Genomic DNA, 41,456 nt, shown 5'->3' with positions numbered 1-41,456 from the left:
ATGGATCGGCCCTATCGCGCCGGCTTGGATGTGGAAACGGCGTTGCAAGAGATAGAGCGCGGCGCCGGCACGCAGTTCGATCCCAACCTCGTGCCCATCTTCGTAAGGGCTGTGCGTGAACAACTCAAAGAGCAGCAAGAGACTCAGCGGCGCGCTGCCTAGTGGTGCAGGCATCCTCTTGAGTCGCTTGGCTCTCTTTTCAAGGATGGAACCTTGCATAAATCATGGAAGATTCTTTCAGAGGGTGTGTTGGCCTTTGTGCTAAGCCTCATCACAGTGTCGGGGCATTGCCTCGAAGCCAAATTGGGACCGGCAAATTCCCAAGAGAATGAGCTTCTCTTTGCAGGGAAGCTCGATGTTGTAAGCGCTTCCCGAACGAAGCAGCCTATAGATCAGGCGCCTGCTGTCGTCACCGTTATTACGGCCGATCAGATAGAACGCTCCGGCGCCGTAACACTGCTCGATGTGCTGCGCTATGTGCCGGGCCTAAACGTTTCCGAAAGCAATGCCACCGTAGCCGGCGTTTCTTTGCGTGGCCTAAACTCCTTACTAACGAACACCCTCCTGGTGATGATTGATGGACGACCGGTAAATCAGGATGTAAGCGGGGGGATTACCTGGACTTTCTTGCCGCTTGAGTTACTGCAGGTGAAACGAATCGAGATCGTGCGAGGCCCCGGCTCCACTCTGTACGGCGCTAACGCGTTTAACGGCGTGATCAACATCATTACCAAAACGCCCCAAGAGGAGCTAAATGGGGCGCGAAACAATCTTCGCTTCCACACGATCCTTGGCGGCTATAAAAGCGATTATGACGAACTTCTGGCTTCCGCTGCCGACCATCATGGCGATGCCGTTTCTCTAGGTTTTGCCTATAACCATACAGGCGGTTATGGAACGGCGGGAAAGATGGGAGTGTGGGATAGCTATGCCACGCCGATGGTCAGCTTCGATTTGGATCGTCAAAGTCGGCATACGAACTATCGCTTGCAAGCGGGAAATGTGGACTCTAGCGAGAACGTTTACCAGGATATTTTTCTTCAAGGCGCACACTTCCATCAGTCCTATTTGGCTTTGCATTATGATGAGCCGAACGTCTCTAATCCACTTATGGTCCGTGCAAGCTACGGTAACTACGTTGAAACAGCACAAAATGTGGACTATACGCGCCACTACATTGTAGAGGGAGAGATACAGAAGCAGAACACGCTTAGTACGGTCAACACGCTCGTTTATGGGGTGAGCCTACGTCATGTCTACTTCCATGCAGGGATCGCAACTCCTGGTCGGCATAACCAAAATCTCTTTGGGCTTTATGCCCAGGACGAGGCGAAACTAGGTAAGGGTTGGATAGCCTATATGGGCCTTCGTTATGACGACGATTCTCTTGTGGGGGCTCGACTTTCACCGCGTGTCGCAGCGGTTAAAGATTTGGGAAGGCAGCAAACCCTTCGTTTTACCTACGGCACTTCCTACCAAATTCCAAGCCTCATAACGTCCTATGCGAGTTTTTCTATTCCTGTTGCGCCGATGGTGAGCGAGGGCGTTGTTGGAAACACCCATCTCGCTGCTATTCGATTGCAAGGGGGCGAAATAGATTGGCGAAAAGGCTTCTCCAACGGGTTTGTTGGGGTGAGCTTCTATTACAACAATGTCAAAGGGCTGATTGGATCGCTACCACTCACTTTTTTCCCTTCACCGCCGTTTCCCCCTGGTACACCCTCTTCCGTAACGTTTGGCAATATCGGAAACGCCCGGACCTATGGTTTTGAAGTGGAGAGTGAGGTGCAGTTGACAAGGCAGCTTCACGGGCTGTTCAACTACGCATTCGCCAACCAGCATTTTAGCGCAGGGAGTGTAGTAGGCCTTTTCCAACCTAACCATATGCTCAATGTTGGGTTAGATTGGGAACCGGCTAGACGCTGGGAGCTGTTTGTGGGGACGCATCTGGTAGGGACTGTGGGGGCCATCACAGGGGATGGAGGTTTTGACACCGCTCCGGCCTATGTGCGAACCGACTTAAGAATAGGCTATCGGCTACGCGAGGGCAAGGAACCACTGACAATTGCATTTATCGTACATAATCTCTTTGATGATCGTCATATTGAATTTCCTTTCGATGCCGATAGCCCATTACCTGCCCAAGTCGCTCCCCAAAGAACGAACCTCTATCTAGCCATCTCCGGTAGGTTCTAGAGGATTTAGCGCAAAGAAGCCCTATTGAGGGAAGCCTGGCCGCACCTAAGACAGACGGGTTGTTTAGTGCCAAGCAGCTGATAACAGGGGCAGGCAGTCTCTCAAGACTGCCTGCCCCTGTTTGCCGCTCTCTTATTTGCCGCTTTAAGGGAGCAGCTTGAGGTAGAGCGCCCCTAAGTTGTTGGCCGTATAGAGGGCGTTTATTCCGCTTTGTTGCAGCAGCTGCAGATTCGCAAGGTTGACGCTTTCTTGGGCAACGTTCACGTCCATAATGTTGGAAACGGAGGCGCTAAGGTTGGTTACCGCGTTCGACAGATAGTTTTGGGTAGCTTCCAACGTGTTTTTCTGAAAATTACCCAGCTCCGCCGCATAGGTGGTGACTTGGCTAAGGGCGGCGTTCGCTATCTGCACGGCGTTGGCGGCTCCGGTGGGCGTAGTGACGTTGATGCTCTGAAGCGACTGGCCTGGGATAGCCGTGGTACCAAGTTGGGAGGCCTGCATGTTTTGAAAGGCGAAGCTCACCGTCTGCCCTACGTTGGCGCCGATCTGGAATTGGGCCGGATTGGAAGAGATATTGGCCACTGCCACATTGCTTGTGCTTGTGGAGTTGCCGGATGCTGTGAGGAGGATTTTATTGCCATTGGCATCGCTGAGGAGCAGCCCGGAATCGGTGGGGTTGACGCCGCCGGTGAAGTTGACGGTTTGAGCTACCGTGCTGCCGTTAATTTGAGTCATCGCCGTGACAGTTGCCAGGGCGTTCTGACCTACTGCGGTGGTCGCATTGCCGGCGGCGATGATGGCGCCGGCGCTATCGCTCTCCGTGATGGAGTAGTTGGCGCCATAGTTTGTCTGCGTCAGAACGATTTTGCCCCCGCTGAAGCCGGCGGACACGCCGGTTTGGCTGGAGATTTGGTTGATGCTGTCGATAAGCGACTGCACCGTTTCACCGGAGCTAACCGTGATGCTCTGTCCGTTGATAGTAACCGTGCCCGAATTGGTGATGGTTGCATTGACGCTGGCATAGCTCACCGTGCCGGTAATGGTGGCCATGGTGGCCGCTTGAGTCACCGTGATGGTGACATTGCCCGACTGGGTTACCCCGTTGGCAAAGGTGCCGCCAAAGTTCGCCGATGCAATGAGGTTGCTATTGGTGACGGAGGCGCTTGTGCCGGCCGTACCGTTGAGCAAACCGATGCCGTTGAAAGTGGTATTGTTGGCAATGTTGTTGATGGCTGCAATGGCCGACTGAATGGCCTGCTGATCGGCAGCGGCATTGCCGGGGTTACTTTGCGCATCTAGGGCGCTGGCCTGAATGTTCTGCACGAGGGTAACGATCTGTTGCACCGCCCCAGAGGCGGTCTTTACCTCGTTCACATCGTTCTGGATATTGGAAAGGGCTTGGTTCATGCCGTTTACTTGGGTTTGTAAGTTGGTGGCGATGAGAAAGCCGGAAGGGTCGTCTGCCGGGCTATTAATGCGAAGGCCGGAGCTAAGGCGAAGCAGCGACTGCTGAATTGCCGCGTTCGTCTGGTTTAAATAGTAACTGGCCGCAAGCGCGTTCAGATTGGTGACGAAAGAGAAATCCATCGTCTGTAGTCTCCTCCATGGGTGTTGTTCGAGCGCCTGAGACAGCAAGCGAAGTGCTATGGTGCGAACCTCCTGTTTCGCCAAACGACAGGAAAAGCGGCTCGGCTTCAGATGGGTTCAGCGCTCTCTGAAGAGGTAGTGCCAGATTATCTCTTCAGAGAATGTCAGCAATCCTACGAGGTTTCCTGTTAAAGAAGAGAGGTTTGGGTAAAAACTGTTATAAGTAAGGGGATATGGGTTCGCCCCAAAAAGCAGGTAGTCTTTGCAGACCAGGTTGACGGGTAAGCATGGCATAACCTGAGCGGTGTTGATCTCCCATTTTAGAACGGTGTCTCTCCTTGATGGACTCGGCCAGGTCTTTTTGCCAAGAGACCTGGCTCTTTTTCTTGAGTTGATCAGGTAATCTAGAGAGGGAAAGACTAAAATAATTTAGCAGATTATTATCTCTATGCAGACAACAACACCTTTAGGTTGCACTTTGGTTCTCGATCCAACCGTTCGCTATCAGACAATCGATCACTTTGGCGCTTCGGACTGTTGGTGGGCCGCACACATCGGCTCTGAATGGAGCCGTGCGAATAAGGAGCGGTTGGCAGACCTCCTATTCTCCATAGAGAAGGGAATCGGGCTGAGCTGCTGGCGCTTCAACCTAACCGGCGGCTATAACCATGTGACCATTCACGACCCTTGGCGCACAGGCGACACGTTTGAAGTGCGCCCCGGTGTCTACGATTGGCAGCGGCTACCGGGACAGCGCTGGTTTCTGAGAGCGGCCAAAGCACGCGGGGTGCCCAAGTTTTTGGCGTTTGTTAACAGCCCACCGGCACGCATGACACGCAATGGGCTTACCAACTGCACCGATGGGCTTGGCACGACCAACCTGCTCCCCTCGATGACAAAAGCCTTCGCTCGCTACCTGTCCGACATTTTGCATCATTTTTTGAGCAATCCTGTTGAAGATGAACGAATTGTTTTTAACTACATTAGCCCGGTTAACGAGCCGCAGTGGGAATGGAATCGAGGCTGCAATCAGGAGGGCAACAGGGCGAGCAATGAGGATATTACAGCCATAACCGTTGCTCTTTACCAAGAACTACAAAGGCAAAAGCTGCCTACGCAGATCGCTTTGGTCGAATCGGGCAACTTTCAAAGTCTTACGCACTACGTAGACTGGATGGAGGCCAAGTATAAAGCCCGTTACGGAAACTATTTAGGAGAACTGTTGGGCGATCCGGCCATTAAGCCCTTGCTCGGCCCACATCTTGGCGCTCATGGGTACGGTTCCGACCATCCAAACGGGTATCTGCTGTCGGTTTGTAAGCAGGTGGCAAAGGCGTTTGCGAGCTATCCTGGGTGGGCCTTCTGGCAAACAGAGTACTGTGTTATGGAATGGAAAAGAGACCTTTCGATGGAGACGGCGCTGCGTGTGGCACGGGTGATCCATGCCGACTTAGCTTATGCCAATGCGGCAGCATGGAACTGGTGGACGGCCGTTTCTCACTATGACTATAAGGATGGATTGATCTACACGGACTATCAGAAGCCGGGAGACACGGAAACCATCTATCTGTCGAAGACCTTATGGGTACTGGGCAACTATAGCCGTTTCCTTCGCCCTGGATGGTGTCGGGTGCATATCGAGGGAGGCAATGGCTTGGAGGGCGTTCTCGCTTCGGCCTATGTTTCGCCGGCGGGTGAGCGAGTGGCTGTTGTGCTTACCAACACGACGGATCGGGTGGTGCCCATAGCGGTTCAGGCAAAAAACGCGCAGCTAGGGGCGCTAACGCCCTATGTAACCAGTGCTACGGACGATCTCAAGCCTTATGCGTCCGTCCCCCCAGAACAAAGCTATGTTATTCCACCCTATTCTGTTGTTACACTGACAGGTTTGTTAGGGTCTAAAATCGCTTTTGCCAAATCAAAACTCTAGGGGAATAGAACATCTACCACATCTATTTTTTACAAGGCAACATTTAAGTCTCCAGGTTCATTACCAATTGCGCGGGTTTGGCAGGTTCTACTTGCTGCGGAAAAAGTGACTCGTACCCGGGTTTTATGAGGAGTACCTCTTGAATGGAGTTTCTGAAAGTCTCGACCGAACCAACATGATAGAAATGGGTGAAAGTCCTCTCCACTTGCCCATTCCAATGTTGTTCGATATGGGAGTTTGTTCGATATTTATTCTCTTTCCACATAGAGAGCGCAAACCCACAAGGTAAGTTGCGCGCCATCATTGCGAGTTCAACCGCATCGTTGTCAGACCATTGTTGGTAGTAGTCGGTATGACGACCAATATAAGGTGGATCAAAATAGACAAAATCATCCTTGTCTAAACACATTAAGCACTCCCGCCAATCACCTACCCGAAATTCCCAGTCTTTACCTTGCATGATTTTTTGTATGCGCACAACCTGATTCACTATTTTCGTGATATAGGCTGGTCGAAAGCGATCCGGCTTTCGACAGAAAGGTACATTAAACTCACCTCTGCGATTGAAGCGTATGAGACCGTTGAAGCAGGAGCGGTTTAGAAAAAGGAAGTCGAGTGGATCACCGTTTCGATTAAAGCGTTCTCTAACTAGATAGTAGTAGCTTTCGCCTTGAGTTAGCAGCCGAGCTCCTTCTGTCGTGAAATGCTCTCTCACCATTGCTGGGGTTATGCTTCCGTCCCATATCGCTCGGTAGAGCCGAATGATATAGGGATTAATGTCGTTAAGTAGGGCACGCTGAGGTTGAACATTGAAGACAACCACGCCAGAGCCAACAAAGGGTTCAATCCATCGGCCCTGACCGTTCCAGGTAAGGCTGCAAAGAATAGACCTTACCAATTGAGTTTTAATACCTTGACATTTTATTGGGGGAACAACAATACGGTTGATTTTGCGGGGTAACTGATGAATATTCATATGTCAAATCCTCTTGTATTGCATGTAACTATCCAGATTCGTATATGGGGGTGTGATCAGCCCGGCGGCCCGTGCCATGTCCATAGTTAAATAAGACATCCAATAATCATCAAAGCGGTCGGAAGCAATACGATATTTTTCGTGCACAAAGAATTCAAAATCTTTGATAACCGATGTTCTGTGCCGGCTCGAGAAGTACTTTTTATATCCAAAGCATAACGGTAACATTTGCCGCCTTCGTTGGTCGAAACGGCGTTATGAAAGGCTTCCATTTCGGCATGAAGAGCCTCTAACAATCTATCGGTATCCATGATGACATTTTACCTGTCGAAGACTGCATCACATGCGGCCTAGTTCATAAAGAGAAGGCGCCGGGCCTAACGTCGTTCCTTCTAGAATCGTAACGGGTACTAAAGTTTGGCGTATCTCAACTTCGCGTCCCTCCACGTAATCCACCAGGAGCGCGACGGCCGCTTCGGCGAGTGCATTCAGGTCTACTTTCACCGAGGTCACACGATGCCGTGTTGCTGCTGGCCAGTAGAGGCCGTCGTAGCCCACTACCGAAAGCTGTTCGGGAATTTTTACGCCTAAGCTTTCGCAGATTTCAAGCACCCAATACGCAAGCCGATCGCGCCAACAAAAGAGAGCGGTTGGAGGGGGAGGGCTGCAGAGAAGTTGCTGTAGAGGGCCGGTCATCATGCCATGATAGTCTATAATGCGCTCAGGAGGAACCTCGACCCCGTAGGTACGCAGCGCCATGCGCATCTGCTCGATGCGCTCCTCAGTTTCGTAGAGCCTGTCGCTTAGTTCTGCCAAAATGGCCACATCACGGTGTCCCAACCGATAGAGCCGTTCGGCCAGTTGTTGAATGCCCGAGGTCATGTCGTCGCATACTCCTGGAAGCACGCCTTCAGGGTCAAAACGCGAGACAAGAACGGTGGGGAGGCGTGAGCGACGTAGGTAGGGCAACAGTGGATCATGGCGACGCGGTGCCCACAACAGCACCCCATCCACAACCCCTCCGTTAAGATGGCGATACTCCTCGATAGGCGTGCGGCTGAAATCGCAGTGGACGAGGATGTCGTAACCGCGTTTTCCTGCCGCCCGCTCAATGGCGGAGGTGAAGATATCGAGGTAGAGATCGTCGGCAGAGCGATTACGAAAGCCGTTATAGAAGGAGAGGATGCGCGTCGTGCCCCGACGTAGGGAGTGCACAAGGCGATTAGGCACATAGTCCAGTTCAGCAGCGGCCTGCCGCACGCGCATGAGCACCTCTTCGGATATACGGTGTTGTTCGGCCTTGCCGGTAAGCACGAAAGAGGCGGTGGTTTTCGAGACTCCTGCACGCTTTGCCACTTGGGCCAGTGTAGCTCGTCTTGCTCTATGGCGATTCGGTTCTTGAGACTGCGACATGTTTGATCCTATCGGAGAGATTTACGATAAAACGAAACTAGACATGAAAGCTAGACATACAGGAACGTAGACCGATTTATCAAATCACACCCTCTATGCCCAGCCGCTTTGTTAAAAGAGCTACATCAATTGTGCAGTTTCAAGGCTCTCTTCAATTTTTCCCCTGCACAACAGCGCAGGGGAAAGGAATAAACGCTCCTTGATCAGGACATATTCGTCCATTTTAAATCCTACCTTATCCCACCTCTCTTGTCAAGGTTCTATTTGTGCTTTGGATGTGAGTGAACGAAGAACAAGTTGACCGCATCGCGGACTAGCTGTTCAAGAGTGGTGTCTATTCTAAATCAACTTTTTCTCTGTTCGGTATCTGTCTCGGAGGGAATCGATACTTATGAGGTTTCCGAATTCATCCTCAATATACCAAAACTCCCAGCCGTTAAAGGCAGGTTTTCCTTGTGCGCGTGCTGCGATCTCATGAATGGAGCCTATGACACCGTTCCAGGAGAGTTGGGCATCCGCTCTTAGAGTTGCGACTACCTCCCGGGTCGGTGAGTAGAGACGCTGTCCAATGCTGAGGTATCCGGCTTCAAGCAACTGACCCATACTTACTCGCGGAGCTGCGCGTTTTGACATGGTAATCAGTTCCGTATCTTCAAGCAACATGGAAGGGAGGCTCTCGATTCTACGCTGAGCGACTTCGATGTAGAGTGGATCAACCTCGATGCCTATGTAGTTTCGTTTTAATTTCTTGGCCACAGCGCCTGTCGTGCCCGTGCCAAAGAAAGGATCGAGAACAATATCACCGGGGTTGCTTGATGAGAGAATAACGCGATAAAGCAAGGCTTCAGGTTTCTGCGTTGGATGCGCTTTTTGGCCGTTCCGTTTAATTCGCTCGGCACCGGTACATAAGGGAATATGCCAAACATTTGGCATTTGCTTCCCGTCATTGAAGTTCTTCATCGCCTGATAGTTGAAAGTGTACTTTTTCTGCTCGCTGGACTTCTTCGCCCAAATCAGGGTCTCCGTGGCATTTGTAAACCTGGTACCACGAAAATTCGGCATGGGATTGATTTTATACCAAATGACATCATTAAGGATCCAGTATCCAAGGTCTTGCATAATCCTGCCCACACGGAAGATGTTGTGATAGGTACCTATAACCCAGAGCGTGCCGGTATCTTTAAGCACTCGTCTGCACTGAGAGAGCCATTGTTCGGTGAAGCGATCATATTCTTCAAAATCGGAGAATCTATCCCATTCCTCATCCACGCCGTCAACGAGCGTCTGGTTGGGTCTTAATAGTTCGTTACGAAGTTGAAGGTTGTATGGCGGGTCGGCGAATATAAGGTCTATGCAGCTGTCCGGAAAGGACTTCAAGACCTCAACGCAGTCGCCCTGTATTATTTGATTAATAGGAAGGTCGGGTATCCGCGAAGAATGAGGAAATGCGCGTTGTTGCACTACTATTTACCTTTCGAGCTTTAGTAAGGTGAACCTTGTTCGATCTACAGACTAAGTTGCACCGTGAGAGGCTGTATGGTTCTATATATTGAGGCAAGTAAGCATTATGCACGGTTACGTTCGGAGACGATAGCATGACCGGTACACACGCAGGGCCGGAGGGCTGTATTAAAACTAACATGTCATGCTAGAACATGACTACTAGGGTACATCCTGTCCAATGCTTAATTTTACCCTACAAATGAACAGAACCCTCCTGCCGGTATATGGCATATCTAACGAAAGACTGGCTGTGTTTCTTCCATCTGTAACCATTTTGGAAAGCACGCACAGCTTGCTCGTTTAAATACTGCCTCGCTGCTGGATGGAGACGGTTAATAGCCGGCAAAGAGCATTGAGTAGAAGTGGGCGAAGGTCTTAAGATTAGCAAAATGCAATAGTCTTATGCAAGCATAGCCATTATAGAATAGGGAGCGTACAAAGCTTGGGGGCTACAATCTAGCTACGGATTAATGTGTGGGTCAACACTTGGTGCCATGTGTCTGAGAATAGATCGCTTTCCTAAAATCTGTTAAAATAATAAGAAAGAGGCGGTAAGCGGTTGGAGCTGGAGACGGGTATGGGCGTAGAGGTAAATACGAACTGCATAAAACCAGCTCTTTCTCTCCTATGGGGAGACGAAGAGAATATGCTCACCGTCGCCAAGATTCTCTATCGAAGCCCGCGAGAAGTGCCTCTTGCTCTGGAGGGGGAGCAAAATTGGGCTGTCCAAACCTTTCTTACCTTCTTACAACAAGAGGCCCCGCAAAAGCCAAAAGATAACTTGCGCCGATGGGAAGTGGTTACTTCGGCCATTACCCGAACCATCATCCAAGCTGAGAGCAATTCAAGCTCCTTACTGCTGTCTCTGATGGTCACCCTCTTTCCCGCCCTGTATGTTGCCGACCCCAAGTTGGCCGAAACCCTCTGTCAGGCGTTAGTTATGCTGTATCATAAGGAGGCCTTCTTCCTCTCTCCAAAGCCGCAAGTCTACTGGCTTGAATGGACGTTTCGTCATGCACTGTTAACCCAACACCCCCAAGACCTCACCGTCCTTTGGCAACTGCTCGACGCCGACGACCCCATCGCCCGTGAAGCCGCTCGCTGTGCCCTGCAGTGGCTGCGTGCGGTTCACGCCACAACGCACCTGCTGTTTGGGCTTTACTATGTGAAGAACCATGCCCTGCGCATGAACGTTGTGAGCATGTTAGAGGAGATCGCCGAACCACAGGTACTGATGGCTTTAGCACGACTGCATCGCGAAACCGCAGAGACTGATTGGCCGCTCTCACGACGTATCGCTCGCGCCGTGCACATCATTGCGCAGCAGAATGCAACTCCAAACCCTCTCACGTTACTGCGCCCGGCCGACCCACCCGATTCTTTCGCCGATCTGCTGCATCCAGCTATTTCTGGCACGGATGGCGGCAAAGAGGCGAGCCGAACAGAGTTGCTGCGCTCGGCGATCGAGCCATCCGGTAACGAAAAGACCCCCTAAGTGCGCTGCGCCTATTATCATAGGCTATCAAAACAACAAAGTGTAAAGAACACTTCTGCTAGTCCGTATAGACCCTCAAACCTGATGCCTCATCCAACCCATTTGGCAGGAGAAAGACATAGGGGTATCGAATTGAAAAACGCCTTGAAAAACTTTTGAATAAGGAGATGAGACATTGGCAGAAGACGGCAAGATTGGGGTAGCGATGCTTTCCTTCGCGCACGTTCATGCGCGCGACTATGCGGCTCAAATCGAAGCGAATCCCCATCTGAAGTTGGTGGCCGTGTGGGATGAAGACCCGGCACGTGGACGCATGGAAGCGGAGCGCAGGGGAGTGCCCTTTTATGCGCTGTTGGATCAGGTGCTGAACCTTCCTGAAGTGGAAGCGGTTGTGGTAAACGCACCCACCTTCATGCATCGTGATATCCTGGTGGCTGCCGCGCAAGCAAAAAAACATATCTTTACCGAGAAGGCGCTCACCATCACCGTGCAGGAGGCTACCGAGGTGATGCGTGCTGTGGAGGACGCCGGCATCCGATTCATGATCTCGCTGCCATCGCGCACCCGCCCGGAGATCCTGTTCGCTAAGAAGCTGATAGATGAGAACTACTTGGGAGACATCACCCTTATGCGAGCGCGCGTTGCCCATATGGCCGCTCTCGATCGCTGGTTCTCCGGTGGTTCTGCCTGGTTCGGTGAGGAGAGCAAGGCCGGAGGGGGAGCCTTCTTTGACTTAGGATGTCACAGAGTAGACATCATGCGCTGGTTCCTGGGTGAGCCGGCCTCCGTGGTTGCTCAGATGACGAACTTCAGCGGCGCCTACGAGGTAGATGACAATATGGTGGCCACCGTTACCTTTCGAAGTGGTGCCATCGGTATTCTGGATGTCTCCTGGGTGCACCGCTACGGCCCCAACCCGCTGGAGATTTACGGAACGCAGGGCTATCTTGGCATTGACCAAGGGCCGGCAGGACCTCGTATTCAGCTGATCAGCCAGCGCGTAACCTCTGGGGAAATCCAAGGTTGCGTCACGCCATCACCGTCGTCCTTGCCAAAGGCGTTGCCATCGCCTATGGAACAGTGGGTAAGCGCGATTCGGGAGGGCACCGTGCCGACCATCAACATCTACGATGCCTGGGCGCTAACGCAGATGCTGGAAAACTGCTATAAGGCGGCCCGCGAACATCGAGAGGTCGTTTTCTAGAGATGGCACGGGTTCTCGAAGCGCCGGATGGGCACGACTTCTACGAGGTAGTCTATGCCTTTGTGCGACGAGTGCCTCCAGGGAAGGTGGTAACCTACGGACAGGTGGCCGAGATGGTGGAGGAGATGCGGCTTACAGCGCGCCAGGTGGGCGTGGCGATGCGCTACGCGCCGCCCGATGTCCCCTGGCAAAGAGTGGTTGGGGCAGGGGGCTACCTCCCCATCGCAAAGAGATCGCCAGAGGCGATGCAACGGCAGCTAGCATTGCTCCGAGCCGAAGGAGTGCCCTTTCACCCGGACGACCCGTATCGGGTAGATATGGCCAAAGCACAGTGGTTTCCGGGGCCCTCCCTGTTTGAACCGGCGGAAGAGACACGATGATCTATCGAGAGCTAGGTGCAACCGGTTTGCGGGTCTCGATCCTCGGTTACGGGGCCTCTCCTTTAGGTGGCGAGTTCGGCCCAATTGATGAAGCGGAGGGGGTTCGCACGGTTCACGCAGCCCTCGACGCCGGCATGAACTACTTCGATGTGGCACCCTACTATGGCCGTACCCGTGCTGAAAGCGTTCTGGGGCGTGCCTTAAGAACCACCCTGCGCGAATCCTATATCTTGGCCACTAAGGTGGGGCGCTACGATAGAGATCGGTTCGATTTTTCTGGCGCTAGGGTCGTTAGCAGCGTGGAGGAGAGCTTACAGCGGCTCGGCGTGGAGACCATTGACATTATTCAGTGCCACGACATCGAGTTTGGCTCCCTAAACCAGATCGTTGAGGAGACACTACCGGCCTTAGAGCGGTTGCGCCAGCAGGGCAAGGTGCGCTTCATCGGCATCACCGGCTACCCTCTTTACATTTTTCGCTATGTGCTGCCTCGTGCTAGAGTAGACACCGTTCTCTCTTACTGTCGCTACACGCTCTGCAACACCGATTTGGAAAGCTTACTCCCCTGGTTTCAGGAGCAGAAACTCGGCATCGTTAACGCCTCGCCGTTGGCCATGGGGCTGTTGACGGATACAGGCCCGCCGAATTGGCATCCCGCTTCGGAGGCGCTCCGAATGGCCGCCGCACAAGCGGCCGCCTTTTGTCGGGAACAAGGCAAAGACCTTGCAGAGCTAGCGCTGCAGTTCGCATTGGCCAATCCGGCCATCCACGTAACACTGGTGGGTATGGCCGACCGTAAAACGCTGGAGAAGAATCTCCGTTGTGTGGGGGTGATGCCCGATCTGCAACTACTTCATAAAGTTCGTGGGTTCTTTCAAGGAGTCGTCACAACCTGGCCTAGTGGGAGACCGGAGAATCAAGATAAATGAGTAGCGTCACAATACTGCAGTTTGGTGGGGGGCGCTTTCTACGCGCTTTCACCGATCTTTTTATTCAGCAGGCCAACGAAGCCGGCCAAGGAATCGGGCAGGTGGTGGTGCTACAGTCCACCGATTCGGGCTATGCCGAGAAGCTGAATGCGCAAAAGGGCCGCTTTCATGTGGCCATTCGAGGAATCGATCGGGGAGAGAAAATAGATACGGTTCATGAGGTTGCCTGTGTGCAGCGTGCGCTGATCATCCGACATCAATGGGAGGAGATCGTGGCGCTTGCCCGCTCTCCCCATTTGCGCTTCATTATCTCTAATACCACCGAGGCCGGTTTGGCCCTTGCAGAGGGCGACGCGCGAGATGCCAAACCACCTGCCTCTTTTCCCGCGCGTCTTCTTGCGCTGTTGCGAGCGCGTTTTGAAGCCGGGCTTGCCGGAGTGGCCATCATTCCCTGCGAATTGCGCGAGCATAATGCCGATCTGTTGTTTTCGCTCGTTCTTGCTCAGGCAAAAGCCTGGCGTGAGAGAGAGGCTTTGCTGAGATGGTTACAGGAGGAGTGTGTTTGGATTAATACGCTGGTAGACCGAATCGTGACCGATCGTCCCCCCGATTACACCCTCTTTCCCGAAGATGCGTTGCTGGCCGTCGCCGAGCCTTATGCGCTTTGGGCTTTGGAAAACAAGCCTATGCCGGGGCCGTTCCCCGATCTGCCCCCTATTCTGCGTGTGCCCGATGTAGAACCCTATTTTTTGCGAAAGGTGCGCATTCTCAACGGGGCCCACACCGCTCTCTTGAGTCAGGCCATGCCGCGTGGCTACCAAACGGTAAGAGAGGCGTTGGCCGACCCCGAAGTTCTCACGTGGCTGAAACGTCTTCTATTTGAGGAGATCGTGCCAACGCTCGAAGGGCGCGTGGACGACCCCAAGACCTTTGCGGAGCAGGTTCTCGAACGCTTTGCAAACCCCTTCCTGCATCATCGGTTAACCGATATCGCCAAAAACCATCGTCAAAAAGTGCCGGTGCGTCTGCTTCCTACGTATGAAGAGTATAAGGCGCGTTTTGGAAAAGCCCCTCGTCTTTTGGAGCAGGCGATCGCGTTTCATCCAGAAGGAGTACCATCATGAAAACCCTAATCTTGGAGCAGCCAGGTCGTCTGGTTTTGGTGGATACGCCGCAACCAGCTTTCGATCCGAAAACGGAAGCCTTGGTGCGCGTGCATCGCGTGGGCGTTTGCGGGACCGATCTCCATGCCTTTCACGGGCGTCAACCGTTCTTTTCTTATCCGCGCATCTTAGGGCATGAGCTGGGAGTCGAAATCGTAGAGATCGGCCCCAACGATCAGGGGCTGAAGCCGGGCGATCGCTGTGCTGTTGAGCCTTATCTTCATTGTGGGCGATGCGTAGCTTGCCGGCGCGGGGCACCGAACTGCTGCTTGAACCTAAAAGTAATGGGCGTGGGAATAGATGGCGGCATGCGGGAGTTCGTCGCAGTACCTCTTCATAAACTGCACCGTGCCAACAGCCTTTCTTGGGAGCAGCTCGCTTTAGTGGAGACGCTCTGCATCGGCGCCCATGCGGTCTATCGCGCCGACCCCAAGCCGGGTGAACTGGTGCTGGTGGTAGGGGCCGGCCCTATAGGGTTAAGCGTATTGGAGTTTGTGCAGCTTGTCGGCTGTACGCCTATCGTGATGGATACCAACCCCAAACGGCTCGCCTTTTGCCGTGAGAAGCTGCATGTAGCCCACACAATAGATGCGACACAGAATCCTTTGGAGGCTTTGCTGGAGATAAGTCAGGGGGAGTTGGCGACCGTTGTTTTCGATGCAACCGGCAACCCGAACTCCATGATGCAGGCATTCCGCTATGTGGCCCATAGTGGCAAGCTGGTTTTTGTGGGGCTATTTCAAGGAGACGTCACTTTTAACGATCCAGATTTCCATCGGCGTGAAACCACGCTTTTGGCCACACGTAATGCGCGCCCTGAGGAGTTTATGCGAGTCATTCGCCTGTTCGAGGCCGGAAAGATCGCTATAGAGCCTTGGGTGGGCGAACGTGCTAAGTGTGAGGAGGTGCCGGAGCGCTTTCTGCAGTGGACAGCACCCGATCGGGCCGTCATCAAGCCGATGATCGTGTTCGACTAGGTGCGATTGCTGGCACCAGGAGCATGAAGGAGACATCGAGCCTTGGATCAAAAACGAAATCGAATCCTCATCGCTGTCCTAGATGGCGTGGGGGCCGGTGAGCTGCCCGACGCGGCAGTCTACGGCGATGAGGGCAGCAACACCTTGGCCCATACCGCCGAAGCCGTGGGAGGCCTAAAACTGCCTACGATGGGCCAACTCGGCCTTGGCAATGTGACCCCTATCAAGGGAGTGCCTCCGGAACCGAACGCTCGTGGAGGGTGGGGCAAGATGCGCGAGGCCTCTGTCGGAAAGGACACGATGACGGGGCATTGGGAGATGGCCGGGCTGATACAGACGCGGCCCTTCCCCACCTATCCGCACGGTTTTCCAAAAGAGATTATCCAAGCTTTCGAGGAGGCTATCGGCACCAAGACGCTCGGCAACGTTCCGGCTTCGGGCACCGTTATTATTCAGCAGCTCGGCGAGGAGCATCTGCGAACAGGCTATCCTATTGTCTATACCTCCGCCGATAGCGTCTTTCAGGTGGCGATGCACGAAGCGATCTATCCCATCGAGCGCCAATACGCCATCTGTCAGATCGCTCGCGACCTGCTTAAAGGAGAAAATGCGGTGGGACGGGTGATATGCCGCCCCTTTGCAGGAGAGCCAGGACATTTTTATCGCACGGAACGCCGTAAAGATTTCCCCCTAACGCCGCCGCCAACCGTTTTAGATGCATTGCAGGAAGCGGGGCACAAAGTACACGCCATCGGCAAAATCTACGAGATTTTTAACGGGCGTGGCATTGACACTTGGGACCATACCACCAACAATGCCGACCACATAGCTGCCTTATTGCGTGCCGCCCAAGAGAACCGCTCCTCGCTCATCTTCGCCAATTTGGAGGATTTTGATATGCTCTACGGCCATCGCAACGATCCGCAAGGGATGGCGAAGGCCCTTGAGGCTTGGGATGCTGCACTGCCCGCCATTTTAGAGGCCCTGAAACCTGGCGACTTGCTGCTGATCACGGCGGATCATGGAAACGATCCCACTACGCCCTCCACCGATCATTCTCGTGAGTATCCCTTTCTACTCGCTTACGGCCCCGATCTGCGGCAGGGAGTGGCGTTAGGGGTGCGCCAAACCTATGCCGATATCGCAGCAACCATTCGCGATGCCTTCCGGTTGCCGCCAGGCGAGCATGGCACCAGCTTTTTGCCGGAACTGCTCACCTCATAGAAACCGGCACAGCTTGACACAGGGGAAGAGTACAGGATAATATATCTCTCGCAATTTTGAGGAAAACAGGCAGCGGATCGTAGAGCACAAGACGATCCGCCCTTTGGTATGCCTCAAAGTCGCTATCGTTTGTAAATTTCGGGACGGAGGGGTTGTCTTGACCACAACGCAAAATCGGAGAATGCTTCTTCTCATTTTAGTGCTGGCCGTCTTCTCGATCTTTGTCTCTGTCACAAAGCGAGATTGGCACATAGGGCCTTTTCACCTCGATACCAGGCCGCGCTATGGACTTGACATTCGTGGTGGCCTGCGCGTTGTTCTCCATCCCGACGTAGACCTTTATAACAAAGAGCATCCGGGACATCCGTGGGGGCCTGAACAGCTCTCGCTTGTTCGCCACATCATTGAAAATCGCGTTAACTTCTCCGGCGTAACCGAACCCCTGATCATCACCCGTCCCGAAACCAACCAGATCATCGTGGAATTGCCCGGCGTGCGCGACCGGCAGGCGGCTATTAATGAATTGAAAGCCACTGCGGACCTTCGGTTCTACCTGCTGCCGCAGCTCGGCAGCCACGACAACTCACGGCCTGCGATATGGCATCAGGAGATACAAAGAGACCCCAAAACCGGCGCCGAAGTGGATGTGCTGATTGACAACCAAACCGGCAAACCGGTGACGCCGCAAGAGCTGCAAGAGCAGGTTTTCGACAACCCCAACCTTTTAGTGGCAACCGGCGCCGACCTTTTACCGAACTGTGAAGCCCGCTTAGACCCCATCACCAACAAGCCCATTCTCACATTCCAGTTTAACGATAAAGGTTCTGCCGCTTTCGAGCAGGCGACGAGGGCCAATATCGGGCGCTATCTAGGGATTTTCTTGGATAACCGCCTGCTTACGGCGCCCTATATCGAGAGCGTGATCTCCGGTCAGGGGCAGATTGAAGGCATCGCTACCCTTAAAGAGGCGAAGGCGCTGGCGGATGAACTAAATGCCGGTGCGCTGCCTGTGCCCCTTCAGTTGCAAGAGGTACGGAGCCTTGAGGCGACTTTGGGGCAGGAGGCCGTTCACACAACCACGATTGCAGGGGTCTGGGGGCTGGTTCTGGTTTTGCTGTTCATGCTTTTTTGGTACCGCTTGCCGGGCGTCCTGGCGGATGTGGCTCTCATTCTCTATGCATTCTTCTCTATTGCCATTTTTAAGCTGATTCCGGTCACTTTTACCCTGCCGGGCATAGCTGGGTTCATCTTATCCATCGGAATGGCGGTAGATGCTAACATCCTTATTTTCGAGCGCTTTAAAGAGGAGTTGCGTGCGGGGCAGCCGTTGCGGGCCGCTATTGATGCCGGTTTCAATCGTGCCTTCTCTGCCATCTTCGACTCGAACGTCTGTACGGTCATCACCTGTTGCGTGCTCTACTACTTCGGCACAGGGCCTATTCGTGGTTTTGCGTTAACGCTTGGTTTTGGCGTGGCCGTAAGCATGTTTACGGCCATCACCGTTACGCGCACTTTTCTCTTTGCCCTCGTAAACTTCGATTTTGCGCGCAACGAAAAGATGTACGGGCTTAGCGCCCGCTCTTGGAACCTGCGCGTGATGCGATACCCCTGGCTCTGGTTGGGCATATCCGCTCTGGTTATTGTGCCGGGCATGATCGCTTGGGGGATGGGGGGCATCAAACCGTCCATAGATTTTAAGGGGGGCACCGAGATAACGCTCTCCTATAAAACACCGCATACCGCTGCCGAAATCGAGCGTATTTTGATGCAGAACGGCTATAAGGACAGCCGCGTTGTAATTTCGGAGGAGCCGAACGCCCCGGTAGATAAACACTTGGCGATTGTTACCACACGTCGGCTCACCAACGATCAGCGCATTCAGTTGATAGATGCACTGACCCATAATGGAGCCGACCTCGTGCCCGGCTTAACGCCCGCCACAGTCGCCTACGCCGACGTTAGCGGTACGGTGAGCCGCCAGCTCACGGAGGATGCCGTGAAGGCGGTGATTATTGCCGAACTGCTTATCGTGTTCTACCTTGCCTTCCGATTCGCCATCGGGGGGTTCCTCGAAGGGCTTCAGTATGGGATTTGTGCTGTATTGGCGTTGGTGCATGATGTGGCCGTGCTTTGGGGCAGTTTCGCCATCCTAGGCCTTCTCTATAACTGGCAGATAGATAGTCTCTTCGTTACGGCCATGCTCACGGTCATCGGGTTCTCGGTACACGACACGATCATCATTTTCGACCGCATTCGAGAAAACCTGCTGCATCGGGCGCGTGGTGAGACGTTCTCTTCCCTCGTAGATCGCTCGATCAACCAAACCTTTTCACGTTCTATAAAAACCTCTTTTACCGTTATTTTGGTTTTACTCGCCCTCTTCATCTTCGGAAGCAGCGAGATCCATCAGTTTGCAGCGGCGTTGCTTATCGGGATTATCAGTGGAACCTACTCTTCGATCTTCAATGCCAGCGTTCTATTGGTGCTTTGGAAGCGTTTCCGAGGCCAAGATAAGGCGGTAGCCCCCATTCTTGCTACGCCCTCTACAAGTGTCTCGACAAAGTCGGTGCTTACCGTACCGGGGGATAGACCCATCGTTACACCCAAGCCCGAACCGGAGGTGGCAACAACGCCGGTTCCGACCGGTAATACCGAATCGGGCTCGAGCAGCTCTGCGGAGAGCAAAGCGGGGGCGCGTCGCCGTCGCCCGGTTCGCCGGCGAAGAATGTAACGGCTTAGAAGGGTATCTTCGTTAAAAAAGCATGCATCTTTGTGGGGAGAAGCCTGCGGCTTTTCCTTACTCAACGGTTTTGAGCGAGCGTAGAGCCGTAAATAAGCATTTCATGCGCGATAAGAGAGAATCTCGTTAGAAAAAAGAAGGAATCGCGCCACAAAAAGACGAATTAACCTACCGTATTGGGCACTGCATGAGGAGCCTTTACCGGAAGCTTTGTTGCTGTGCCGAGAGGAGTATAGAGAGAATATGTCGGATGAGACGGTTCAGGAGCGCACATTGGAGGTTCATGCCCAAAGTGAATCTGAAGAGCAGCCCTCCGCGCAGGAAGGTTCCCTAAACGAACAACCTGCGCAAGAGGAGTTGGCATCGGCCGTTGTCTCTTCAGAAACCACGAGGGCTGAAGGGGGAGAAGAGACCACTTCACAGCCTCCTGAGCCACCCGCTTCGTCTGCGGCAGAGACAAGCACTGCCGAGGATATTGGAACCGACTATGCCAGCTCGTTTCGAGAGCTGCGGAAGGGAGATATCATTGAAGGCGTGGTGATGCGGATAGACCGTGAGGAGGTGCTTGTTGATGTAGGAGCCAAATCGGAGGGCATTATTCCGCTCAACGAGTTATCGCGCCAGAGCAGTGTGCCGCCGGAAACCGTTGTCTCTGTGGGAGAGCGGATATGGGTTTATGTGCTTGAACCGGAAAACGACTTTGGAAACCCCATTCTCTCAAAACGACGGGCCGATCTCGAGCGAACTTGGGTGGAGCTAAAACAGGCGCTCTCAACGAACGCGAATGTCGAGGGGAAAGTGGTAGCCCATGTAAAGGGAGGACTTCAGGTAGCCGTCGGCCAGCAGGAGCTTATCGGCTTTGTTCCCGCCTCGCATGTTGGGCTTGAAGGGCCACGAGTTAACTTGGAGCGCTATGTGGGAAAGACCATCCCCCTTAAGGTTTTAGAGGTAGACCGCAGTCATAAGAAGATCATTCTCTCGAACCGGCTTGCGGTGGAGGAAGAACGGCGTCGTAGGCTTGAAGAGGCGAAGGCTAGCATTGCACCGGGGCAGATTCGACGTGGCGTGGTGCGTCGCCTCACCAATTATGGCGCCTTTGTGGACCTAGGCGGTATTGACGGGCTACTGCATATCTCCGAGATGTCGTGGGGCCGCCTCAATCATCCTAAAGAGGTGCTACGCGAGGGACAAGAGATAGATGTCTATATCATCAAAGTGGACTTCGAACAGGAGCGGGTCTCTCTCAGTCTGCGGCGGACGCAGCCCGACCCTTGGGAGAAAGTAGCGACCCTCTATCGCGAAGGAGATGTGCTGACAGGCACAGTAACCCGCGTGATCGATTCGGGTGCCTTTGTGCAACTTGAGGAGGGAATCGAGGGGTATTTGCCGAATTCTGAGATGCTTCGCGACGGCTCCGGCCGTATTATGCCCCCCACGGTAGGGGAAGAGGTTACGGTGAAGCTGTTGCGACTGCGCCTCGATGAACGAAAAATGACCCTGTCGCAACGGGCTGCCGTTCCTGTGGAACCGGTTGTCGTTGAGGAGCCACCGCCACCCCCGCCGACCGAACCTGCCGGCAGCAAGCGAAAACGAAGTAAAAAGCGAGGCCGACGCTCGGAGGAAGACGAGGATTATGGGCGCTACGCAGGCGAGCCTGAGGAGCAACCCCTCAACACCTTGCGCGATGCCTTCAAGGCCGCGAGGCGACGTGCACGTCAGGAAGAGATAGGGGAAGAAGAGGTTCTCCTAGATGAGGAACTCGAAGATGTCTCCTCGGAAGAGGAAGAGGGCTAAGGGTATCGCCTCAAAGGTACCTGCGATCTCGTGTTTGCCGTAGGGCTAACAGGCGGTGTGGCGTCGGGCAAAAGCCTTGCAGCCCACATTCTGGAAAATCTAGGAGCGATCCGCTTCAGTGCCGACGAGGCCTCGCGGGCGGTAACCGGGGTGAATAGCCCTCTCGTTGCGGAGATCGCACGAACCTTCGGGCCGCAGGCGCTCTTGCCTTCTGGCGCGCTTAATCGAGCTTACCTGGCTAAGCGCATTTTCACCGATGGGCAGGCCCGTGAAAGCCTGGAGCGTCTGCTCCACCCGGCGATACTACGGCTCCTCTGGGCGCAGATGGAAGCCTGTCGCTACGATTTTGCAGTGGATACGATAGTAGTCGTGGAAGTTCCGCTGCTATTCGAGGTTCACCTGGAAGGGTGGTTTCATCGAACTGTTGCCGTATTCGCTCCGGATTCGGTGTTGCTGGAACGAATACGGGCACGGGATATGTTATCTAAAAAGGAGGCCAAGCTGCGCCTTGCGGCACAATGGCCTGTGGAACAAAAGGCCGCGCGTGCCGACTACGTTCTGAGAAATGAGGGGGACATCTCACAGTTTCATCATGCTGTTCTCCGTCTATGGGATATCCTTCGACAAGAGGCGCAAGGCCAGGGAAGACCCTTCCCAACACACCGACCGCAATTTATCGAATAACGGCTCTACAAAAAGAATGCCTTTCACACAAAAAAAGTACTTGCAATTTGCACGGCGCTGTGATATAATGCAAGTGACACAGCACTTGTGCCGTGTCGGGTACTCCCTCCCGACTCGTTTTCCCCCCTTTATAAGGGCCGATGTGCGGTCTGTTCGTGCTAATCAAATAGTGCGTGTACACCCCCCCAGTCGAGAAGCTGCTGACTGCAGCTGAAAAAGGAAGCATGTAACATGTGTCCAGAATTAGGAGGTAGACCAGCATTGAAGCGAGCGCATAGCCGTTTTTATGGCCTCTATCTGCTTCTGTTCGTCGGGATCGTGGCCTTTTGTTCGTTAAACGCTCAAGCCCAAACCCGGGCGCGTAGCCCAAAAAGTGTGCGGCCACAGGACTTCTTACAGTCGCTTCGCTCTGTGGGGCCACGACCTCCCCATGTGTTCTATCCACCCAATATGCCTAAATTGCCGGATTGGGTTCTGAAGACGCGATGGACAGGAGATGGACGCGCACCCGGCGATCAAAACGTCATACGGCAAACCATCCTGCTGACCAAAGCCAACCCAAACCTGCCTTTCTCCAATGTGCCGGCTACCTCTTCCAACGAACATCCTTTCTGGACATCGGATGAGAAATATATCTACTTCGATAGCAATCGAAACAGCAGCACCGACTCCACACCCAATGCCACCAACACCTACAACATCTTCCGCATGTTTCCCGACGGAACCGGTGTAACCCAGATTGTACCGGCCAATATCAACCAGATCGAACCGGCCGTCTCCAAAGATGGCAGCCAGCTTGCTTTTGCCGGAGGAGGCACATTCGTCTCCGGTGCCGGCACCGCCAACCCGGTGACCACCGGTTTTAATCTCTATCTCTATAACTTGAACCAGGGTGGAGCAGCGACACCCGTTACCAACACAACGGCGGGCTTTAGCTTCGCCGACGTGCGTCACCCCACCTGGTCCCCAGGAGGGGATGCCATCGCGTTTGCCGGTGAGTTGCAGGGGCAAAACGTCTATCATCTCTTCCTCTACAACACGGCCAACGGACAGATAACCCAACTCACTACAGGAGCCTCTAACGATATAAGCCCCGCCTGGTCGCCAGATGGGCACTTCATCGCTTTTTCGACTAATGCCTCCGGTTTTGCCTCCGGTGCTGCACCGGTAGCGGCTGCCGGCACGGTAAGCAATTACGATATATGGGTGATCTCCACTAATTTTAATGCCATTCAGCCAGAGCGAATTACCAATTTTGCTGTGAATGGACAGCAGAGCAATAACTATCATCCCGCTTGGAGCTCGCTCAATATAGACCCACTAGGCATCATTCCTGTCCAGCCGAATCCATCAGGTAACGGACTGACTCAGAGTGAGCTTATGATAGCCTTCGCTAGCGATCGCGAAGATACAAACAACGATGGCATCGCGAACGCTATTAATCCGAATCACTCCACAGATATCTATTGGCTGCAAGTGCCGGAGCAATCGCCTTCAACCGGGGTTTTTACGCTGGTCGGAGAGAGTAGCGGTAATCCTGCCCACAAATTGCAAACAAGTCAGCCCGATACGGCTATGGACCCCAGCGAGCCGAGCTATAACTTCGATAAAGCACACGTTTCCAACGAAGACTTTCCTACCTGGCCTCAATATAAGAACTCCTATCGCATCGTGTTTCAAAGCGATCGCGGCGGAACGTTAGAGATTTGGGGTTCCACTATGATAGATGTGGATGCCCCTGCGTTGTTGAAATACGACATCTCGACAAATGAGATTGTGCATCTCGAGAAGGAAGCCGGCACGCACACCGGTATCTCGCAGCGTCAGTTCAATCCAGGAGATACCATCCGCATTTGTGTGCGCGCAGTGGATTATGAAAGCGGAGTCAATTCGGTTTATGTGCAGATTAAATGCCCAAATGCAATGCAACAAAGCCCTGATAATATAGAGCATCGTATCTTTGCGTTTGGAGGCGGTTTTGTAGGAGGCTCAGGAACCAGCATACAATCTATTTTCAACGCTGCCAATGGCGGCTTCCCAAGTGAAGAAGACTACCAAGCGATAAATGCCAACGGCCCAATGACAAATGGCGTTCCGCAATTTCGCGGTCTGAACCAACCCAATCTCTATACTCCTGGGGTAGATGACCTTGACGCTTTTAGTGGAGCTGCCCATCCACCGGATAGGTTCTGGCTTCAGCTTTATGACGATGGCCCAGTTAGTCAAGGAGGTCATGAGCCTCCTGGAGAGGTGGCCGGAGATGGCGTTTACTCGGCGGACTGGACTAGCCCGGTAAACTTTCCTAGTGACTGGGTGATTGATGTCATTATCTATAATAATGCGGTGGACCCGTTTGATCCGCAGAAGCAATCCGATTGGCGCATCTACGATAATGTGTGGGGCTTCACCACGCAACCCTTCCAAGCAACGCATAACATACTTTATGTGGACGACTATGACAGCGGGCAGAAGTTCTTTTCCAACCGCTTTGGCTCTGGCAACTTTCAGGCTAGCAACACAGCCGGTTTCAACGGCATCCCCACCGAAAGCTATATGACGGAGTTTACACGCCAGTTCTTCCCTGATACCTATCAGGCCGGAACCGGGCAACCCTCCCCGCTGCTTGATTTTATGAACACGTTGGGAGCACAATCCTATGGCGCTTTCGTGGGAGATGGAGCCTATTATGATCCTCTTGATGATGATGGCTCGGGTATACCTCCTACGCAGAGTTACGATATTTGGCGTATCCAATGCAGAGGTCCTATTCCTCAATCGGTGCTCAATGCCTATCTGCCGTACTATGAGAATATTCCCCCCGATCCGTCCGATCCAAATTTGCCGAAACAGGTGTTGGTCGCCGAAAAATGCGTGCTTTGGCATTCACCCTATTCAGGTGACCTGTTCGTAGGGCCTGGGACCATTCTAGATCCTCAAACTCAAACCATGCTTGCCAATTTCGTGCAAGCGGGTGGAAGGCTCTTCATCAATGGGCAGGACATTGCTTGGGGGCTTACACTAGGGGGGACACAGCAAAATGCGTTCCTCTCCAATGTGCTCTACTGCAACTACGTCGCTGACGCGGCGGGCACCGATCAGATTAATCTTCAAGGAGCACGTGGTAGTGCCCCCATTGCGTGGGAGACATGGTATGGTGGTGTGCATAGATACCCACCTTATCCCCCGATGGATACGCCAAACAATCCGCCAGGTAACAATAGCCCTATTTTCATCGGACCCATTCCGAACCAAGCATATACTGCTGCAGCCGAAGATACCTGGGACGATGTGACGGTGCCAATACAGGTTGGATTCAACGATGTGGTAACCTTCAACCCGCCAAGTACGGTACAATCTGGGGTAGACGGCGTTTACAGCAATGGGGATGGGCCGGCTATCATGTGGTACTATAACCCTGCCACAGGTGGCCGAGTGGTCTATTCTCCCTTTGGATGGGAGGGGATTGTACCTAAAACTATCGCACTACAGGGTACACCTACCCCCTATCTCTGTATCAACCTGCGCATGGAACTAATCCATAATGTTCTCGACTTTCTTAGAACAGGCTACATCTACGGCAGCGTGCGTGCCTATAACGGCGGGGCAGCGGTGCCGTTGGCCAATGTGTTGGTGCGAGCCTTCGACTCGCAGGGCAACGAGGTCAGCACAGCCCTTTCACAGGCGGATGGCTCCTATATTATTCGTGGCCTCTATCCGAATGGTACCTACTCGCTCGACGCGATTTTACCGGGTTACGTTACTCAACATGCGACGGGGATCATCTTCCATGGCGGCTATGGCGCCCGTAACGACTTCTTCATGAGCCAGGCCCAGCCCGGCGTTATCTCCGGTAAAATCACCGATGCCGTCACAGGACTGCCTGTGCCGAATATTACGGTTGAGGCCTTGGATATCTCCGGCTCTGCACCGGCGAATACCTTCTTCACCGGTGTGTCGGCCCCCGATGGCACCTACTTTATCAAGAACGTGCCGGCCAGCTCCTATGAGGTTTTCCCCATTCTGCCGGCTCAAGGCTACGTTTCAAGTAACCCGGCCAACTACGGTGCCCCGCCCGGTCAGCCGGTGGTGGTGGCGCCAAGCCAAACGGTCTCCGGCAAAGACTTCGCCCTAATCCAAGCGCCCGGTACGATTACCGGGAAGGTGGATATCGCCGATGCCAATGGCAACGATACCGGACAGCCTCTGCCAGGCGCTACGATAACGGCAACATCTACCTCCAATGCGCAAACACAGTTTGTTTCGGCACCGCCCACCGGTGGCTCCCAGAGCGATGGAACCTTTACCATCCCCAATGTATCGCCCGGCCAATACACGGTTACTGCCACAGCACCAGGCTATAATCTCGTTAAGAGCGTTACCGTTACGGTAACCACACAGCAGACAACATCGGGCGTTCTTCTGCTTATGTCGCCTGTACCGCCCGGCAGTATCTCAGGGCTGGTGGCCACGTCGCTCGGTATTCCGGTTGGTGGTGCTACCATTACCGTGACAAATGCTGCCGGCAGCGTGGTGGCGACCGGAACCTCCGGCGCAGTGCAGACCACTACCAGCAACGGACAAACCTATACCTACAACTATAAGATCACCAACGTCCCTGCCGGTGCCACGGTGACCGTGTCGGCAAGCAAGCCTGGCTATACCACGAAGACGGCAGCGCAAACCGTAACCGTTGCCTCGAATCAGGAGACACAAAACGTCAACTTCACCCTCGATCCGTTGGCGGCATTTGGGCCGAACCTCGCTTTGGTCTCCTCGCCATACTACTTCACCACGGACGGTAATCCGAACAGCCCGCCGTTGGATGTGGCAACGTTGCTGGGTGTGCCGGCCTCTGACGTTAGCAGCGGAGCCTTCCAGTTCACCTACTGGAACGCCTCTAATCAAACCTATGTGAACTATCCTACGCCGCCGGCGAACGCCTTCCAGCTTGGCCTTGGTTACTTCTTGCGTGATACCGATACGGCTACCGTGATGGCCATCACGAATCCAAACGGGATCACCGCTCCAAAGGATGCTAACGGCAACTACCTGCCCTTTAATATTCCGCTGCAACAGGGCTGGAATATGATCGGCGATCCCTTCACCTCCTCGGTGAACTTCAACGGTCTACAGGTTCAACTCCAGAACGGTACTCTCATCAATGTAACCGCCGCCCAAGCCGGCCCGAACCCGGTTCTTGGGGCTGCACTGTGGACTTACCAGAGCGGGAACTATGCAGTGGTTTACACGCTAGACCCATTCCGCGGCTACTGGCTCTATGCTTTCCAGCCCTGTACACTTGTGGTAACGCCGAGCGCCCAGCAGGGTAGGGGGGCCTTTTCGACGGCGGGGCGCGCTCTGGAGTTTACATCGGGTGGAAACGGAAATTGGAAGCTAGATATCGTGGCTGCCACCGATCAATCCGCCTCGAAGGCAACAATCGGTGTCTGCAACGGGGCGACCGATCAGTACGACCGCTATAAGATGCTCACTCCCCCTGCTGTAGGTAAAAATGCCGTGGTTCTAGGAGTAGATCATAGTGATTGGGGCCGACAAGCTGGCTTCTACAGTGTGGATGTGCGCTCTGCAGCTGCAACCACATGGAAGTTCACGCTTCAAGCAAACACCGGAGGCCAGCCCGTGACGCTTACCTGGCCGAACCTCGCTATGGCGGGTAAACACGACTTTATCTTTACCGACCTCGATAACGGAACAAGCTTCGAACTGCATGATCGCTCGAGTTACACGGTTCCGGTGGGGCAGGGGATGGCAACGCATCATTTCGAGATAGATGTCCGACGTGCGACCCGCAGTCCCCTGCAGATACTGAATGTAACGGCCTTGATGAATACCAATAGGGCTACGGGACAATCCGACTCGGCGACGATCAGCTATACTCTCACCACCGCCGCTAAGATGGTTGTACGAATCTTGAACAATGGTCGTGTGGTGCGAACCTTAGAGGCAAACACCACGCGCGCGGCAGGTACAAACCAGGTTGTTTGGGACCTGAAGTCGGATAGTGGCATCCGTGTGCCGACCGGGGTCTATCAGGCTCAGGTCATTGCCACAGATGCCAATGGACATCAGGTTCCACGTGTGGTGCCCTTAGTGATCACACGATGACGGATTTAGGAGATACTATTATGTATAGGGGTCTCGAACGTCCGCTGCAAAGCGGGCAACTCGAAGAAGGAGATAAAAGAGTGAACGCTGTTGGCAGAAATATTCTATCTCGTATCGGCACATGGCTGTTTGCTGCCGCTTTTCTAGGAGCTGGCTTGCTGGGAGCCGTGAAAGCGAACGCTCAAACACAGCAACTGCGCGTGATGGTGGGTGACTTTGTGGACGAGCGCGCCCATTCCGCCGGTAGTCAGCTCGCCATCACCACAAAGAAGGACTTGTACAACGAACTGGTAAGCGTAGGAGCCTCTAAGTTTGCTCCGGTAGACCCGGAGGAGTTAATGGCTCAGGCAAAATCGCTGACGCCACCGCTTCCGACGCCAAGCGATCCCTATGGTCCCTACGGGTACAGTCTTTTTGACTACACGCGACTTGGTGAAGCGGTGGGGGCTTCCGCTGTGCTTTCCGGGCGCATCCTGGTGACGAGTGGGGCTGGAGCCGGCAAACTGGTGCTTGAGGCCACATTGACCAACCTTGTTGCGCAAGCGCCGATTAATGGGGCCCAGGTAGAGGTTGCCATTGCAAATGAACCTGGGGAAAACGCCAGTTCACAGGAAGCTATTCTAAAGGCGGTTGATGATGCCGCGCTTTCTGCCGTGACCCAAATGGTCGCTAGGCAGCTGCTGACGGCCACAGTGCTGCAGATCAGTCGCGGGCTTGTGGTGATCAATAAGGGAACACGCGATGGTTTTCACGATGGGGATGACATCGCGGTGCTGCGCGAGCTGGCAGGCGGGCGACTGGTAAAAGTTGGGGTTATTCGCATTATGCGTGCCTACGCAGATAACTCCGAGTGCGAAATTCGTGAAAACACCGGTGGCATCAGTCCTGAAGATATTGGGTTAGTGCTTTATCGTCCACAATATATATATACTCTGACCGGTGGCAAAAGCATCAATCGTGTCAACACGCGCATCAATCTCAGCGCCATCGGCAGTACGTTGGCTGCACTTGGCCTCGGTGTCCTTCTGGTGTCCGCGGCCAAAGGCGGCCAGGCCACTACCACCAACGTTGTCGCTGAGGCTACCTCGCTGAATGGGGCACCGGAAGTGAGGGTAACATGGGGCGATAATATCTTTGGTCAGGCTGGGGTTTTGCAGTATAAAATATACCGCTTGCCAGACTTCCCGCCTGGGGCCCCTGGAATCGCAGGTGTTGGAAATAACGGGAATGGCACTGGCACAGGTACTGGTACAGGCACCGGCACAGGTACCGGCACCGGAACCAATATTGGTGTTTCGACCGGAATTCCGGTGGGTGCAGTTCCTCCTTCTTCCCACAGCTACCTTGATCAGCCCTCGCCGTTTGACAGCTTCGCAACCACGCAAGGGTTCTATACCGGTTATTCGGGGTCAACACCTACGGGTAATCTTTCGGGCGGTGGAGTAGGCACCGGTACAGGTACCGGTACATCCACAGGCGGCGGCTGTGGCTTTGTGACTCTCAGTAATTTCTTAGATACGGGCTTTACACCCGGAAAGTCCTATCAATATGAGGTCACTGCAATAATCTCCCGTCCTGTGCCCATCGTTAGCAGTGGTGGCAATACGGGTGGGGTAGGCGGAATAGGTACAGGAACAGGCGGCATTGGCACCGGTACCGGTGTAGGTGGAATAGGAACCGGCACGGGTGGAATAGGTACAGGAACCGGCACCGGTGGCATAGGCAATGGTACGGGAACAGGTACAGGTAACAATGCTTTATGTATTGAGACCGACCCGGTACCCTCGAACTATGCCACACCGATCACCCCGGTGAACCCAACAGCGCCGGCAGCCGGAGCTTCCGTGGATATTCGCTCGTTCAACCCAACCTGGACAAGCCGTGTGGGAGCCGACCTGTTCGACGTGGAGGTGTCTACCGATCGTACCTTCAAGAACCCAAAGATCATCTATCAAATACAGGTCTTCTCTACGGCGCCCACACAGGATGGGGTTGCGCAGACCCTGCCGGCACCGGTAGACCTTACCAAGGCACCGCAACTATTGGCCGATCCTACATTTGCCGCCTTTGTGAACGGTTCGGGGGGATCGGGCAGTACCCCCGCGACGCCCACTCTCTACTATCGTATCGGGGCGCGCCATGACGAGGATGTTCCCGGCCCGGTAAACTGGATCAGCCAAAGCGCTACCGACCCGAATAGGAATTTCCGTTTCGTCTATAGCGATCCTATTCAGTTCACACCCACACCGCTCCCGCCAGCACCCCCGGGCAAGAAGGCAAGCTTGGCCGCAGCCGTGTTGAATGCCAACGGAAGCCGCGCTGCGGTGCTGCATCCCGTTATGCCGCGCTCGGTGGGAATTATCCCCGGTGTGAGCCATCCGACAACGCCGCAACAGGTGCTGAACGGGCGCGGGCGCGAGCGGCACTGATCTTTTAGTCAAGGAGATGGATGCTGTAAGAGCAGCATCCATCTCCTACCTAGATGCAGAGGATGGAGATAGGTTTGAGGCCAACAAGCGTGCTTCAACATATTGAGAAACAGAGACCCTTATCGGCGCTCCACGCCAACTCTGCGTTGCTCCTCCTACCGGAGGCGGCGCGGCGGCGTCAACAACAACCGTCTGAACAAGGAGTTTGGACTATGGTGAAAAAATTTGGACTTCTTCTTACGGTTTTAACCTCGCTCATACTGATGGGTAACGCCCTCCGGAGCAAGGCGGATGGCGTTGCCGGTGCACAAGCCGCCTTTGTGGATGGGCAGGTAGTACTCTATTGCCAGCCCGGCACATCACAAAACGATGTGAACGCATTGGCAGCTAAAGTAAACGCGCAACAGGTGATTCCTCTCCTGTTAAAAGATTGTTATGAACTTATTTTGCCTGCTGCCAATGCTACGGATGCGGGTACCTTGAACGCCGTGGCTGCATTGAAAGGCGATCCGCGTGTGCGGTGGGTTGGGCCTAATCGGATTTACCATATTATGGGCGCACCTCCGACGGTCACACCAAACGATCCTCACTATACGAATGGAGATCAGTGGCCATTCCCTCAAATTAATATGCCTGCAGCATGGGCTATTGAAAAGGGAAGCGCTAACGTTGCGGATATAGATACCGGCTTCGATAACACCCATCCGGATTTAACGGGGCAGTATATTATGCCCGGATACAACTCTGTGGATGGTTCGACCAATAATACACCGAGTGGTACCGACGCAGAGAATCAGCACGGCGTGAGTACAAGCAGTATTATGGTGGCTATTACCAATAACAATATTGGTATGGCCTCGATTTGCGGATGGGGAACCACCAAGTGCCTCGGTATCAAAGCCGGGGATGCAAACGGTTTTACCGAGACGGCGCTTGTCAATGCCTCGCAGTATGTGCTGAATGTGGCTCAGCAAGATAATATTGTGGTGGTGAATGAAAGTTTGGGCGGGCCGGGTGATCCAACCGATACAAGCGATCCCTACTATCAAGCCACAAAAGCGCTAAGCGATGCGGGGATCATCATCGTTGCCGCAGCAGGCAACGATAGCTCAGACAATCACCAGACAACACCTGCCGGGTTCACTTTTCCCAACCTCCTTACGGTCTCTGCTCTTAACAGAAATTCGCAACTCACCTACTATTCGAGTTTTGGTAAGGTCGATATCTCGGCTCCTGGCGGCGAGCAAACCTCGGATAACGACCCGAACGGCTTCTTGGTGGCGGTGAATGGGAGCTATGCTTTTGAGCAAGGAACCTCTTTTGCTGCACCGGTGGTGAGCGGTGTCATTGCTCTCCTGCGTTCGGTGCCTGGCGTAACACCTACCGCAGCGATTCAGGCCATCGAACAGTCGGCAAATCATATCATTACCGGTCAGCAGCAAGTACCCGATCCCAAGTATGGCTACGGGGAAGTAGATGCCTATCAGGCGCTCTTGCGCGTGATAGGCCATGTGGAAGTGGATAGCCCCATAGGGATTGATAACGCGACCGGCCTTTCTACCGATCCCTCCGGCAATCCACCTCCACCGGTTGAAACCCTAAAGCCAACCTTTACGTTTGGGGTGCGTAATATTCCTCTCTCCAATGTCAATATCGCCATTCTTAACCCAGATGGCACGACAACGCCGTTAGTGACGAACGGAACTCCTGCTGCAGGGGTTTCCAACTTTTCGGTGACCGGCGATACCACCAGCTCCTATCCGGTCTACTCGATCTCCTTCCGCTACGCTTTCAACACAGTGCTGGCCTCCTCGCAGGTAACCGTTCAGATTACCGGTACGCCGGCCAATCCGAACATCCCGACGCCCCAGCAAACGGTGACGTTCAATCTGCAACCACACCGATTCCCTGCAGGTCTGTCGTTGATCTCGATCCCGATCTACGAAAGCGCCACCGATTCGCCATCTGGTTCCTTCCGAAGCGATATTCGCCAGATTCTGAGCGATCCTACCGCTGTGCTCTACAGTTGGGGAATACAGCCTACTCTTAATAGTGCAGGCCAGGCGACCGCACAGGGTGTTTACACACCGACTCCGGGCACAGTGGGCGCCTCTGCCTCCTTCACCTCGAGCGGTATACCGGCTTCATCTACGCCGGCCACAAACCCACCTTTAGGGCTTGGTTTCTTCCTACAAACTACAGCATCGGATATCTATCGGACCTACGGTAACTACATTACAAGTAACTTCGTGAATATTCCGCTTCATGAGGGATGGAACCTCGTGGGCGATCCCTTCCCCTTCGCGGTGAGCTTTAATATCTGCTCTTTTGAAACTCCCGGAGGGACGCTCTACACAGCAGAGGATGCGGCAAAGGCTAACCTCATTCTGCCGTTTATCTACCGCTATGTCGGTGGGAGCTATCAGTTCGATACGCTGCCGCAAGGGCTTTTGAGACCGTGGGAAGGAAGCTGGATATATGTGATTCCGGCAAACCCAAATAGTCTAAGCACAAACTATGTGCTTACTTTGGTCGTTCCGCCTACGGGTAGTCCCTCCGATACATTAGGCAGAGCGGCAAATGCTAGTGTGCCCTCGGTCGGTGGGCCGAACAACTGGCGCCTTCAGTTGGTTGCGACCTCCGGCAGCGCCGTAGATGGACACAATTATATCGGGGTATCTGCTCAACAAACCGATCCAAGCTTCACGCGCGCACCAAAACCGCCCCAGTTAACAAACGATATATCCCTGAGTATTCTAGAACAGGGAAGGGGCGCTCAGAAAGAGCTTGATGCCATGTCGTTGCACGCTCCTGCGGCCACACAGACGTGGCAAGTGCTCGTGCAGTTTGCCAATAAAGGCACGCCCGTTACGGTCTCTTGGCCCAATATCGCGCAGGTGCCCCATAATATCAAGCTGGTGCTAACCGACCAGACAACCGGGCACCAGATAGATATGCGCACGCGAAGCGCCTATCAGTTCGTACCGGCCGCTCAGGAGACAAGCCGGCAGTTCCAGATAACGGCTTCAACTTCTGTCACGGGCGGACGCCCACTGATCACCGATCTGTTTGTAGACCCGATGAATTCCAACCGCGCGGCAGGGCCGGCGGGCTTCGATATCCGCTATAATATCTCCCGTGATGCCAATGTGGACATCGAAGTGTTGGCATCGAATGGCCGTGTTGTAGGTATGGCGCAACCTTCACGAGCGGTGACGGCCGGAGCGAACCACGCCTTCTGGAATGGGCGCGATTTAGCCGGGAATCCAGTACCTACCGGCGTGTACATCATCCAACTACGTGCGGTTACATCCTCCGGAGATGTCACACGGCAGACCATACCGCTGACCATCGCACGTTAGAAAACCATTAAGGCTGTCTCTCTCCTTTGAGAGAGACAGCCGGAGAAAAATTATTCAAACCCCCTCGCTGAGCGACAAAAAAAATAAAAAAAGAACTGTCCTACCTGCTCGGGCGGCATCGTTCCCCCACCGCTCGGCAAAATTAAGGGGTTCAGGGAGGTTACTTCTGGATGCAAAGAAACACATCCTTTTTCAAATGCCTCGCTTGCGCAGGCGCTCTGCTTGCGGCCGTTATCGGTTTGGGAGCGACACAAAAGACATATGCACAGGGGCTAGGTGATCCCTTCCCACCAGGGTATTCGCACTATACCGGTACCAGCGCGGACGATCTGCTTTACACCTTTACCGCCAACGGCATGGCCTTGACGATTGGGATCGGAAAAAACCAGGCGGGAGCCTTAGGGCTTTACACGGCTTCAAGCAGTGACCCTGTGTTCGATCCGAACGATACTATCGCTCCCTATTTTCCTTTCAATGCGGTTCAGATTACCGATCCGACGACCCAGCAACAGTTCACAGCCTATTTGGGAACGCACATTTTTGTGCGGATCGATGGTGGTTTTTCTGTTTTAACCCCTCTAGGATATGATGCGCTCTTCGGAGATCAGACGCAGGGACAATGGATAGAGGCGCCGCAACAAGTAGGCAATCACATAGAGGCCAAATGGCTCACAGAGCCTGTTGCCACAACAGGCAGTGGGAATGGGGGAACTGGCGGAGGTACCGGAACCGGTGGCGGCACAGGCGGAGGTACCGGAGGTGGTACGGGGGGTGGTACGGGTACTACCACACGCATCTTTCCCGCGGTTGAGATAGATTTAGTGGCCTCCTTTGTGCACACGCAGTGCCGACTTCAGATCACGGTTAAAAACGTGGATACGAAGGCGCATACGGTAAGTATCGGCCTCCTGGAGGAGCTTTCGGGCAATCCGCAGTCGTCATTCTTAAACTTCGGAACACCCCTCTACCTCTACCCGGATAACTACGCCATTCATCACGAGACGGCGCTTTATGGGGCACAAATGCCAGGTTACTTCTACTCTTCAGCTCGAAATACCCAAACGAATATCACAAATGCCCTAGTCTATCGAACGATCAAAGGAACTTTGTCCAATACCTCCTACAACCAAGACCCAACGTTTGCAACCTCTTTGCCGCCGTCGCGAATGATCATCGGCAATCTGTTGGCAATGGAGGGGAATTTAGGAGGAACGGCTCCAAACCCCCGCATCTACGACGAGTTCTGGCTTTATGATAGCGCCACCCCTATTCCCCTGCTTGGAATTACTCTGTTAGACCCAACACAATCCATCGATCAGCCTAACTCTGAATCTATGGGGCTTGGACTCTATTGGGATAATTTTCAGGTTCAGCCCACAACCTCAAAGACCATCGTAACCTATTTGGGCGATAACAGCTGCAACTTTACCTTCGGCCAACCTCTCGCTCTGGCGATAAGTGCACCGCAGGCGCTGCAGGTGTCTACTTCAGCCAATCAGTCGGTGTTTGCGCCCCCGGGGGCTACGGGAACCAGCAATCAGTTTCAAATCAGCGCCTATGTGGACAATACCACCGACTTGATCAACCCCAATGCGTTAGCCCTAAGTCCTGTTACGGTGACCATCAACCTTCCCAAGGGATTGCAGTTGGTGCCACCGCCTACAAATGGCTTTCAAAATAATGCCAATAATCCCAATAACAGCGCCACCGTTACCCTCCCCTCGTTGTCCTCTGGGCAAGAGCTACCGGTGCAGTGGATTGTGACACCGACAGGGGCAAGCACCGGTCCTATGGATATCCTGGTTTCTGCCCAGCCGGGGAATTTTGGAAACGGTGTGGTAGCTCGCCGCACAATAGATGTTCCCGCCCCTGCGAGTTTTACCCTGCGCGGCAACGTAACAACGCAAAACCACTATGTGATGCTTAGCATTCCTCTGCAGACGGGGCCGACGCCACCCTCCCAGGTGCTGTTCCCAACGCTTCCGTCGCAACAGGTGGCCCCCGATCTCGCTCAGTGGGACCCCGTTAACCTCATCTACAACTCCATCTCGCAGTTCTCGCTGGGTAAGGCGTTCTGGATACTAAACCGCATCGCTAACGACCAACTGATCCAACTCAATACGGCAACCTATCCGCCGCTATTGACCAACCAGCAGTTCACAGTGAACTATCCACAAGGCTGGAACCAGATCGGCGACCCCTACATCTATCCGGTTAACTTCGGGGAAGTGCAAATATTCGATCCAAGCACAGGGCGCACATTCTCGATGCAGGATGCGGCCTCTCCACAAAACCATCTCATTCTGCCCATTGCGTTCTACTACGACACCTCCAACCCTGACCCCACGCAATGGAACTATGTGATGCTGCAAAATCTTGCCTTCACCATGCAGCCCTATCAGGGCTATTGGATCTACGTTCTTAAGAATAACCTCTCGTTCATCTATCCTGGGGTGACGCTGCCGGGCAGCAACATTACAAAGGCGACCACCGTTACAACAACGCAAAATCGGGTCGCAACCGATAACTGGCAACTCCAGCTCTCTGCCTCGGCTTCCGACGGCATTGACAACACCACCGTCATCGGGGTGGCGCCGCAGGCGAGCGATAGGGCCGATTTCTTTAAGTATCCGAAACCGCCCTATATCAATAAGCAACTCACGATGGAGATAACCCATCCGGAGTGGAATGGAGCCATCTACAGCGAAGACTTGCGTTCGCCAAGCCCCACGCAGAAAACATGGAACCTGGTTATCAGCTCGGTAAAGCCCTCGGAACCGGTTACCATTGAGTGGCCTAACTTCAATAGCCGTGTGCCACGTACTTGGAAGCTTACCTTCACCGACCCGGCTACCGGCACACAGTTCGATATGCGCACGCGCTCGGGATACGTGGTACATACGGACGCCACTGGTCGCGCTACGGTGCAGATCACGGCCAGCCCCGCGAACCCAACGCCGAGCGTACGCATTCTCTCCTTCGTTGTAAACGCGCCTACCCGTGCCGCCAGTGGTACGACAGCGCCGGTAGAGCTGGATTATAGCATTGCCGGCAGTGGAGATGCGCATGTGCTGGTACGTAACTCTCACGGACAGGTCATTCGCAATCTTACACCGGTAACCACACGCAACACGGCCAATGGCCTGGAGGGGAAAGCGGTGTGGGATATGAAGACGCAATCGGGAACCGTGGTCTCAACCGGTGTCTATACGATGGACCTGGTGGTGGTGGCACCCGATGGCACTCAGACCCATCAGACGCGCGTGTGCGTCATCACACGCTAATTATGTTAGGAATGGCAAGAGGGGTTCATCCCCTCTTGCCATAGCGTTTTATCTGTCTATGCGCTCGGCTCGACAAAAACCCTTTTTTGCCTGTATTTTGGTTACAATAGGCCTCTGTGCTCTAGCCCAGCTGGCATTGGCCCAGAGGTCTATGGTGACTCTGTCTGCCACACGGGACGTCATTTTGGCGGACGGAAAACAGCAGACGCTCATCATTGCCGATGTTCGTGATCAGAATGGCAACCCCTTAAATGGCGCCACCGTTCTTTTTCAAACCACCGCCGGAACGCTCACACAGACGCGGGTAACGGCCGTAGGCGGCATCGCGCAGACGCGACTTATTAGTGCTCCCTTCCCCACGGTGGCACAAGTTACAGCGATCGCCGAAGGCGCTGGGGTAGGCGCCTCGAATGCTCTTCAGATCGAGTTTACCAACGATCCAGAAGCGACCGTTGAGGGCAACAACTACGTGCTCTTTACCGGAAAGTATGTTGCCTATAGCGCCACCGATCGCATTATCGAGGCCTTTAGCGTAAACGGTGGCTCGGAGCTTTCCTATCGCAACTTCGACATAAAAGCCGATCGCATTCAGTTTCATTGCGACGATAACGCCGTAGTGCGGGCTGCAGATAACATCACCCTGCGTCGGGGGAAGCATGTCATTCATGCCATTCGCCTTTACTACAGTCTAGGTACGGGAATAGGCTACGCCATTGCCAAGTGGAACGGCAGTGTGCAACAGGTGGAGATCACAGGGGTGGACCTGCAGATGCAGAAGCCGCACGGCATTGTGCCCCCAGCCTATTTTACAATGCCGCAAATGCAGGTGAAGCTGGTGGTGGTGGCGCGCTCTATCGCCTATTTCCCAGGCGACAAGCTTCAGTTCACCCGTCCTCGTTTCTTTCAGGACAATCTGCAAATCCTAAGCCTGCCTTACTACGAGATGAGCCTCAACTCCGATCAGCTCTTCTCCGATCACTTTATTAGCGTTGGCTCGCGAGGCTTTGGGCTTGAACTGCCTTTCTACTACGACCTCACGCCACGTAGCTCGGGTATTCTCTACATTCGCCATGACCAACAGTTAGGAAGGGGGTACTTTAGCACCGACCCCGGCTGGTCTATTGACCTCATGCAGAGCTACTCCGGCACGGGCGAGATGCGCTACGAAGGCTCTTATGGCTTTACCGATTTAACGCGTGGAGGGTGGGGTTTTCAGTGGACTCATACGCAGGAGTTTTCGGATAGCACTCAGGGGGCCTTTGCTTTAGATTTTCCCCATCATACCGGCCTAATCGGCAGTCTCGACCTAAGCACACACGGCAAACTCGGACGCTTGGGCATAGATTTTAATGGGGGACAGACATGGGTTTCCCCTACAGAGACCTCATTGGAGGGTGACCTCTATCTTGAGACCAATCCAAGCTCCTATGGATTCGCAAAGGGATGGCGCTATGTGTTTGGCACACGCTACTCCTCAAACTACTTCCGCACTGCCGGTAGCCTTGCCTCGTTAACGAACGCTTCCTCGGAAGAGATAACCTGGCGAACCTTCCCGGCGATGCCGATGTTGTTAGACCGACGGACAACCCTGAACGTCTCCTTCACCCTAGGCCATATGTGGACAACAAACCATCTCACCGGTTTCACCTCTCAAATCTCTTTGGGGCTTGATCGCACCCTTCCAAACGGAGGAGACATCAACTTCAGCTACGATTTTCTTTCCACGCCCAACCCGGCCTACAACGAAGACGGCAAACATCGCATCAGCATCACCTATCAAGTGGGACGCTCGAAACATTTTGCGCTTGGGCTTGCCGGAACGGCCTTTTTAGATAGCCCCAGCGCCAGCTTTCTGGCCGATGCCGTCTATCGCATTGACTCCCGCTGGCGTCTGCTCGCCTCGGCAACACTCCAACACGGTAGCTTTTTGGATTATCAAGATTTTGAGTTCACCATTGGCCGGCGTATCGGCGCCCGAGAGCTGCAGTTAACCTACTCCACCTATACAAAACGTATCTATATTGACCTCACCAGCACAAACTGGTAAAGGGGGAAGGTGGCTTCCTTAAACGAATCGGCAGGGTAATTTCAAGGCCTTTTGCAGTTGTGCAAGGTAGACCTTGTTTGGAATCTCGATAGCCCCCAAGCGCTGTAGATGCGGCGTTAGGTACTGTACATCTAGCAGCACGAAGTTGCGCTCTTTAAGGCGATGTACAAGGGCGGCTAGGGCTACTTTAGAGGCATCTGTTTCTCGATGGAACATACTCTCTGCCATAAAAGCCCCTCCCAAAGCGACTCCATAGGTACCCCCTACAAGACGCCCTTCGCGCCATGTCTCCACGCTATGCGCCAAGCCACGTCGGTGAAGTTCGGTATAGACCCGAATGAAGTCCTCAGTTATCCAAGTTCCTTCAGGCCTATCGGCACAGCCGCGCATAACCTCCTCAAAGGCCGTGTTGATGTGTACTTCGAAGCGCCCTTTGCGGATCGTCTTGGCCAACGAGCGTGAGATGTGAAAGCCATCAAGCGGAATGATCGCACGCATCTCAGGCCGAAACCACAAAATCTCCTTTGCCTCCTCAACATACATAGGAAAGATTCCTATGCTGTAGGCCCGGACCACCGTTTCTGGCGTAAAAGGGATCATGTGCGCTATCCTTATGGAATCGGTTTTTTTATGGTACCCTGTTGACTTTGGTGGTAGACTGTGTTAGCAGAGAAGGAGGTTCTAGGCAAGTTTGATAGTCACTATTGATGGTCCTGCTGGGGCCGGTAAAAGCTCGGTCGCACGAAAATTAGCACAAGCGCTCGGCTACACCTACTTAGATACAGGAGCCATGTATCGGGCTGTGGCTTTGATGGCTTTAAGACATAAAATAGCTCTGTCCGATGCCGAAACGCTAGCCCAATTGGCTCGCACGCTGCCCATTCGCTTCGGGCCGCTCTCTCCCGATGGGGTACAACGAGTCTGGATAGGGGAAGGAGATAGTGCCGAAGAGGTTACCGAGGCTATTCGTACGCCAGAAGTGTCGCAGGCCACCTCGATCATCTCTACCCACTCGCCGGTACGCAGGGCGCTAGTGGAGCGGCAACGCCAGATGGCGTTGGCAGCAGAAAACGGGGTGGTGCTCGAAGGCCGTGATACGGGAACGGTAGTCGTGCCGCAGGCCGAGCTGAAGATATTCCTCACGGCTTCGCCCCAAGAGCGTGCTCGGCGTCGTGCGGCCGAGCTAAGAGCACAAGGCCTGGAGGTCTCTGAAGAGACGATATTGAAGGAGCAAGAGGAGCGCGATGCGCGTGATAGTCGGCGGACCGACTCGCCTCTGCGGCCGGCACCCGATGCGATCCTCCTTAATACCGATGGTCTCGACCTCGATGCCGTGGTTCGGCAGATACTAAGCCTCCATCAAGAACGCTGTAACCAGAGGCGATGTGGAGTGTCAGAAGCGTGAAAGCAGGAGCGACTTGGAAAGAAGTAGGGCTTCCGTGTTGGTATCATCGTCTTTGCCGATATCCGTTGGCATGGATATTTCGGCTCTTTTTCCAGCTCTATGGACGGCTCGAGGTGATCGGTCTGGAAAATATCCCTAAGACCGGCGCCCTGATTCTTGCGGCCAACCATTTAAGCAATCTCGATCCCCCGCTCGGATGGGCGATTATTGCGCGACGGCGCTGGATATGGGGGGTAGCTAAGATCGAGCTTTGGCATCATCCCGTTACTCGGTTTGTAACTCGCACAATGCAAGGCATCCCCGTGCGACGTGGTAAAGCCGATCTGCGTATGTTTCATCTCGTTTTAGAGCTTTTGGAAAAAGGCGAGGCGATAGGCTTTTTCCCAGAAGGCGGTCGCAGCCGAGACGGAAACCTTCAGCCGGCGCAGCCGGGGTTGGCGCTGTTGGTGCAAAAAAGCGGCGCCCCCGTAGTCCCGGTTGGCGTTGTGGGGACGTTCGATATGCTGCCTCCCGGAGCGAAAAAGCTACGACGGGCACGCCTTGCCATCTGTTTCGGCCCGCCCATCCATTTTTCGCCCGATGCCTCGCGCGAACAGATTCTCGAAACC

General features: G+C 53.9%; 24 protein-coding genes. 19 read left to right on the top strand and 5 right to left on the bottom strand.

The genetic code is table 11. From position 1 onward, the window contains the following. Window positions 1-213: 213 nt before the first annotated feature. Window positions 214-2,196 (top strand): TonB-dependent receptor, encoded by a 1,983-nt coding sequence (locus VKV18_RS13290; protein WP_324204673.1) that lies wholly within the window; start codon window positions 214-216, stop codon window positions 2,194-2,196. Between the two features lie 144 nt (window positions 2,197-2,340). Here VKV18_RS13290 and VKV18_RS13285 read toward each other — a convergent pair whose 3' ends face one another. Beyond that, window positions 2,341-3,783 carry a flagellin gene (locus VKV18_RS13285; RefSeq protein WP_324204672.1) on the bottom strand — a complete coding sequence of 481 codons (1,443 nt, stop codon included), beginning with the start codon at window positions 3,781-3,783 and terminating at the stop codon, window positions 2,341-2,343. A gap of 448 nt (window positions 3,784-4,231) precedes the next feature. Between VKV18_RS13285 and VKV18_RS13280 the strand changes: the two genes are divergently transcribed. Then, window positions 4,232-5,713: a glycoside hydrolase gene (locus VKV18_RS13280; protein ID WP_324204671.1), complete on the top strand. Its 1,482-nt coding sequence runs from the start codon at window positions 4,232-4,234 to the stop codon at window positions 5,711-5,713. 43 nt (window positions 5,714-5,756) lie between these two features. Here VKV18_RS13280 and VKV18_RS13275 read toward each other — a convergent pair whose 3' ends face one another. From VKV18_RS13275 to VKV18_RS13265, 3 genes are all read right to left on the bottom strand, one after another. After that, window positions 5,757-6,689, bottom strand: a complete 933-nt coding sequence (locus tag VKV18_RS13275) for a Dam family site-specific DNA-(adenine-N6)-methyltransferase (protein ID WP_324204670.1) — start codon at window positions 6,687-6,689, stop codon at window positions 5,757-5,759. Between the two features lie 339 nt (window positions 6,690-7,028). After that, window positions 7,029-8,102 (bottom strand): LacI family DNA-binding transcriptional regulator, encoded by a 1,074-nt coding sequence (locus tag VKV18_RS13270; protein ID WP_324204669.1) that lies wholly within the window; start codon window positions 8,100-8,102, stop codon window positions 7,029-7,031. Window positions 8,103-8,441: 339 nt separating this feature from the next. Continuing rightward, on the bottom strand, window positions 8,442-9,563 hold the full coding sequence (locus VKV18_RS13265; RefSeq protein WP_324204668.1) for a site-specific DNA-methyltransferase: 1,122 nt from the start codon (window positions 9,561-9,563) through the stop codon (window positions 8,442-8,444). A gap of 601 nt (window positions 9,564-10,164) precedes the next feature. Between VKV18_RS13265 and VKV18_RS13260 the strand changes: the two genes are divergently transcribed. From VKV18_RS13260 to VKV18_RS13190, 15 genes are all read left to right on the top strand, one after another. Beyond that, complete coding sequence (locus tag VKV18_RS13260) at window positions 10,165-11,100, top strand: hypothetical protein (RefSeq protein WP_324204667.1); 936 nt, start codon at window positions 10,165-10,167, stop codon at window positions 11,098-11,100. 175 nt (window positions 11,101-11,275) lie between these two features. Next, entirely contained in the window at window positions 11,276-12,304 is a 1,029-nt protein-coding gene (locus VKV18_RS13255; protein WP_324201638.1) for a Gfo/Idh/MocA family oxidoreductase, read from the top strand. A 2-nt stretch (window positions 12,305-12,306) separates the two neighbouring features. After that, window positions 12,307-12,684, top strand: a complete 378-nt coding sequence (locus VKV18_RS13250) for an MGMT family protein (RefSeq protein ID WP_324204666.1) — start codon at window positions 12,307-12,309, stop codon at window positions 12,682-12,684. Continuing rightward, the gene (locus VKV18_RS13245) at window positions 12,681-13,613 is read left to right on the top strand and encodes an aldo/keto reductase (RefSeq protein WP_324204665.1); all 933 of its coding nucleotides are present in this window, start codon (window positions 12,681-12,683) and stop codon (window positions 13,611-13,613) included. Before VKV18_RS13250 ends, VKV18_RS13245 begins: the two co-directional genes overlap by 4 nt. Further along, window positions 13,610-14,737: an altronate dehydrogenase gene (locus VKV18_RS13240; RefSeq protein WP_324204664.1), complete on the top strand. Its 1,128-nt coding sequence runs from the start codon at window positions 13,610-13,612 to the stop codon at window positions 14,735-14,737. Before VKV18_RS13245 ends, VKV18_RS13240 begins: the two co-directional genes overlap by 4 nt. Further along, window positions 14,734-15,753, top strand: coding sequence for a zinc-binding alcohol dehydrogenase family protein (locus tag VKV18_RS13235; RefSeq protein ID WP_324204663.1), 1,020 nt, complete (start codon window positions 14,734-14,736; stop codon window positions 15,751-15,753). Before VKV18_RS13240 ends, VKV18_RS13235 begins: the two co-directional genes overlap by 4 nt. Window positions 15,754-15,795: 42 nt before the next feature. Continuing rightward, window positions 15,796-16,977, top strand: coding sequence for a phosphopentomutase (locus VKV18_RS13230; RefSeq protein ID WP_324204662.1), 1,182 nt, complete (start codon window positions 15,796-15,798; stop codon window positions 16,975-16,977). Window positions 16,978-17,134: 157 nt separating this feature from the next. Continuing rightward, window positions 17,135-19,708 carry a protein translocase subunit SecD gene (gene secD / locus VKV18_RS13225; RefSeq protein WP_324204661.1) on the top strand — a complete coding sequence of 858 codons (2,574 nt, stop codon included), beginning with the start codon at window positions 17,135-17,137 and terminating at the stop codon, window positions 19,706-19,708. Window positions 19,709-19,960: 252 nt separating this feature from the next. Beyond that, a complete protein-coding gene (locus VKV18_RS13220) occupies window positions 19,961-21,511 on the top strand; it encodes a 30S ribosomal protein S1 (protein WP_324204660.1) in 1,551 nt (516 codons plus the stop codon). Window positions 21,512-21,541: 30 nt separating this feature from the next. Beyond that, window positions 21,542-22,195 carry a dephospho-CoA kinase gene (gene coaE / locus VKV18_RS13215; protein ID WP_324204659.1) on the top strand — a complete coding sequence of 218 codons (654 nt, stop codon included), beginning with the start codon at window positions 21,542-21,544 and terminating at the stop codon, window positions 22,193-22,195. 261 nt (window positions 22,196-22,456) lie between these two features. Continuing rightward, window positions 22,457-28,321 carry a carboxypeptidase regulatory-like domain-containing protein gene (locus VKV18_RS13210; protein ID WP_324204658.1) on the top strand — a complete coding sequence of 1,955 codons (5,865 nt, stop codon included), beginning with the start codon at window positions 22,457-22,459 and terminating at the stop codon, window positions 28,319-28,321. A gap of 20 nt (window positions 28,322-28,341) precedes the next feature. Then, the gene (locus VKV18_RS13205; RefSeq protein ID WP_324204657.1) at window positions 28,342-30,750 is read left to right on the top strand and encodes a hypothetical protein; all 2,409 of its coding nucleotides are present in this window, start codon (window positions 28,342-28,344) and stop codon (window positions 30,748-30,750) included. Window positions 30,751-30,962: 212 nt separating this feature from the next. Beyond that, a complete protein-coding gene (locus VKV18_RS13200) occupies window positions 30,963-34,112 on the top strand; it encodes a S8 family serine peptidase (RefSeq protein WP_324204656.1) in 3,150 nt (1,049 codons plus the stop codon). A 170-nt stretch (window positions 34,113-34,282) separates the two neighbouring features. Beyond that, complete coding sequence (locus VKV18_RS13195) at window positions 34,283-37,396, top strand: hypothetical protein (protein WP_324204655.1); 3,114 nt, start codon at window positions 34,283-34,285, stop codon at window positions 37,394-37,396. A 151-nt stretch (window positions 37,397-37,547) separates the two neighbouring features. Then, window positions 37,548-39,443, top strand: a complete 1,896-nt coding sequence (locus tag VKV18_RS13190; RefSeq protein ID WP_324204654.1) for an Ig-like domain-containing protein — start codon at window positions 37,548-37,550, stop codon at window positions 39,441-39,443. 18 nt (window positions 39,444-39,461) lie between these two features. On the opposite strand, the gene aat is transcribed toward VKV18_RS13190, so the two are convergent. Next, window positions 39,462-40,043, bottom strand: coding sequence for a leucyl/phenylalanyl-tRNA--protein transferase (aat, locus tag VKV18_RS13185; protein ID WP_324204653.1), 582 nt, complete (start codon window positions 40,041-40,043; stop codon window positions 39,462-39,464). Window positions 40,044-40,134: 91 nt separating this feature from the next. Here aat and cmk point away from each other — a divergent pair, with 91 nt between their 5' ends. After that, window positions 40,135-40,848, top strand: a complete 714-nt coding sequence (gene cmk / locus VKV18_RS13180) for a (d)CMP kinase (protein WP_324204652.1) — start codon at window positions 40,135-40,137, stop codon at window positions 40,846-40,848. Next, on the top strand, window positions 40,845-41,456 hold a 612-nt coding region (locus tag VKV18_RS13175; protein WP_324204651.1), incomplete at its 3' end, for a lysophospholipid acyltransferase family protein. The genes cmk and VKV18_RS13175, both read left to right, overlap by 4 nt.

It is taken from the genome of Chthonomonas sp. (assembly GCF_035294505.1).
GTDB lineage: Bacteria > Armatimonadota > Chthonomonadetes > Chthonomonadales > Chthonomonadaceae > Chthonomonas.
This window is presented reverse-complemented; position numbering and strand designations above follow the sequence as displayed.

Excerpts from the sequence above, each read along its gene's own strand:
- VKV18_RS13285 (WP_324204672.1), bottom strand. The coding sequence starts at position 3,783 with ATGGATTTCTCTTTCGTCACCAATCTGAACGCGCTTGCGGCCAGTTAC.
- VKV18_RS13190 (WP_324204654.1), top strand. The coding sequence starts at position 37,548 with ATGGTGACTCTGTCTGCCACACGGGACGTCATTTTGGCGGACGGAAAA.
- VKV18_RS13220 (WP_324204660.1), top strand. The coding sequence starts at position 19,961 with ATGTCGGATGAGACGGTTCAGGAGCGCACATTGGAGGTTCATGCCCAA.
- VKV18_RS13270 (WP_324204669.1), bottom strand. The coding sequence starts at position 8,102 with ATGTCGCAGTCTCAAGAACCGAATCGCCATAGAGCAAGACGAGCTACA.
- VKV18_RS13245 (WP_324204665.1), top strand. The coding sequence starts at position 12,681 with ATGATCTATCGAGAGCTAGGTGCAACCGGTTTGCGGGTCTCGATCCTC.
- aat (WP_324204653.1), bottom strand. The coding sequence starts at position 40,043 with ATGATCCCTTTTACGCCAGAAACGGTGGTCCGGGCCTACAGCATAGGA.
- VKV18_RS13275 (WP_324204670.1), bottom strand. The coding sequence starts at position 6,689 with ATGAATATTCATCAGTTACCCCGCAAAATCAACCGTATTGTTGTTCCC.
- VKV18_RS13205 (WP_324204657.1), top strand. The coding sequence starts at position 28,342 with ATGTATAGGGGTCTCGAACGTCCGCTGCAAAGCGGGCAACTCGAAGAA.
- VKV18_RS13250 (WP_324204666.1), top strand. The coding sequence starts at position 12,307 with ATGGCACGGGTTCTCGAAGCGCCGGATGGGCACGACTTCTACGAGGTA.
- VKV18_RS13200 (WP_324204656.1), top strand. The coding sequence starts at position 30,963 with ATGGTGAAAAAATTTGGACTTCTTCTTACGGTTTTAACCTCGCTCATA.
- VKV18_RS13280 (WP_324204671.1), top strand. The coding sequence starts at position 4,232 with ATGCAGACAACAACACCTTTAGGTTGCACTTTGGTTCTCGATCCAACC.
- VKV18_RS13235 (WP_324204663.1), top strand. The coding sequence starts at position 14,734 with ATGAAAACCCTAATCTTGGAGCAGCCAGGTCGTCTGGTTTTGGTGGAT.
- VKV18_RS13195 (WP_324204655.1), top strand. The coding sequence starts at position 34,283 with ATGCAAAGAAACACATCCTTTTTCAAATGCCTCGCTTGCGCAGGCGCT.
- VKV18_RS13240 (WP_324204664.1), top strand. The coding sequence starts at position 13,610 with ATGAGTAGCGTCACAATACTGCAGTTTGGTGGGGGGCGCTTTCTACGC.